Annotated in this window: 26 protein-coding genes and 2 pseudogenes (1 of these 28 running past the window's edge); 19 read left to right on the top strand and 9 right to left on the bottom strand. The window is 58.6% G+C overall.

Annotated features, from left to right (window positions below; translation table 11 throughout):
- Positions 1-221 precede the first annotated feature (221 nt).
- Together dld and ACYBHZ_RS11915 are read left to right on the top strand one after the other, a co-directional pair.
- Positions 222-1,907: a D-lactate dehydrogenase gene (dld, locus tag ACYBHZ_RS11920; protein WP_460274499.1), complete on the top strand. Its 1,686-nt coding sequence runs from the start codon at positions 222-224 to the stop codon at positions 1,905-1,907.
- 147 nt (positions 1,908-2,054) lie between these two features.
- On the top strand, positions 2,055-2,828 hold the full coding sequence (locus ACYBHZ_RS11915; protein WP_460274506.1) for an IclR family transcriptional regulator: 774 nt from the start codon (positions 2,055-2,057) through the stop codon (positions 2,826-2,828).
- 195 nt (positions 2,829-3,023) lie between these two features.
- Here the strand turns inward: ACYBHZ_RS11915 and ACYBHZ_RS11910 are convergent, their stop codons facing one another.
- Positions 3,024-3,842 carry a helix-turn-helix transcriptional regulator gene (locus tag ACYBHZ_RS11910; protein ID WP_460274498.1) on the bottom strand — a complete coding sequence of 273 codons (819 nt, stop codon included), beginning with the start codon at positions 3,840-3,842 and terminating at the stop codon, positions 3,024-3,026.
- Between the two features lie 191 nt (positions 3,843-4,033).
- On the opposite strand from ACYBHZ_RS11910, the gene ACYBHZ_RS11905 reads away from it, so the two are divergent.
- Together ACYBHZ_RS11905 and fes are read left to right on the top strand one after the other, a co-directional pair.
- A complete protein-coding gene (locus tag ACYBHZ_RS11905) occupies positions 4,034-6,181 on the top strand; it encodes a TonB-dependent siderophore receptor (RefSeq protein ID WP_460274497.1) in 2,148 nt (715 codons plus the stop codon).
- 76 nt (positions 6,182-6,257) lie between these two features.
- On the top strand, positions 6,258-7,787 hold the full coding sequence (fes, locus tag ACYBHZ_RS11900) for an enterochelin esterase (protein ID WP_460274496.1): 1,530 nt from the start codon (positions 6,258-6,260) through the stop codon (positions 7,785-7,787).
- A gap of 804 nt (positions 7,788-8,591) precedes the next feature.
- Here fes and ACYBHZ_RS11895 read toward each other — a convergent pair.
- Positions 8,592-10,682, bottom strand: coding sequence for a TonB-dependent receptor (locus ACYBHZ_RS11895; RefSeq protein WP_460274495.1), 2,091 nt, complete (start codon positions 10,680-10,682; stop codon positions 8,592-8,594).
- A gap of 573 nt (positions 10,683-11,255) precedes the next feature.
- On the bottom strand, positions 11,256-11,828 hold the full coding sequence (locus tag ACYBHZ_RS11890; protein WP_460274494.1) for a TetR/AcrR family transcriptional regulator: 573 nt from the start codon (positions 11,826-11,828) through the stop codon (positions 11,256-11,258).
- A 322-nt stretch (positions 11,829-12,150) separates the two neighbouring features.
- Between ACYBHZ_RS11890 and ACYBHZ_RS11885 the strand changes: the two genes are divergently transcribed.
- Genes ACYBHZ_RS11885 through ACYBHZ_RS11860 form a run of 6 tightly spaced genes read left to right on the top strand, consistent with a single transcriptional unit; the run spans position 12,151 to position 19,255 of the window.
- The gene (locus tag ACYBHZ_RS11885) at positions 12,151-13,878 is read left to right on the top strand and encodes an ABC transporter ATP-binding protein (RefSeq protein WP_460274493.1); all 1,728 of its coding nucleotides are present in this window, start codon (positions 12,151-12,153) and stop codon (positions 13,876-13,878) included.
- Positions 13,875-15,614 (top strand): ABC transporter ATP-binding protein, encoded by a 1,740-nt coding sequence (locus ACYBHZ_RS11880; RefSeq protein WP_460274492.1) that lies wholly within the window; start codon positions 13,875-13,877, stop codon positions 15,612-15,614. The genes ACYBHZ_RS11885 and ACYBHZ_RS11880 overlap by 4 nt, the downstream gene beginning before the upstream one ends.
- A gap of 3 nt (positions 15,615-15,617) precedes the next feature.
- Positions 15,618-16,571, top strand: coding sequence for an ABC transporter permease (locus ACYBHZ_RS11875; protein WP_460274491.1), 954 nt, complete (start codon positions 15,618-15,620; stop codon positions 16,569-16,571).
- Complete coding sequence (locus ACYBHZ_RS11870; RefSeq protein ID WP_460274490.1) at positions 16,568-17,509, top strand: iron chelate uptake ABC transporter family permease subunit; 942 nt, start codon at positions 16,568-16,570, stop codon at positions 17,507-17,509. The genes ACYBHZ_RS11875 and ACYBHZ_RS11870 overlap by 4 nt, the downstream gene beginning before the upstream one ends.
- Positions 17,506-18,279 (top strand): iron ABC transporter ATP-binding protein, encoded by a 774-nt coding sequence (locus tag ACYBHZ_RS11865; protein ID WP_460274489.1) that lies wholly within the window; start codon positions 17,506-17,508, stop codon positions 18,277-18,279. Before ACYBHZ_RS11870 ends, ACYBHZ_RS11865 begins: the two co-directional genes overlap by 4 nt.
- Before the next feature lies 1 nt (position 18,280).
- Positions 18,281-19,255, top strand: a complete 975-nt coding sequence (locus tag ACYBHZ_RS11860) for a siderophore ABC transporter substrate-binding protein (RefSeq protein ID WP_460274488.1) — start codon at positions 18,281-18,283, stop codon at positions 19,253-19,255.
- A gap of 241 nt (positions 19,256-19,496) precedes the next feature.
- Here ACYBHZ_RS11860 and ACYBHZ_RS11855 read toward each other — a convergent pair whose 3' ends face one another.
- The 3 genes from ACYBHZ_RS11855 to ACYBHZ_RS11845 form a co-directional block, all read right to left on the bottom strand.
- The gene (locus tag ACYBHZ_RS11855; protein ID WP_460274505.1) at positions 19,497-19,841 is read right to left on the bottom strand and encodes a short-chain fatty acyl-CoA regulator family protein; all 345 of its coding nucleotides are present in this window, start codon (positions 19,839-19,841) and stop codon (positions 19,497-19,499) included.
- Positions 19,841-19,972, bottom strand: coding sequence for an ImmA/IrrE family metallo-endopeptidase (locus ACYBHZ_RS11850; RefSeq protein WP_460274504.1), 132 nt, complete (start codon positions 19,970-19,972; stop codon positions 19,841-19,843). Before ACYBHZ_RS11850 ends, ACYBHZ_RS11855 begins: the two co-directional genes overlap by 1 nt.
- Positions 19,973-20,087: 115 nt before the next feature.
- Positions 20,088-21,068, bottom strand: a complete 981-nt coding sequence (locus ACYBHZ_RS11845; protein ID WP_460274487.1) for a hypothetical protein — start codon at positions 21,066-21,068, stop codon at positions 20,088-20,090.
- Positions 21,069-21,491: 423 nt separating this feature from the next.
- Between ACYBHZ_RS11845 and ACYBHZ_RS11840 the strand changes: the two genes are divergently transcribed.
- The 9 genes and pseudogenes from ACYBHZ_RS11840 to ACYBHZ_RS11800 all read left to right on the top strand — a co-directional run.
- Positions 21,492-26,969 carry a glutamate synthase-related protein gene (locus ACYBHZ_RS11840; protein ID WP_460274486.1) on the top strand — a complete coding sequence of 1,826 codons (5,478 nt, stop codon included), beginning with the start codon at positions 21,492-21,494 and terminating at the stop codon, positions 26,967-26,969.
- A 3-nt stretch (positions 26,970-26,972) separates the two neighbouring features.
- The gene (locus ACYBHZ_RS11835; protein ID WP_460274485.1) at positions 26,973-28,721 is read left to right on the top strand and encodes a sulfite reductase subunit alpha; all 1,749 of its coding nucleotides are present in this window, start codon (positions 26,973-26,975) and stop codon (positions 28,719-28,721) included.
- A gap of 86 nt (positions 28,722-28,807) precedes the next feature.
- Positions 28,808-29,734 carry a hypothetical protein gene (locus ACYBHZ_RS11830; RefSeq protein WP_460274484.1) on the top strand — a complete coding sequence of 309 codons (927 nt, stop codon included), beginning with the start codon at positions 28,808-28,810 and terminating at the stop codon, positions 29,732-29,734.
- Positions 29,735-30,380: 646 nt separating this feature from the next.
- Entirely contained in the window at positions 30,381-30,914 is a 534-nt protein-coding gene (locus ACYBHZ_RS11825; protein ID WP_460274483.1) for an RNA polymerase sigma factor, read from the top strand.
- Between the two features lie 25 nt (positions 30,915-30,939).
- On the top strand, positions 30,940-31,998 hold the full coding sequence (locus tag ACYBHZ_RS11820) for a FecR family protein (protein WP_460274482.1): 1,059 nt from the start codon (positions 30,940-30,942) through the stop codon (positions 31,996-31,998).
- A 260-nt stretch (positions 31,999-32,258) separates the two neighbouring features.
- Positions 32,259-34,934 carry a TonB-dependent receptor gene (locus ACYBHZ_RS11815; protein ID WP_460274503.1) on the top strand — a complete coding sequence of 892 codons (2,676 nt, stop codon included), beginning with the start codon at positions 32,259-32,261 and terminating at the stop codon, positions 34,932-34,934.
- Positions 34,935-35,004: 70 nt separating this feature from the next.
- Positions 35,005-38,166 (top strand): autotransporter outer membrane beta-barrel domain-containing protein, encoded by a 3,162-nt coding sequence (locus ACYBHZ_RS11810; protein ID WP_460274481.1) that lies wholly within the window; start codon positions 35,005-35,007, stop codon positions 38,164-38,166.
- 233 nt (positions 38,167-38,399) lie between these two features.
- Positions 38,400-38,676 (top strand): annotated as a pseudogene (locus ACYBHZ_RS11805) (IS30 family transposase); the annotation flags it as partial.
- Positions 38,677-38,862: 186 nt separating this feature from the next.
- Positions 38,863-39,054, top strand: a pseudogene (locus ACYBHZ_RS11800) (IS6 family transposase); the annotation flags it as partial.
- A 46-nt stretch (positions 39,055-39,100) separates the two neighbouring features.
- Here the strand turns inward: ACYBHZ_RS11800 and ACYBHZ_RS11795 are convergent.
- The 3 genes in view from ACYBHZ_RS11795 to ACYBHZ_RS11785 are tightly spaced (each overlapping or abutting the next) and all read right to left on the bottom strand, a layout consistent with a single transcriptional unit that may run on beyond the window.
- Complete coding sequence (locus tag ACYBHZ_RS11795; RefSeq protein WP_460274480.1) at positions 39,101-39,904, bottom strand: ABC transporter ATP-binding protein; 804 nt, start codon at positions 39,902-39,904, stop codon at positions 39,101-39,103.
- A complete protein-coding gene (locus tag ACYBHZ_RS11790; RefSeq protein WP_460274479.1) occupies positions 39,901-40,794 on the bottom strand; it encodes an ABC transporter ATP-binding protein in 894 nt (297 codons plus the stop codon). Before ACYBHZ_RS11790 ends, ACYBHZ_RS11795 begins: the two co-directional genes overlap by 4 nt.
- Positions 40,791-41,522, bottom strand: partial view of an ABC transporter permease gene (locus tag ACYBHZ_RS11785; protein WP_460274478.1) — the 3' portion only. 135 nt of this gene lie beyond the right edge of the window; 732 of the gene's 867 nt are visible here — the last part of the coding sequence; its start codon lies off the right edge, out of view; its stop codon occupies positions 40,791-40,793. The genes ACYBHZ_RS11790 and ACYBHZ_RS11785 overlap by 4 nt, the downstream gene beginning before the upstream one ends.

The raw sequence follows: 41,522 nt of genomic DNA, 5'->3' as shown, positions 1-41,522 counted from the left end.
CATGGTGCACGGCGGGCCTTATCCGGCCTCGACCAACTTTGGCGCGACCTCGGTCGGCACCCTGTCGATCCGCCGCTTCCTGCGCCCCGTTTGCTTCCAGAATATCCCGGAGGAAGTCCTCTCAGAGGATATTGCGTAAAAGCAAGACGCACGAGAAGACCAAGAGGACCGGCCTTCGTGGCCGGTTCTGATCATTCACAGGCATCCGTCAGGGAACCACTATGAGCACAGACATGTTAATCCCGGAGTTTCAGTCCATTGTCGGCACCGAGCATATTCTGACCGGCGAACGGGCCACGCGGCGCTATCGGACCGGCTTTCGCTTCGGTCAGGTGCGGGCGCTGACCGTGGTCAGACCGGGAAGTCTTGTTGAATTGTGGCAGGTGTTGAAAGTGGCGGTAGCCGCCGATGTCGCCATCATCGTTCAGGCGGCGAATACCGGGCTGACCGGCGGCTCGACGCCCGCCGGGGAATATGATCGGCCGGTTCTCATCATCAACACTATGCGCCTGTCGCGCATTGACACCATCCGCGGAGCGGAAGAAATCGTAGCCCTGCCCGGCGCGACACTTGATGGTTTAACTCGTCAGTTGAAACCCTTCGGACGCGAACCGCATTCCGTCATCGGTTCGACCAGCATCGGTGCGTCGATCGTGGGCGGCATATGCAACAATTCGGGCGGTTCTCTGGTTCAGCGTGGACCGGCCTATACTGAGCTTGCGCTGTATGCGCAGGTTGCCGAGGACGGTACGCTTAAACTGGTCAATCATCTTGGCATTTCTCTGGGCGAGACCCCGGAAGAGATCCTGCGTCGGCTCGATACAGGGTCTTATGACGAGGGCGACATCGAGGAGGCGGGTGCGCGGCGCGCATCGGACCGGGCGTATCAGGCGCATGTCCGTGATATTCAGGCCGATACGCCAGCCCGCTATAATGGCGACCCGCGCCTTCATTTCGAAGCATCCGGCAGTGCCGGAAAAATCGTGGTTTTTGCGCTTCGGCTGGATACGTTTGCGAAGCAGGACAACACGCGGGTGTTCTACATCGGCACCAATGACCCAAGTGAGCTTACCCAAATCCGGCGGCATATACTGAGCCGCTTTGAAAATCTTCCTATTGCTGGTGAGTATATGCAGCGCGAAGGGTTCGAGCTGGCCGAACGCTACGGCAAGGACGTGTTTTTGCTCATCAAATATTTCGGCACGGATGCGATCCCCAAGGCCTTTGGCCTCAAAAACTGGTTCGACGGGATTACCGAACGGCTTGGGCTGGGGGGCGGCCTCTCCGATCGCTTCATTCAAGCCCTCATGCGGATCACGCCCAAGCATCTTCCCAAACCCATCCGCGACTACAAAGAGACCTATGAACACCATCTCATCATCCGGATGGGCGGCGCAGGGGTGGAAGAGGCCCGGAGCTATCTGAACGCGATCTTTTCGACGGCAAACGGCAATTTCTTTGAATGTTCGGATGCCGTTGGAGATGCGGCGTTTCTACACCGATTTACTTTCGGCGGGGTGCCGGGGCGGTACAAGGCCGCCCATGCGCGGCAGGTCGAAGACATCCTCGCTCTTGACGTGGCGCTGCCGCGCAATACGACGGATTGGCTGCCTGAGTTGCCGGACGACATCAATGCGGATTTCGTGGCGCGTTCTGTCTGCGGACATTTTTTCTGCCATGTCATGCATCAGGAATATCTGGTGCGAAAGGGTGCATCCGTTATGGATATTAAGGCGCGGATGCTGTCGCAGATGGATAAAAAGGGCATCCGCTACCCGGCGGAGCATAACGTAGGTCACCTCTATGAGGCTCCATCCGAGTTGAAACAGTTCTACCGAAGCCTTGATCCGACCAACACGTTCAATCCTGGCATCGGCAAGACCAGTCGACGGAAGAATTGGGCGTGACCGTGCTATTCGGCCATAGACTTCTCCGTAATCCATAGAAGTATTTGCAACATCAGCCGAGAAAATCTTGGTTTCTGGGCCCTGACGCGAAATATCCTCGTGTATTCACATATTGAGGTTTATCAGTTGAGGGGTTGCTATCCAAACATGAGGAACGCCATCGTGGCAGAAGAAAAGCCGCAGAAAAGCCAAACTCTGGTCCGAGGCCTTGACGTTCTGGAAGCCGTTGCTCGTGGGGCAAGTTCGCTGTCTGATATTTCGAAGGATACGGGCATGTCCTACAGTAGCACGCATCGCTTTGCGGTCGTGCTGGCCGAACGCGGCTTTCTACGCACGCCGCGGAACCGGGAATACGAACTTGGGCCGAAGCTGATTGAACTTGGGTTCAAGGCGCGTGGTCAAATGGATATCGTACGCATTGCGCATCCCTTTCTCACGGCTTTAGCCAATGAAGTTGGGGCAACCGTGCATCTCGGCATCCGCAGCGAGTCAGAGGTGGTTTATCTTGACAAGATTCAGGGAAACCGTCCGGTCGAAATTAACTCGCGGATCGGCGGGCGGCGCCCGCTGACCACGACCGGAATTGGGATGGCGCTGATGCTGGATGACGATCTGGCGAGCCTCACGGACGTCTTGCAAAAGAATCGGACATTAGAGCCTCGCGATGAAGACCCTAAAACCTTCCTGACGCGGATGGAGGAATATCGGTCCGGTGGCTATGCTTTGGACCTTGGGGATGACAGCCCGATGATCCGATGTGTCGCAGCACCGCTTCGGGACGATATGGGGCGGATTATTGCGGCAATCAGTGCCTCCAGCGCTGTTGCCTATATGCCTGAAGCGCGGATGGGCGAGTTGATTCCGCATGTGAAAGCCACCGCAGATCGCATCAGCCGTGAGACTGGCTTTTTGCCGCGCTGATCATCGCCGAGCATGCCATGGGGCTTTGTTGTCGCAAAGCTCTCCTTGGAGTGCCCTGTTTGTCACAGACATCAGCCGGGCAGTTTGGCAGACTTGCGCCCGATGTCGTTCATAAATTTTTTGACGGCTAAGCTTAAAGCGTCTCTTCGCAAAACATCGGCCAGCCTTCTTTGGCCAATCAATACACCTGATCAGTTAAATGACCCTGTTGCGCAGCGTGTGAGGGAGGATGTTATAGGTGCGTCGGAAGGCCGTCGTGAAATTCTCTGGCGTCGCATATCCGGCGAGATGCGCTGCCTGCGCGATGCTTGCGCCATCTTCACTCAGCGCGCGGTAGGCATGGGCCAGGCGTTCCTGGCGTAAGAAATCACGGATCGTGAGGCCATAGGCTGTCTTGAATTGACGTTGAAGCGATCGGCGGTTCAGCCCCATTTGGTTTTCGAGATGGTCCATGTCGAGGTGATGGGACAGGCGGTCAAGCAGGTAAAGCCGGGTGCGTTCCGCTGCTGTCGAGGCAGGTGCGTCAAGGCTTTGATTTTGCAACAGAAGGCGCCGCAAAAGCTCTAGTCCGCGCGACATGCGGTAAAGCCCGGTCTGCGCGCCCGAGGTCTGAGGCGGTGGTGCCACGATCTGAGTTGCTAGGTGGATGGTTTCACGGCTGGGATGCCAGTGGCGAAACGTGTTGCCAGCATGTTTCATATCCTGTGGCACGCCGCCCATTTCATCCACCCACCCAAGCGGGGTTGCAATCGCGAGTTTGCGGTATGGGTGACCATAGCTTTCGATATGGCGCAGGGTTGTGTCCTGTCGGATGTTCATCATCAATGCATCCGGATGCTCCTCTGCAGTCAGATCAAAGCACTGATCCCCGATGCTAAAGACATGTCGTCCGCCAAGCAGAATAAGAAGCTGGAACTTTGGTTCCAGGGGTTGTTCTGTGCTGTCTTCGACCCGATTTTTGTCCTGATTGAGTACGCCGATGCGAAACTCTCCGGGGAAGCGGTCTACGCTCATGGTGTTTTTTTCCGTCGCTGATGTCGCTTGCGCAAAGGTCAAAGTCGCTGCGTCCGAGATGGACGAAGTGGACCCTGTTGGGGCAGGATGATATAAAATCCGACAAAATAACTCAAGATAACCCGCGCAGCCACAGCAAGATTGACGACTTGCTCTCGCCAACAAGCAGTTTCAACGGACAGATGTGCAACATGACAAAGATCAAACGGGGCGTTGCCCTGACACTTTCCGCCCTTATGGCCACCACAGCGCTTGTTAATCCGGTGCTCGCACAAGACGCGACAGATCTGGAGCCGATCTTGATCGAGGGGTACAGCGAAGACAGTGACGGCCCGGTTGAGGGGTATGCCGCGGAGGGCAGTTCTTCTGCGACCGGGAGTAATATCGAACTGGTTGAAACCCCGGTGACTGTGAACGTGATCGGCCAAGAGCAGATGGAAGATCAAGGCGCGACCTCCGTGGCCGAAGCCCTGCGCTACACGGCGGGTGTTTCCGCCGAATACCGCGGCAGTTCGAACCTGTCGGACGAGACCCAGTTGCGTGGGTTTGGCGACCGCACCTTTGTGCCGAAATTCCTCGATGGCCTGTCCTTCGGTCGCGGCATCCATGCCCAGCTTGATCCGTTCTACCTTGAGCGCATCGAAGTGGTCAAAGGCCCGAACTCCGTGGCCTATGGTCAGGTGACGCCGGGCGGGCTGATTGCCATGACGTCGAAAAAGCCGACCGATGGTGAAAGCAACCGCGTTGAGGTTGCCGTGGGTTCCGATGAATACATGCGGTTCAGCGGCGATTTTCAGGGCACGCTCGATGACGAGGGCCGTCTGAAATACCGCTTTGTCGGCTCGGCCTGGCAGAAGAACCTGCAAGGCGATTTCGACCAGAACCGTTTCTTCATCGCGCCTTCTTTGGAATGGGCCGTGTCGGATGCGACCAAAGTCACCGTCACAGCGCTCTATCAGAACGAACCCGATGCGGGGAACCGGGGCTTCATGCCCTATTACGGGATCGTAGAGCCGACCGAGGATGGCATCCTCCTGGACGATGATTTCCAATCCTGGGCGCCGGATTACGACAGTGTCGAGCGCGAGACCAAATCCGTGGGCTACGAGATCGAGCATGAGCTTTCCGGTGGCTGGAAACTCGAACACAGCCTGCGCTACACCGAACTTGAGATCAGCCAGACACAGGTCGGCATGTGGGACCCGGTCGAATATGGAACGGATGACAGCGATTTCTATCTCTACCGCTTCCTGTCCGAAGACAGCGCCAAGACCCTCGTGGGCGATGTGAACCTCACAGGTCAGGTGCAAACCGGCGCGCTGACCCACGATCTGAGCTTCGGGGTGGATTATGTGAAAAACGAAGTCGACAGTTCCTATGCGCGCTCCGCGGCCGATCTCTATGTCTTCAGCCTCGTCGATATGAACTATCCGGATGCGGATGACATCGCGGCGATGACGCTCGATGGATACAGCTACACCTCGACGTCCGACCTGACCCAGACCGGTGTCTATGCGCAGGACCGCATCACCTTCGGCGATTGGGCTTTGCTTTTGGGCGGGCGCTATGACTGGAGCGAGGTTGTGGCCACACGAGACGGGTCGAACACGGGCACCTATGAAGACGAAGCCTTCACCGGGCGCGCGGCGCTGAGCTACACCACGGCTTTCGGTCTTGTCCCCTATGTCAGCTATTCGACCTCTTTTGAGCCGGTGACATCGCTGGATGACGATGGTGACGCGAGCTTTGATCCGACCACGGGTGAGCAATGGGAAATCGGCGCAAAATGGCAGTCCTCTGACAAGCGTTTCCTCGTCTCGGCGGCCTATTTTGACATCACGAAAAAGAACATCACCGAAAGCGATCCGGTGACCGATGAAACCGTCCAGATCGGGGAAATCCGCTCCAAAGGCTTCGAGATTGAAGCACGCGGTGAGTTGACCGACCAACTCTCTCTCATTGCCTCCTATTTCAACACCGACGCGACCTATGAGAGCGGCGACGACGAGGGCAATACCTTCTATGCCGTGCCGACCGAACAAGCCGCGCTTTGGGTGAAATACGCCGTCAACGACGCCTTCGACGTCTCGCTGGGTGCTCGGTACACGGGCAAAAGCTATGGCGACAGTGCCAACACCATCGTGGTGCCGTCCTACACGCTGTTTGACGCAGGTTTTGGCCTCGATCTCGGTGAGATTTGGCAATCCGCCGAAGGTGTGAACGCCAACCTGTCGATCCAGAACCTGACCGACGAGCGCTATGTTGCCTCCTGTGTGCGCAGCTATTGCTGGCTGGGGGAAGGTCGCAATTTCCAGGCGAGCATCAGCTATGAATGGTAAGATTTGTGGGGCGCTGCTGATGGCAGCGCTCGCCACTCCTGTATACTGCGAAGATATGACATCTATGAGCTCATCCATGGCGATCCCATTTTCGCAAACCGCTCGGATCGGTTCAGGGGAAAGCAGAGGCTTTCCCCTTTCGGTTTTGCCGGGCAGCTATGTGATCGGCCATTTGAACACTGGCGACAAAACGGTGGACCTGGCGCTGGTCTCGAAAGAAGGGGAGCGGATGCGTTTACTCCTTTCTCAGCATGACGGTAACGGGCAATTTCAGTTCATCATGCCGCAAGATGCTGCCGCGTTACAGTTGCTGAATCTAGAGGGTGAGGCGGTGGACAGCACTTTGACCATCGACAAAGTCTTGCCTCAAGAGGCACTCACGGGGCCAACGCCAGATCCCCTGCTGAGCCCGACGCTGCGGACCCTTGCGGGCGAGATCGCGAGCGGTCTATCGACAGAACAGTTCTGGAAAGAACGCGCCCAAGACGGCACCCCAATGATCGAACCCTCCGACCGTCCCGACCATCAGATCGTGACCTTTCTCTGGCGCGGCGCGAGGAAGAACGCCCGGCTCTGGGGCGCCCCCGCTTCGGATCATATTTGGATGACACGGCTGGCGGAGAGTGACGTCTGGTTCGCCTCCTTTGAAGTGCCCGACAGCTTGCGTCTCACCTATGGTATCGCCCCGGATGTGCCTCAGTTCAAAGGCAGCGCACGCGAAAACCGGGTGGCGCTTTTGGCCACGCTTCAGGCCGATCCGTTGAACCAGCATCCGATCTATCCCGATGCGCCCGACATCTGGTCACAGCGCTCGGAACTGTCCTTGCCCAATGCCCCGGAACAGCCGGGGATGATCGGACCTTTGCCCGACAAACGTGGCTTGATGTCTTCATTTGACTTCACTTCGGATGTTCTGGGCAATACCCGCCGTGTCGACATATATACCCCCTCAGGTTTTGATCCGTCCGATCCGGAAAACGTCGTCCTCGTTTTGTTTGACGGCCCCGCGTATCAGACCCCGCGCGCTCCTGTGCCCGAAATCCTTGATCGGTTGATTGCCTCGGGGCAACTGCCGCCTGTGGTCGCCGTGATGATCGACCCTTTGGACAGTGACGCGCGCGGACGGGAATTGCCGCTGAATCGCGATTTTCTTGCGGTTGTGGCCGATGGCATCCTGCCACGTGTTGCGGAGGATCTCGGGTTTGTTTCTAACGCCGCCCGGACCGTCGTGGCGGGGTCTTCCTATGGTGGGTTGGCGTCTGCCTGGTTCCCTCATGAACGTCCTGATGTTTTCGGCAATGCGATCGTCCTTTCCGGCTCATTCTGGTGGGCGCCCGAGACTTATGACCGCCCCGGAACGCCCTATATGTCTGATCTCTGGATGCAGGATGCGCCGAAGGATGTACGCGTCTGGATGTCGGCGGGGCTCTATGAAGCCGCGCGGCTACCCGGTGAGGTCTCCATTCTTGAGACGAGCCGCCACTTGCGCGATGTCCTGGAGATGGCGGGGGTTGAACTGACCTATCGCGAATATGTCGGAGGGCATGACTATCTGATCTGGCGTGGGGCCTTGGCCGAGGGGCTTATCGATCTGTTCGGAGGCTGATCCGCTGATCTGATCTGGAGACTTTGTGTTCGTTGAGAAGGCTCACGAGGTCTTCCAGCTCAGTGATGAGTTTGATGGGGGCGGAACCTTCGCGTAGACGGAGGGCGTGAATGCGGGCTGTTCCCGGTTTGCAGCACGCAACGCATTAAAGGTCTATATGAACAAACCTTCCTCATGCGTCAGGGAATGGGAACACTCTCGGGAATTCGGGTTTGAAAGGTGAAAGCAGCTTGTTCGAGTGCGTCGCTGTATTTTGATTTCTTCATCAGAATCTCTTCTGTCGTATTTCGAGAAAATTCTACTTTCTCCCCCCTGATTTTCGGGGGGGAGTACCCAGCGACCAATCGTCGATTTCGGTAGCCCGATTGCCAACGATGCTTTGCGGAAGCTCCTATGTTCCGCCGCAGCCAAGAAGCAATGGATATGGCGAAGCTCGACCAACGCGCAGCGTTTACGTATGGCCCAGCTCCAGCTCCAGCGCCGCCGTCGCGCTAATGGCGCGTGCCGCAACCTATGACAGGCCAGAGTGGCTTGCCGCATAGACAATCGGAGCCGAGCATCTTCAGCCGACTTCATTGTCCGCGCCAAGCAGGACCCTATGCGCAGTCGAACAGGTGGTCATAGAAGACCAACTATATGCGATCGTTTCCCGAGCCTTGCGTCCGGGCGGTCAACGGTCCAGCCCACATCCACCTCCTCGGGACACGCGTATCGGGTATCCTCACCGGGCTCAGCATAAAAGTGCCGGAGGTTGTCCCGGCACTTTTACATTTTCTATGAGATTTATACGAAATCTCATCTCGCTCAGAAGTTCAGGGAAACTCCAAAACCAATTTCACGCGGTTCGGCAATCGAGATGGTGCCACTGCTGCTGGCAGAAAGGGCTGCGCGGTTGTCGAAGACGTTGTTGACGTAGGCAAAATACTCGACATTGTCCTGCGGGTGATAGCCGATGCGCATATTGGCAAGGGCATAGCCATCGACGCTCGTATCGGCATCGTTCGTGTCGCTGCTGGAGTAACCATCGACGATCCGCGCATCCCCTTGCAGCGTCCAATTCGGAGTGATGTCCCAAGCGGCAGCCAGTCCGATCGTGTAACCGGGGGCATTGGCAAACTCATTGCCCTCGTATTTATTGCCATCGTAGTCGGTGAATTCCGTCACTTCCGTGCGCATGGCGCCGATATTCCCGGAGAGTGTCAGCACTGAGCTGGCTTGGTAGTCCGCGCTCAACTCGATCCCGTAGGCATGGGCCTTTTCGCCGTTCACGATCATCGAGCCCTGAGAGACTGTGCAATCCGCATCCAGGCAGTTTGCGACCGAGCGCTGGATATTCTTATACTCGGTGTAGAACAGGTTGCCGGTGAGAAGAAGCGCGCCATCGAGCGCATTGCCGCGGACGAAAAGTTCGGTGTTCACGGACTCTTCGGGGTCAAACTCGTAATATTCGCCACCTCGGAAGTTGGTGCCGGAGCCGCCCGGCAGATAGCCTTTGCTGATCGTCGCCCCAAGCGTCCAGTCGGGTGTGACGTCATGGGCAATGGTCAGCGACGGGAGAAGCTCGGTGAACGTGTCGCTGTAATCGAGCGGGTCTGTCACATAGCTGGTGGTCCCGGCAATCTCGATCTTGTCCTGTTGCAGACGCAACCCGCCGGTCAGCGCCCAATCAGTCGCAAATTGCCATGTTGCTTCACCGTAGAGCGCGGTGCTTTCTGTGGTGTAATCGAGATCGGCGCTGCCGAAAGGTGCGCCATAGTAGCTGTTGGCGAACTCCGCATGAGCATCCTCGTTGGAGTAGAACAGCCCGATCACACCGCTCCAGACATCGCCCGCTTCGCCAAAGGTCAGCTTCAGCTCATTGGCAAAGGTCTCATAATCCCGTGTCGCTTCGCCAGAATAGGGGTAGGCGAAAATGAAATCATAGTCGGCCTCGGAATATTGCATCTGGTTCGACAGTTTGATGCCGTTGAAGAAATCATACTCCACATCCAGCACAATCCCGTCAGAAACCACATCCATGTAGTCCTGATATTCTGCGGTGTTCTCAAGCGCATCGGCGTCGGTGACGGACTCGTTGCTGGGCCGGTGCATGTCATTGTGATTATAGGTCAGTTTGACAGAAAGCCCTGAGATGGCGGCTGGTTCCCAAAGCAGCTTTGCGCGCGCCGTCAGGTTTTCGAAATCATAGTCGAAACCGGGTTCGGTGAAATTCGCATTGGTGTAATCGACAAACGTGTCGCGCCCGCTGTAATCCACCGCGATCCGCGCGGCCAGATCGTCGCTGAGCGGACCTGAGGCGGCGAAGGACAGGCGTTTTTTACCGCGGCTGCCGTAAAGCGCCTGAAGCGCATATTCAGGGGTAAAGGTCGGGTCCTTCGTGTTGACGACGATGGCACCCGCAATCGCGTTGGCGCCTTGGGATGTGGTCTGCGGGCCGCGATAGACCTCGACGGAGTCGACATCCCAGGTCGACGCACCACCGGCCCCGAGTTCAACAGCCGTCACATATTGTCCATCAAGGCTCATTGTGGTGCGCGGCAGGGGTTTCGCAAGATAGGCGTTGCCGCCCACAAGCGGCCCGTCGCTGTCCACGCCCCGGATGACTGGCGCACTTGTCGTGCTGGGAATATAGATGTTGGGCAAAGCCTTGATCACTTCGCTGACGGTCTCAGAGGCGGCCTCGTCTTCGAGCTCTTCCTCGCCAACGACGCTGACAGAGCTTGCTGTGTCCTGCAGGCTGCGGTCCGCCAATGCGCCATAAACGATGATTTCGTCCAATAGGATCGGGGATTGATCGCTGTCTTGTGCAAATGCTGCGCTGCTGCCCCAGAAGGAGGGGGCGATCAAAGCGCTTGCAAGCAGAAAGCCGCGGGTTGAAATGTGGATTTTTCTCATGTTTCGTCCGTTTTTTGGTGTCCATATACAGGTGTGAAGACGCAAAAAATGGCCGGGTGATGCATGAACCGCATACCCGTCAGGCGACGTGCGTCAGTCGCCATTTTTCGCGTTGATGCGCGCGAGGAGTGCTGCGCGCGAAATATCGATTAAGTCTGGTTCATACCGTGAGCCCCGTGTCCTGTTTCATCCCCGTGCGCGATGTGACTAAGAGGTGCAAACTAAGATGTATTTCATCTCTGAGATGGCGGGGGCGGGGCCCGTGGCTTTTAGGTTTGCGGCTGATCATCACGCATTTGTCGTTCTGAGGCGCGCGTTCTTCGTGTCAAGAATTCGCCTGAAAAGACGGTGCATGGATGGCAAGTGAAGCCGCTTCTGTCAATTAGTTTTGTATTACTAAACTAATTCATTTGAAACTGTGACAGTTTCAACAGAGGTGGGCATAATCCAGAGAAAACGCGTTCCGCCAAAAAAACTGAGGCATGGGTTTTGGGCCGACGGCAGCGCAAGAGACAGGCGTTCTGCGCGCCTCGCTTTTACGATGCGGAAGATTTAGAGCCGTGACGCTTCGGTTCACATGTCTTTCTGGGTCAGTGCCAGCGCGCCTTTGATCAATGCGGACACTCCAAATCTGTGGAGTGGCTCGATCTCATCAGTCACCGTGGTTTCTTCGAGCGAGGCATCTGCGACCGCGCAGCAATGGAAGGCGACAGAAAACACCAAGGTATTCGCTTGCGCAAATGTGATGCCGAAATGCTCGGCGACGCGCCGTTGATGTGCATAGGTCTTTTCCAGCATCGCGTCGGTGATCCAGCCACGCCGCAGGAGATAGGGGGCGATCCCGGGGTGCGTCTGAACCAGTCGCCACATGCAGAGGGCGAATCTTTGTAGATAGGATTCAATGTCTTGATCCTCAGAGGGATCAGGAAGCTCCCAGTTCATAAAGGAATCTTCGGCGACCAGAGTGCGCAGCTCATCTATATTGCGCACATGTTTATAGAGCGCCATTTGTGTGACACCGATCGCCGTTGCGACGCCGACGAAAGTCAAATCCGGTAGGCCAATGTCCATGCCTGCTTTGGCAATTCTTTCACGGGTTATCGTGCGCGGACGGCCTCGTTTTGCTTTGGGCGCGGTCTCACTCATCGTCACTTTCCTTATACTTGGGCGCAGGTGCGACCTGACGCAGAATAATCATTTTTTCAATATGAACAAACGCGTCATTGAAAAGCGCTTGGCGTGATCTTGATCACGGCTTGCAGTAATAGTTTATGGTATGTATACAAAATAACGCAACATCCTTCGGATGCAGCCAAATCATCACTCAAATTTAGATCAGAGGCAGGCCGCAAATATGTCGGATAAGCACAGGTGTGACGAGGCTGGTGACAATATCGGGACTGAGGGCCGCGGCCCGGCTCGCTCACCAATTGATACATTGCTGTATCCTATCAAAAATCGCCTCCGCATGGCGTCGACGCTTGCCGGGATCGGGCAGGGTCTTATGCTGGTGCCGCTCGCCGGTGTGGCTCTGATCGCGCAGCGGGTTTTGCAGCCCGACGCAGGCGAGGGTTTGGCCCGGATGGAGCCCCTTTGGATTGCGGTGTTGATTGGCGCTTTGGCTCTCGGCATGGCGTTGCTCAGTCTGGCAGAATATCTCGCGCATCTTGCGGACAATCGGCTGACAGATCGGCTGCGCGCGCGTGTCACGGAACATCTGATGCATGTGCCTTTGGGCTGGTTTACCGCGCGGTCTTCGGCGCGTGTCAAACAGGCGCTACAGGACGACATGAACACGATCCACGAATTGAGCGCGCATTATTTCACAACCCGCGCCCGCTGCATCACTGCGATGGCGGCGGCGGGGCTGTTTCTCTTTGTGATGGACTGGCGGCTGGCGCTGATCTGCCTCATGCCCTATCCGCTCTATTATCTGACCTATGGTTCGATCAAGAAATCCATAAGCCCCGAGCGTATGCAGAGTTTCGCCACCGCGCAGGCCGGGATCGTGTCGGCGGTCGGGCATTATGGCCAAGCCATGCCGGTGCTGCGCACCTTTGGCAAAACCGGCGCGGCGCATGACGGCTACACGACGGCCGTGCGTGATTTCCTCACCGCTTTTCTGCAATTCACCCGGCCCCTCGTCGCACCTCTGGCCAATGCGAATGCGATCATTACGCCGGTCTCGGTCCTGTGTGTCGTCATGCTTGCAGGCGGTGTTTTTGTCAGGTTCGGCTGGGCTGAGCCGCTCGACATTCTGCCCTTCGTGCTTGTCACGCCGGGGATCTCTGCGCCGCTTTTGCTTTTGGGTTTCATGACCCACGGACTGGCCCATGCCACGGCGGCGGCGGAGCGCATTCAGGAGGTGTTGGACACTCAGCCCCTTCCCGAACCACCCGCAGACCAGCGGGCGATACCGGACACCAACGTGCTGCGGTTCGAGCAGGTCGGCTACGGTTATGAGGCGGAAGTGCAGACGCTGGCCGACATCGACCTGACGCTCGCGCCGGGTCGGGTGACGGCCATCGTTGGCGCGTCAGGTGCGGGTAAATCGACCATCGCGCGGCTGGCGTTGCGGTTTTTCGATCCCGATACGGGGCGGATCACCCTCGGTGGCGTGGATATGCGCGACATCGGCACTCAAGAACTCTATCGCCGGGTCGGCTTTGTGTTGCAAGAGGTGCAGCTTTTGCATGCGAGCCTGCATGACAATATCGCATTGGGGCGCCCCGGTGCCAGCCGGGCGGAGGTCGAGGCCGTCGCCAGACAGGCGCAGATTCACGACCGTATTCTGGCTCTGCCGAAGGGCTACGACACGATTGTCGGTGAAGGGACGGAGCTGTCGGGCGGCGAGGCCCAGAGGGTCAGCATCGCGCGTGCGCTTCTGCTCGATCCGCCCATTCTGGTGCTCGACGAGGTGAGCTCTGCCATGGATGCGGAGGGCGAACTGGCGCTGCAAAAGGCGCTTTCGCAGCTGACGCAGGGGCGCAGCCTTTTGGTCATCGCGCATCGGCTTGAGACCATCGCGGGCGCAGATCAGATCGTGGTGCTTCATGAAGGTCGGATATGTGAGAGCGGCGCGCATGAAACGCTTTTGGCGCAGGACGGGCGCTATGCCGCGCTCTGGGCGCAAAGTAACGGATTTGACCAGACCCGAGAGACTCAGGCTGCAGCAACAGAGGAGGCCATCCAATGATGCGTTTGTTCCTTGGGCTTTTGGGGGAGGATGTGGTCACCTTCCGACGCTATGCGATGATGGCTCTGGCCTCCGGTGTCCTGAATGCCTTGACCATCGCGTTGACGGTGCCGGGGCTCTCTTATCTTTTGCAAGGCGAGACCGCTGCCGCATGGCCTTGGCTGATGGCCCTGGTGATCTGCGGCCTCGGCTGTTGGATGGCGCGGCGCGTGGTGGAGCGTGCAGGCATTCAGGTCGGGATTGCCGTGCTGGAAGGGATGCGACTGCGCCTTGGAGCGCATGTCGCGCGGCTGCCGGTCGGCTGGTTCAGCGCGCGCACCACGGGCAAGCTGACCCATGCGCTGACCCAAGGTGTGATGGAGGTGGCGCAACTCCCGGCGCATGTCTTCACGCCGGTCTTGAGCGGCCTTGTCGTGCCGCCGGTTCTGGTGCTGGTCTTGTTTGTCCTCGCGCCGGACATAGGGATCGTGACACTTATCGCTCTGCCGGTAATGGGTCTGGCTGCGGCTCTTTCGGCGCGTCTTGGGCAGCGGGCCGATGCCGGTTATCAAAGCGCGGCGGCGGAAACCGGGCAAAGGGCGATCGAATTTGCCCGCACGCAATCCGTTCTGCGCGCTTTCAGCGGCGAGGGCGGCAGTGCCCGCCATCTTGCGGCGGCCTTTGACGAGCAAAGGGACGCAGCGCGCCACCTTATTCGCCTGTCGACCGCTTCCTCGGTGCTGAACGGCTGGATGACACAGGTGCTCTTTGCCGCCGTTCTTGTCATAGTGTTGGCTCAACTCAACACCGGACTGACACCCGATCAAACTCTGTCGCTGATCCTGGCGCTCATTTTGGCGCAGCGTTTCATGGAGCCGATGACCGAGCTGGCAGGATATGGCGAGGCTTTGCGCGCGGCGCGGGGGCATCTTGAGGCCTTACACGAGATCGCAGAGGTTCCGCCTTTGCCTCAGGCTGCGACGCCGCGCAGCCCCGAGGATGCGACGATCCGTTTGGAACATGTCGGATTTCGCTACACGCCAAACAGCGCGTCGGTTCTGGATGGTCTCACGCTCACGGTGCCCGAAGGCAGTATGACCGCCCTCATCGGGGCGTCGGGGTCGGGCAAATCTACCGTCGCCCGGCTGATTGCGCGGTTCTATGACGTTGGAGAGGGGAGGATCGAGATCGGTGGTGTTGACCTGCGTGACATGTCCGAAGAAACCCTCGCGGCGCAGGTGTCGCAGATTTTTCAGGACACATATCTGGTGTCGGGCACCATCGGCGAAAACATCCGTATGGGGCGGGCAGATGCTACCGAGGCCGAGCTTGCGGAGGTGATCGCACAGGCCGGGATCGACGAGATTTTGGCGCGCCTGCCCGAGGGGCTTGAGACCGAGGTCGGCGAAGGTGGCGTGCGTTTGTCCGGTGGCGAGCGTCAGAGGATCACCATCGCGCGCGCGCTCTTGAAAGCGGCCCCGATCCTTTTGGTGGATGAGGCCACGGCCGCGCTCGATGCGGAAAATCAGGCGGTGATTGCCCAAACGCTCCATCACATGCGCGGGAAATGCACGATGGTTGTCATCGCACATCAGTTGAGCACGGTGCAGATGGCCGATCAGATTGCGGTGCTGGAGGGGGGCAAAATCGTCGAATGCGGGACGCCCGCTGATCTGGCCACCCGTTCGGGGCCTTACGCGCGCTTTCTGGCGCAGCGCAAAGAGGCCTCCGGCTGGCGCATCACACCGGCGGGCTAGATCATGGGGCTTGTCCGAACCTGTGCTCTTCCGCTTGGTTTTTTGGTGCTGTGTTGCGTCTCACTCATGGTGGGCGCGAACGGGATAGGTCTGCGCTGGGTGTTTGATCCGTCCCCCGATGCGCTGCTGACCCTCACGGCGAGCCGCCTGCCGCGGCTGATTGCCTTGATCCTCACAGGGAGCGGGTTGGCGATTTGTGGTGTGATCCTGCAGCAAATCCTGCGCAATCGCTTTGCTGAACCGGCGACCATCGGGGGGATGGAGGCGGCAAAGCTTGGCATTCTTGTCGCTCTCACCACGATCCCCACATCCGGGGCGCTTGTGCGTATGGGCTTTGCCATGGTGTTCTGCCTCATGGCGAGCGCGGTCTTCGTCGCGCTTCTGAGCCGCATCCGGTTTCGTGATGCCGTGCTCGTGCCGGTGATCGGGCTGATGTTCGCAGGGGTGCTGAGCGCCTTGGCGGAGTTCTATGCCTTTAGCCGAAATATCCTTCAATCCATGCAGGGCTGGATGATCGGGGATTTTTCGCGCGTTGTGCAGGGTCAGTATGAGTTGATTTACCTGATCCTGCCGGTCGTTGCCGTCACGTACCTGTTTGCGCGTCGTTTTACTGTTCTGGCCATGGGGCAGGATATGTCCGAAAGCCTTGGCCTGCGCTATCGGCCCATGGTCGCTTTGGGATTGGTTCTGGTCTCGGCCACTGTGGCGGCCACAGTGATTACGGCGGGATCCGTGCCCTTCGTGGGGCTTGTGGTGCCCAATGTGGTGGCGCTTTGGCGCGGCGATAACCTTCAGAAAACCTTGCCGCTGGTGGCAATGTCCGGGGCGATCCTGTTGCTTTTGTGCGATATTTTGGGGCGTGTCGTCATCTACCCCTATGAGGTGCCGCTGGGCCTGACCGTTGGCGGTCTTGGCGGCGCGATCTTTTTGGTACTGATCCTGCGGGGAACACGATGAGAGCGGTGCTGTTTTTGTCGCTTCTGATCGGGCTGGCGCTCGTTTACCTCGGTTGGGGCACGGGGTTTCAGCCGGGTTTCCTATTCAATCGCCGCTTGATCCGGGTGGGGGCCATGTTCGTCGCTGGCTCAGGCATCGCCATCTCCGCGATCCTGTTTCAAAGCCTCACACAGAACCGCATTCTGACGCCCGCGATCATGGGGTATGAGGCGGTTTACCTTTTGCTTCAATCGCTTCTGATCCTGTGGCTCGGCAGCGCCAGCCTGCATATGTTGGGCGAGACTGGTAATATGGCCCTGTCGATTGCGGTCATGCTTGGCTGGTCCTTTGGCTTGCAGATGACGCTGTTTCAGGACGGGCAGAACAATGTACATCGGCTTTTGTTGGTGGGGCTGGTGCTCACGCTCATAATCGCCAGCGTCACGCAATTTATCGAATTGCGCATCAGCCCCGGTGAGTTCGCGATTTACCAGAGCTTTGCGGTGATTTCTTTTGATGGCATCTCAAAGCTGCGTCTCGCAGTTGCCGCGGTGTGTACCGTGCTGGTAGGGAGCATTGCTCTGCGCCGCGTCGCGATCTGGGATGTCATGGCTCTGGGGCGCGATCAGGCGCTGTCTCTGGGGCTGGATCACCCGCGCGAGGTGCGGGTGTGCCTGATGCTGATCGCCGTTCTGGTCGCCGCCGCCACAAGTCTGATCGGACCTTCGGCGTTCATGGGCATCTTTATCGCCAATATCGCCTATGCGCTGACCAAAAGCCGCCGTCATCGCGACACGCTGCCGATGGGCTGTGTCATCGCAGTCGGCATGCTGCTTTTGGCGGAAATCACCGTGCAACATGTGTTCGGTTTCGGCACGACAGTGGGCATTCTGATCAACCTGATCTGCGGTGCTTATTTCCTTTTCCTCATCCTCAGACAGCCAAGAGGGCAGGCATGATCACGCTCACCGACATTTCAAAAACCTATGGCGATGCGCCCGTGATCGAGGGGATCTCAGCTACGCTTCCCGAAGGCAAAATGACGGCCATCATCGGACCGAATGGCGCAGGCAAAAGCACCGCTCTGATGATCATGGCACGGCTTTTGACGCCTTCGTCCGGGCAGGCCACGTTGAAGGGCCAGCCTCTCGGAGAGATACCGCCCCGCGATTTTGCCCGACACGTCGCCACCCTGCGCCAGATGCCGGGGCTCGATCTGCGGCTGACGGTTGAGGAGGTCGTGGCCTTCGGGCGGTTCCCCTACAGTCGTGGGCGTTTGACACCTGTGGACCGCGAGGCCATCGACGGGGCGCTCGCCTTTCTGGGCCTGGACGACCTGCGCCAGCGCAACATTGACGCGTTGAGCGGCGGGCAGCGGCAGATGGCCTATCTCGCCATGACCATCGCCCAAGAGACCGAATGTCTGTTGCTCGATGAGCCGTTGAACAATCTCGACATGCATCATGCGGTGCACATCATGCGCGCGCTGCGGCAGCTCTGCGATGACCGGGGGCGCACCGTGGCCGTCGTCATCCACGACATAAACTTTGCGGCCAATTACGCCGATCACATCATTGCGCTGAAGGGCGGGCGTCTCGTGGGCAGCGGGCCTGTCGCGGAGATGGTCACCGAACCTCGCCTGTCCGCGCTTTATTCCCTCGATTTTCAGGTGCTGCGCCATGAGGGCGGGCTTCTGTGCAACTATTTCACCTCCGATCAAAGGACCTGACATGACGTTTTCAATCCCCAAAATCGCACTGGCGGCAACGCTGTTTCTCGTGCCGGCCCTGACCGTAGAGGCCGCTGATTTTCCCCTGACGCTGACGGATCAGATGGGGGAGATCACATTGCAACAAGTGCCGGAGCGGGTCGTGGCCCTTGGCATGAACGATCTCGACTTTCTTGACAGCCTGGGTGTACCGGTCGCGGGGATTCCGAAGGATTTCGTGCCGAATTTCCTGTCGGCCTACGGGGATGACCCGGCAGTGAAAGACATCGGTTTCATCGTCAAACCCAATGTCGAAAAGCTCTATGAGGCGGAGCCGGATCTGGTTCTGATGAGTCCGCTTCAGGCCGAACATTACGCGGATATTTCCTCCTTCGCGCCGGTGCTTTATTTTGAGGTGGACTATCGCGACAGCTCCAAAGGGCACCTTGCGGCGGTTCGGGATCATTTCGAGACGTTGGGCAAAGTGTTCGACAAGGAAGACGTTGCCCGTGCGGGCATTGAAAAGCTGGATGGTCAGGTGAGTGCGCTGAACGCCCAGATGTCTGGCTGTTCGGATAAGGCGCTGATCCTGTTGCACAACAATGGCGCTTTCAGCTCCTTTGGGCAGCAGTCTCGCTATGGGTTCGTGTTCAATGAACTGGGCGTGAAACCCGCCGGAGCGATCGGCGAAACCGGCCTTCATGGTCAGCCGGTCACAAGTGAATTCATCCAGAAATCGAACCCCGATCTGATCTTTGTGATCGACCGCACCGCCGTGATGGAAGGCCGCCCGACTCTGACAAAAGACCAGATCGCCAATCCGCTCCTAGAAGCCACAAAAGCATGGCAGGACGATCGCGTGATCTTTGTCGATCCCGAGGCCTGGTATACAACCGCGGCCGGGCCGACCTCTCTGTCCATCATGATGAAGGAGATCGGCGCAGCGTATGATCATGCGGGGGCATGTTCTCAGACGGATGGGAATGCCACGTTTTAAAGGGCAACGGGTGCGGCTTAAAGCGTTTCTCAAAAAACTTGAGGCACTCAATTTTTGAGAAACGCAGCACTATCAATTCAGTGTGGCAACGTTTTTCGCTCAATCCGATTCAGATTAAACGAAAAACGCTTTAGCTCAAAGCAGTGGCCGCACCTTCTGCCTGCCCGCGCAAGACCACATAGGGCATCTGCGCCACCTGGGTCAGGATTTTATCGGGTTTCGAGAAGGCTTCATAAACATTCTACCGCGGGCAGGGGCCGTCGAACCGGGAGAAGTGGAAATCCGTCGCGCTCTGGCGTTTTGAGATATTCCCGGCCCGGTCCTCCCGGATGAAAAAGAACGGAACGCCGCGTGCTTCGGGGCGTTGCAGCGTTGAAAGGCGGTGGCAGGTGGTTTCGAACCCCACGCCAAAACGTCGCCCGAGGAGTTCGATGTCGTAGTGCAACTCCTCCGCCGCGCCAAGAAAGGCGCGATAGGGCAGGATCAGCGCGCGGCGAAATAGGTCGCGAGATCGATGCGCTGCAAGTTGCGCGCTTCGGCTCCTTCCATTCCGGCGTCCTCGACGAGGCGGTTCAACGTGTCGGATTACTCCAGAAAGGCCAATTGCGTGGCCATCTGAAACGCGCGCTGCCCTGCATTCAGATGGGCTGCAAGATGGAGGGTGCGAGCGCTTTCCGCGAAGCGACGAAGGCTCCGTGCCTGCGCATCGAAGGCGATGCGCAGCCCATGCCTACGAGTATTTTAGGGCAAATATCGTCCTCCTGAAAGACCGACAAAGAAAGGGGTATTCCCGCGACCACATTTTGGTCGCTGAGGACGACACATTGCCCGCTCACTGACAAATCGGCAGGACGCCCGGCGTTTGTTCCGGCAGGGTCCGCCGCCATTGGTTGATCACCGGTTGAAGCGTCTGTTTCGGCCAAAATTTTGGCACACCAATCTCCGACAGGCATTGCGCATTCCAGTAAAGACCGGCCTGTGAGATCGGTTCTCCGCGCCCAACCGCGAGGGCGACGCGGTCGATGTCATCGCCTTCGGGGTAGATATAGAGACTGGTTGGGTTGCCCTCGACCAAAGATACGATCTCGCGCGACACTTCTTCGGACCATGTCGTACAGCCGTTACTACGCCCAGAGGTATAGTCTACCATCTGCCCGTAAGGCACAAAGCCTTCCTTGTCCGCATACGGGCTGTCTGCCTGTTCAAACCGGCACTGCCAGCGCAAAAACGCCGCCTGATGCCCGCCGATCGCACGCTCCCGCGCGTTGCGCGTGTCTCCCTCGCCCTCGAAGACCACGAATGTGCGGTAAAACGGGACACGTTTGCCCGCCTCCGTATAGAACCCTTTGAAGGACGTCCGCGTCTCCGCCGTCAAATAGGCACCGCCTGCGGTCAGTTTCGAGCCCTCGGCATTGCTGAAATTCCGGGCACAGGTCCGTCCGTTGGAAAAATCCGCCCGCGGCAGATTGCGCCCGTTGCCATAGCCCGAAGAGACCGCGCGGAAGGAGTGTCGATCCTCGCAAATGACATAGAACCGCCGACCCGGCGCGCCATCGGAATCGGTGCTGGGCCGGGTCGCGTCCATCGCCAGATAACAGGCATTGCGCGTCTTGCCTTGGCGCATGTTCCTTTGGTGCAACGCCCGCGCCCGCTCAAGAACCACCGGCGCGATCTGCCCCTCGCCTGTGCCGACATGCTTTTGCAACCACGTCGGAATATCCCCGAGCATGGTATTGGCTTGCGCTTGGGAGTACGGGCCACTCAGCGCCGTTAAGAACGCCGCGAAGGAAAGGCAGAGGATGTTTTTCAGCACGGGACAAACCTGTTGTAATCACAAAACTTGCCTTATTCCGTAGCAGATGACTTTCCCTCTCGTAAATCAGCAACCCAACACTCGGGTTTGCCCAACTCGTCTCATCACGACGCTCTCCGCACACGGGGGACAGGTGTGTTCGTGTCGAAAAATACCCATATTTGCCTATAGTCTGTAGAGAATAGTTTTCGTTATTTTTAAGAATAATACTCGATAATTTGGGCGTTTAGCCGTTCTCTCGCGACCCGATATTTTAAAAATTCTTGAAATTTCTCGGTGAATTGCGTAGATGGTTTTTCGGCCAGCTCGCGATCTTCCTCGCTTATGCCAGATCCCCCCAAATGTCTCTGAAATTTAACGCGGTACGTTTTTGCGTGGGGTCTCGCCTGCGCTTTCGCGTGTCCGACAAGCGAGGTTGCCCGATTGCACCAGTCCAGCACGCCCTTTGGTCTCTATGACCCCAGTCTCGAACACAGCAATTGCGGCGTCGGTTTTCTGACCCGCAAGGACAGCACGCAAACCCATGAGGTTCTGACCATGGGGCACGAGGCGCTTTGCGCCGTGCCGCATCGTGGCGGCATGTCCTCTGAGGGTGTGGGAGACGGCGCCGGTATTTCGGTCGATCTGTCTCTGTCTCTGTTTGAGAAACTGACGGGCGAAAAGCTGGAAAAAGGCGCGTTCGGCGTTGGCAATTTCTTCATGCCCGCAGATGGCTCGCAACTGCCGCGCGCGATCGCACTGATTGAAAACGCGCTGAAAGAGGCCGGGATGGAGATCGTGCTGGAACGCGATGTGCCGGTGAACAATGACGTCTTGTTGCCACGTGCCGTGGCCTATCAACTGCCGATCCGGCAATGGGTTTTCACCGCACCCAAAGAGTTGCGTGGCGCGGCATTGGATGCGCGCATCCATCGCGCACTTTTGGCCATCGAAGCGGTCGCCTACACCGATCCTTTGTTCGACGGGCTTTACCCGCTGTCTTTGTCGGCGCGCACGCAGGTGTTCAAAGGCCGTCTGAATTCCTGGGAAATCATTCCTTATTTCGAGGACCTTTCGGACCCGGATCACAAAATCCATACGCTGTATTTCCACACGCGGTTCTCGACTAACACCGACCCGCACCCGTCGATGGCCCAGCCGTTCCGGTTGATGGCGCATAATGGCGAATTGAACACCGACAAGAAGAACCGCCTGTCTGAGGCTGCCGTCGCTCTGGCGCGCAACACCGCGATCATCCGCCCGAAAGGCCAGTCAGACAGTTGCCGGCTTGATCAGACGTTGAACGCGCGCGTGTTTGAAGAGGGGCTTGATCTTGTCACCGCCGTTGTGGCGATGATGCCGCCCGCGTGGGAAAATGACGCGCGGATGCCCGATGACGTCAAAGCCATGTTTGAATATTTCTCCCTCTATGAGGAGAAAAACGACGGCCCCGCAGCGCTTTGTTTTGGCGATGGCAACATCATCGGCGCGCGTCTTGATCGGCTTGGCCTGCGCCCGCTGCGCTCCGTTGAGACCGAGGACTATCTCGCCGTGATGTCCGAGGCCGGGCAGATCAGCTTTGCGCCGGACACTGTTCTGCGGCGCGGTCGCGTCAAGGCGGGCGGGATGATCTATTACAACCACGCTGACCAGAAGCTTTATGAAAATGACGAAGCGTTGGCGCTTTTGGCGCGTCAGGCCGATTACAAGGCGCTGGTGCAGGCAGCGCAGGTCAACATCGACGACCTGCCAGACCCTGAAGGTGATCCGAAAGCCGCCTCCAAAGTCTATGAGGGCGATCTGTGCCGCCATGCGCGCTATGTGGCCTACACGCTCAATCAAGAGAGCTTTAAATTTCTCATGGACCCGATGCTTCAAAGTGGTGTCGAAAAGGTTTCGGCCATGGGGTATGGCAATGCAATCAATGCCTTGTCTGACAACGAAGGCGGGGTGGCGAAATATTTCAGCCAGCGCTTCGCACAGGTGACCAACCCACCTCTCGACAGCATCCGTGAAGCGGATGGCATGACTTTGCGGGTGGCTTTGGGCGAAAAACCCTATCTCGGCCAGTCGCGCTCGCGTCAGATCGTGGTCAATTCCCCGATCCTCAAAATGGCGGATATGCTTAAGATCAAGGCCCAAAAAGACACCCCCTGGGCCACGTTCAACATCCTCTACACGCCCGTGTTCGGCGATGGGGCCGCGAATGAGCGCGCGCTGACCGAAGCGATTGATGCCGTCGCCGCAGAGGTCGCCAAATTCGCCCGTGATGAGGGTGGGATCGCAATCCTCACCGACCGCCATATCACCAGCACGCTTTGCCCTCTGCCGATGACCATGGCGGTCTCTGCAATCAACCAGAAACTGATCGAAGAGGGGCTGCGCCTCAAAGTATCTCTTGTGGTCGAAAGCGGTCAGATTTCGTCGTCTCACCATATTTGCTGTGCTTTGGGATTTGGCGCGGCGGCGGTTTATCCGCTGGGCGTGCGGATGCGGGCCGAAGAGGTCTATGGTGATCAGGCCACAGAGGCGTTCAAGAAATTCCACAAAGCGGCCGCCAAAGCCATCATGAAAACCATGGGCAAGGTCGGGCTTTGCACGGTCGAAAGCTATTCGGGCGGGGAGTTCTTTGAGCCCAATTTTCTTGACACCAACGACCCGGTGTTCCGCAAATATTTCCCGAACATGAAAACCCCGGTCGGCGGCGTGCGGTTCAACACCGTGGCGCAATCCGTGGCCGATTGGCATGAGCGCGCGCTTACGATCAAGACCTTCGATGACATTCCGATGCTGGGGCTGTTCAAGGAACGCTCTGAGGGTGCGGGGCATTCCTATGGCACCACGGCCGTGCGGGAATTCGTCAATCTGACCGAAGAACCTCTGGCCTTTGCCCGTCCTGATGATGAGCCCGCAAAGGACGACACTGATCCCATGCGGTTGTTGACCCTGCGCCAGATGAATGACGCCTTTGGGATCGACGAGGCAGGCTATGTCCACACAAGTTTCGACAAGCTCACCAAGGAGCAGATCGACAGTTTCGACATCACGCCGGGATATCGCGCCTTTAGCCGCGCCATGGCCGAAGAACGCGCCCGCCGCCCCGCAGCACTTCGCGATGTTTTGGCCTTCCCGGCGGATATCACCTATCTGAGTTCAGCCGCCGACATCAAACGCGAGATGATGCTGTTCAACCGGGCCGGAAACAACGACTTCGTGATCCGGGGGCTTGAGGTCTGGCAGATCAAGCCGGGCGAATTCGGTCTTCGGCTCACCGGTCCGAAAGCCAAGGAGATCAGCCGTCTGGATGCTTTGGCACAGAGCCTCGTCGAGCGCTTTGGTGCGGATGTACACGGGCATTGGGTCGAGACCGGCAAACTTCATGTGGAATGTAAGGGCAAGGCGCTTGATTACCTGTCGCGCATCCGCAAGGCACCGGAGCCGCTGGATCTGTCTGAGGTGCAACCCGCCTCCGAGATCACTGGGCGTCTGGCCTCCGGCGCCATGTCGCACGGCGCGCTTGTTGCCTCTGCGCATGAGGCGGTGGCCCATGGCACCAATATGGCGGGCGGCATGTCCAATTCCGGCGAAGGTGGCGAACATATCAGCCGCTATGGCACCATTCGCGCCAGCCGGATCAAACAATTCGCCTCAGGCCGCTTTGGCGTCTGGGCGGGCTATCTGGCCGATCCGAACCTCGAAGAGATCGAGATCAAGATCGGGCAGGGCGCGAAGCCCGGCGAAGGCGGCCAGTTGCCCGCGCCGAAAGTCACCGTGGAAATCGCCGCCGCGCGTGGGGGGACGCCGGGGGTCGAACTGATCTCCCCGCCGCCGCATCACGACACCTATTCGATCGAGGATTTGGGGCAGCTCATCCATGACGCCAAGGCCGCGCGCGTGCGCGTGATTGTGAAACTCGTGTCTTCTGAGGGCATCGGCACCATCGCGGTCGGCGTCGCCAAGGCAGGGGCCGATGTGATCAACGTCGCAGGCAACACGGGTGGCACGGGCGCCGCCTCTGTCACCTCGCTCAAATACACCGGGCGCGCCGCCGAGATCGGCATCGCCGAGGTGCATCAGGCGCTCTGTGCCAATGGCATTCGGCAAAAGGTGATGCTGCGCTGTTCGGGCGCGATGCAGACCGGATCGGATGTGGTCAAAGCCGCGCTCATGGGAGGCGACAGTTTCGAATTCGGCACCACGGCTTTGATGATGCTCAAATGCGTCATGGCGAAAAACTGTAACGTGAAATGTCCCGCAGGTCTGACCACGAACCCCGAAGTTTTCGACGGCGATCCCCGCGCTTTGGCGCAGTATCTTGTAAATATCGCCCATGAGGTGCGCGAAATTCTTGCGCTCTTGGGCTTCAGGAGCCTCGATGAGGCGCGCGGGCGGGCCGATCTTTTGCACCTGTTGGATCACCCGTCGTCGGTGGGGCAACTGAACCTGCGCGCCATGTTGACCAATGTGCCGGAGGTCCGGGTCGAGAATCCGGTCTATCTGGAACGCGATTACGCGGTGGATGACCTGCTTTTGGACCAGATGCAGGCGCGTCTGATCAAAGGCGGTGAAGATCAGATCGTGCTCAAACCCAACGAGGCGCTCAACAATCGCAACAAATCCGTGGGCGGGCAGCTTGCCATCGATATCGAACGGATGCTGAACCACGGCGACGGGCCGCTACCGAAAGCGGCGCGCACCGATGAGCGTGGGCGCAGTTTCCTCGATATGCGCGCTGTACGCATCCAGACCCAAGGCTCGGCGGGCCAAAGTTTTGGCGCGTTCTGCAATGACGGCATGGTGATGGAACATGTCGGCACCTGCAATGACGGGGTCGGCAAGGGCCAGTGTGGCGGTGAGATCATCGTGCATTCTCCGGGAGGCGGATCGGAGACCGAAAATGTGCTGATCGGCAATTTCGCCCTTTTCGGTGCGACGGGTGGCCGTTGTTTCATCGGGGGACAGGCGGGCGATCGTTTTGCCGTGCGCAATTCCGGCGCGACCGCAGTGGTCGAAGGCGTGGGCGAGTTCTGCGCAGAATATATGACCCATGGCGCGGTTCTGAACCTCGGAGACTTTTCCACGGGCTTCGGCAACGGCATGTCGGGCGGCTTTGCCTATCAATATGACCCGGAACACCGCATGCCCGCTCTGATGAGCCGCGACTCGGTATTGTCCGGTACGCTTGCCGATGGCTCTGCACAGGCGGACATCCACCGGGAAGCCGTGCGCCAGTTGTTGCAATGGCATGTCGAGGCGACGCAATCTGCGCGCGCTGAAAAGCTACTCGGCGAATTTGACACGCGGCTTGACGATTTCGCATGGGTCATGCCCAAGGCACTTTTGCAATATCAGGACGCGGACGAAATCAAGTCCGCGAAAAGCCGCAAGGATTTGGTCGAGGAATTGGCAACAGCGCTGTCCAATCACCAGATCACGGAGGTCAAGAAAGCCTGGCGTCAGGGCGTCAATGTCCTGAAGGGCGCAACTCCCGCCTATGGCGAAACCGATACTGACGAGATGTTCCGCCTCTTGGGCAGCTATACGGTGATGGATCTGGCCCGCGTTCAGGCTGAAAAACGTGTGGGCAAAGACGATCCCCTCGCACTCGCCAAAGCGCAGCGCAATCTGATCCTGACCGAAGATTTCGCCCTCATGATGGCGCTTGCAAAACATGCGCGTGCTGCGATCGCCGACTATAGCGATGACGAACTGGCCTCTCTCGTGGCTAACAAACGACTAATGGATTTCAAACGCGCGCTGTCGATGCGCAACATCCTATCGATGGACAGCCCCGGCACCTATGCCTGGATCCTGCATCAATCTGCGAAGAACCGCAGGGCTTTGGGGGATATCCCAAGCTTTGACGCGCTCTTCGTCCAACAATCCCTACCTGACGTGCTTGCACGTACCGCCGCGGAGTAACTCATGAAACTGCCTTTTATTCCCGAAGACGCCCCTTTCTCCGGTGATCAGCGCGCGTGGCTTGGCGGCTTTCTGGCCGGTCTGCATTCGCGCAAGGCACTGGGTGATTTCGGTAGCCCTGCCGTAGCCGCCAATGCCGCGCCCGTGGCACAGAAAGCCATCGACATTCTCTATGGCACCCAGACCGGCAATGCCGAAGAGGTCGCAAATGAAGCCGCCGCCCTTGCCAAAACCCGCGGGTTCGCGCCACGCGTCGAGGAACTGGACGCCATCGACATGGACCGCCTGTCCCAGATGGACACAGTGATCATCGTGGTCTCCACCTATGGCGAGGGCGAAATGCCCGACAACGCGCATATGTTCTGGGAAGCGCTGTCTTCCGGCACGGCGCCGCGTCTGGAGAGCCTCAATTTTGGTGTGCTGGCGCTGGGGGACACGAGCTATGATGGCTTCTGTCAGGCTGGCAAACTCATCGACATGCGGCTTGAGCAACTGGGCGCGAAACGTCTTGGTGCGCGGGTGGATTGCGATGTGGATTTCGAAGATGCCGCAAGCGCTTGGCTCGGGGATGTGATGCCCCATGGCGGTGCCGCACAGGCGGTGGAGACCCCCGCCGACATCGTGCCCCAGAAAACAGGTTGGGGCCGCAAAAATCCCTACAGCGCGCGGGTGATCGAGAACCGGCTCCTGTCGGGCGCTAAATCCGCGAAAGAAATCCGCCATTTTGCCTTTGATCTGGGTGACAGTGGCATGACCTATGAGGCGGGCGATGCGCTTGGGGTGATGCCAGTGAACAACGCGGGTCTGGTCGACACGCTGTTGCAACGCCTTGGGGCCTCCGCCGATCACATGATTGATGGCTATGACGCGCCTTTGGGTGTGCTTTTGACCAAGAAATTCGAGATCGCGACCCCTTCGAAGGAGTTGATTTCCGAGATCGGCAAACGCGCGGGACACGATGAGCTCAGCCATGTGATCGCCAATGGTGACAAAGAGGCGATGGAGGCGTTTCTTTGGGGGCGTGATACGCTTGATCTGATCAATCTTGCCCCGGAAATGACCCTCGCGCCCGAGGAGTTCGTGAGCTGGCTCAAACCCTTACAACATCGCGCCTATTCGATTTCCTCAAGTCCCAAGGCCCATCCGGGCGAGGTGCATCTGACGGTCGCTGCCGTGCGTTGGCTCTATGAAAACCGCGCCCATGGCGGGGTCTGTTCGACCTTCCTCTCGGATCTGGCCACTGAGGGCACTCAGACGCCGATTTTCATGTCTCCAAACAAGAGCTTCCGCGTACCCGAAGATGACAGCGTACCGATGATCATGGTCGGTCCCGGCACTGGTATCGCGCCCTTCCGCGCCTTCCTCGAAGAGCGTGAGGCGCGTGGTGCAAAGGGCATGAACTGGCTGTTCTTTGGCGATCAACACCGGGCTTCGGATTTCATCTACGAGGACGAGATTTCCGAGATGAGCGCCTCTGGCTTGCTCACCCGTCTCGATCTGGCGTTTTCCCGCGATCAGGCGGAGAAAATCTATGTCCAGAACCGGATGGAAGAGAACGGCAAGGCACTTTACGGCATGTTGGAAAACGGCGGGCATTTCTATGTCTGCGGGGACGCCACGCGCATGGCGCGTGATGTCGATGTGGCACTCCATAAAATTATCGAAACCCAGGGTGCGATGACACCTGAGGCGGCAACGGAATACGTGAACCGCCTCAAGCGTGAGAAACGCTATGTGCGGGATGTCTATTGAGGTGACTTTTGCCCGACATATCAGGTCCGAACTCTTCGCCCTTTGCATGCTGTAAACAAGCGGTAGAGACGCCGCGAGCAGCTCCTTTGCCGGAGACGGCGGAGGCATTGCGTGCGCTCGACGGCACCGTCGATCTCGATATTGATCTCGAAGGGCTCGCGCTCTTGGGGACGTTGTTCGATGAAACACAGGTGATCACCCGCAATCATGCTGCTCTGGTGCAGGGACGTGGCGGATATGCCGGGTTCCAGCGTTGTGGCGCCGCTTGGAAAGCCAACAAAGCGCGGATCAACATGCGGGTCTCCGGAACGCGCGATCCGCTGATCTTGCGCAACAACTCTCAGGCCGATCTGCGCCTTCCCGCCGCGATCTCGGTGGTGGGGGCGGATGGAGAAATCTGCCACCGGGTTCAGTTCTTTTCGGAAATGGACTGGCTGACCGCGCAAACTGCGGATATCCGCGCCGAGGACCGCCCCGTCACGCCCTCGCGCGCGACTGCTCAGCCCAATAATGTCATCTCTCTTGCCGCCGTGCGCCACGCCCGCGCCAAATGGGGGGCCTCCCATCTGGGCGATCACCTCGATGATCTCATTACCGATCAGGGGCAAACGCGGGCCAACAGCCTCAGCTATGTCGGTCGCGCCCATGCCCGCCGTGTTGCCCCCGCTTACCTTCCCTCCTTTCTTTCATTTCTCTGTCGTCGTCGGGTGAAATTCAGCGCCAGCGTCCCCGCCGAGGGGCTTATCCAGACACTTTGTGGTCAGGGACAAAGCTGTGTTGGTGATACAAAGGGCGTTATGACCTGCCAAACGGATCAGGGTCTCTTTTCGCTCGATCAGTCTCATGTGGCCGAAGCTTGGGTCACCCGGCACTGCTCCACTGCTGCGACACGCTTCGGCGCCGCGCTAGAGCTTTATGACAGAGAGGGACGCGCGCTTGCGGTCCTGCATGCCGATCCCTGGTCAGAAGGAGCCACTTGGAACAGCTATCTGGAAGCCATGCCGAACATTTGAGCGCCCGGTTGGGGGCTGCCCCGGGATGACACCGAGCCATACAGTTAAATGCTGTCCGCAACGACACGTTGCCGCGGGTGGGGGCAGAGCAACCAAGACCATTGCTCTCAATGGGCCAATCCTTGAGGCTGTCAGCTCAAATAGCGGACAACATTGCGCGCCTGTAAAGGTCCAGTACTCACGGCCGTTTCACAAACTGGGGTCTGAGCCTAAGGCCGAGGCGCTGCACGTGCCTCGTCCCGGCGGTAAACCGTAAAGCAAGCTGACTCTGCGATATTTGATATCCACGGGCCGCAAAGTCTTGATCCGGTCGTGCCTTGCGGAGACATTCTTATTTTGCACGATCGGCATGTATCTGCCCGAAGAGTGATGCTCTGAAGGTTCATGGAATAGGAAGAGCCTCCACAGCCTCAGAGTTCAAGGTCGCCTGCGCCACTGTTTGTCAGAACTTGAATTGCAACGCTTGGCGATCCCTTAGCGATTTGATAGACGGACGTGAAACTCGGCGCCACCTTCTGCTCAGATCAACGGCAGCTGTCCGATTGCACAGAATAAATTCTGTGCTGACAGTGGGGGGTAGGTGATTGGTACGCTTGGGGGGAACTCGGGGCACATGTGTTTGCCGTGCATACGACGGAGATGTTGTATGATGCACGAGCCCCCAAAACTACAGTTTGCCACATATTGGGAAAACCGGCCAATTCTGCTCAATTATGCGTTTCGCATCCTTGGATCGCGCGAAGCTGCTGAAGATGTTGTGCAAGAAGCTTACATCCGTTTCTCCACACAGGACAGGGCCACAGAACCGACCCATCTCAAGGCCTATCTGTTTCGCATCGTGCATAATCTGGCGCTGAATTCGAGCAAACGCCGCCGGTACGAGAGGGATCAACTGCGCCGAGATGTGCCTGACTGGGGCCTGCCTGCGGCGGCGTTGACGCCAGAAGATGTCCTTCTATTCGCAGAAAAGGTACGTGGCGCGATGCAAATTGTAGAGGATTTGCCGAAAGAGCAACGTCAGGCACTGGAGTTGCATCGCTATTCGGGGCATTCGATGAAAGAGGTCGCCCGCAGGCTCGGGGTCTCTGAGCGCAAAGCTTACAGGCTCGCGCAAGCTGCCTTGGCCACCGTTGCGCTACAGCTGCGAGGGCAGACACAGGAAGACCCGCCCCCTGAGTGACGTGACCTCTTAGGATATGACTTTTATGACGCCCGGTTTGGACGGGCGCGATGCCGAACGCCAATCAAAGGAAGCCTCTGTCTTGGAACAGAATGACAAAAGCAACCGCGAGGTTTTCGAACAAGCCGCCGGGTGGATGTTGCAGCTGAACGCGTCGCCCGAGGATTCCGAACTGCGGGCGCGGTTCGATGCGTGGCTGGCCCAGCCCGACCATCAACAAGCCTGGTCAGACGTGCAAACCGCATGGGATGCTCTGGGGGTTTTGGATGCTCTGGAACAACAACCAGTCAGCGCAGCACATGACACCGCAGAGGTCATCTCTCTGGCGGCGCGACACGGGCGCTCGCCTGCAAAGCGCGTCATGCGCGGAACGGCACGGGCGCTCGGACTGATCGCCGCGCTTTGGGTTGCGTGGCTCTACATTCCTTTCGCACTCATCGCTTTGCAGGCGGATCATCGCACCTCGAAAGGCCAGACCGCTTTTCTCGAAATGGCGGATGGGTCGACCATCGAGCTTGCCGGAGCCTCCGCTATCGACGAATCCTACGCCCCGGCTGAGCGGCATATTTCCCTGATGCAGGGCGAGGCCTTCTTTGATGTGGCACAGGATAAAGAACGCCCCTTTGTGGTCGATGCAAGCGGCGTGCGCATCATCGTGCATGGCACCGCGTTCAATATCCGCGTCACCTCTCAAAGCACGATCGTTGCGCTCCTGCATGGGTCGGTTTCCGCACAGATCGACGGGCTCTCAGAGGAACCAACCGTGCTCACCCCGGAGCATCAGATTGTGATTGCGCAGGACACAGGCACCTATCGCATCGAACCTGTCGCGCCCGAGGACATTGGCAGTTGGCGAGATGGTCGTATTTTTCTGAGCGACGTCACCCTCGCGGAAGCCGCCGAGATCATCGGTCGGGCGCACAGGGCATGGATTTCCATTCCTTCGGATGCCCTCGCGCGTCAGCAGGTCAGCGGTTTTTTTGACCTCTCTGATCCCGATGCGTCGCTGGACCTTCTGGCCGCATCTTTCGGCGCGCATGTGCGCCATATGACGCCCTATTTGCGGGTGATTTCCGAGGGCTGATCTTAATTCTGATAAAAAAAATCAGTTTTTGACAAAAAACCGCACTTCGCGCTGACAAAATCGGCGCGGCGTTTGTCCTTAGAACCAAATGCGCACTCAAGATGCGCCTGAGAGGGACTAAGGAGAAATCGCCGATGACCGCACAAAACCTATTAAAACCCATAAGATGCGCGCGCGTCGCCCGTCGCGGTCCGCACAGGTTTGCCTTGTGGCTCACTGTGGCAACGCAGGCGCTGGTGGGGGGCACGGTTTTGAGTTTTGTGCCGGCGCAGCTTTTGGCACAATCCCAGACCCAGCGCAGTTTCGACATTCCTGCGCAATCTTTGTCGTCGGCTTTGGCGCAGTTCGGTCGGCAATCCGGCACTCAGGTGGCCTTTGCGTCCTCGGCGACCAGAGGGCTGACGTCACGTGCCGTGTCTGGCACGATGCCCCCGGAGCAGGCGCTGACCCTTCTGCTCAATGGCACGGGCATTCTTTGGCACAATTCCGGCTCCGGTTTCGTGATCGAAAAGCCGGATTTCGGCGCGCAGATGGGGTTATCTCTCGGAGAGGATGTCATTGTGCTCGATACCATCGTGGTCGATGCGGGCAGCTGGGGCGCTTTGGGCGACAGTGATCGAAAGTATCAGGTCCCGGCCTCTGTCGATTACATCCCCGAAGAGGATATCCAATGGTTTCGCGGCAGTTCGGCCGGGGATTTTCTCAAAGGCACGCCCGGCGTCATGACCGGCGACAACCGCAACAGCGGGGCGGTGGATGTGAACATTCGCGGCATGCAGGGCTTTGGTCGCGTTCCGGTGGTGATCGACGGAACCCAACAGCAAAACACCGTCTATCGCGGTTATTCCGGGGTTGCCAACCGCAACTATGTCGATCCGGACCTGATCAGCGAGGTGACCATCGACAAAGGCCCAAGCGCGGGCGTCTACGGCGTTGGCGCCACGGGCGGCGTGGTGGAAATGCAAACCATCGGGGCAGAGGACATCCTCAAAGAGGGGGAAACCTACGGCTTTCGGGTACGTGGTGGATTTGCCACCAACTCCTCGGCCCCACCCGCCGAAGGAACGCGGGGCGGCATTTACGGATTTGAAACACAACGCTACCGCACGGGATGCAGCTATGATTGCACGGTGCAAGAGGTGCCTGAAGGCCTCGATGATGTGAACAGCTACGGCACGCTCGACGGGATGGACCGGCCATCCGCTTTTGAACCTACGTCGACCAATGGCAGCGTGGCGGCCGCAAAGGTTTGGGAAGACCTTGATTTTGCGAGCGAAATCGAATTGATCGGGGCCTATTCGCGGCGCAAGACCGGCAACTATTATGCCGGCACGAATGGTGACACGCCCACCATCGAATATAGCGATGTTCGACTGGATTTGTCCGGCGACCGCTGGGTCGATTACACCTATGTCACGCTGGAGGGGTTGAACCGCTACCGGGCAGGCGAAGAGGTGCTCAACACCTCGCAGGACAACACGTCTTACATGCTTAAAGGCAGCCTTGAGACCTTCAACGGGCAGAGGTTCGAACTTGGCTATATGCGGTATGAAAGCCTGTTTGGCGAATTGATGCCCTCTGTCATCATCCGTGGTGAAGGCGCGGAACAGGCCCCTTTGTCCGAGGTTTCCGTCGACACCTATACGGCGCGTTACAAATGGGATCGGGACGATCTCATCAACCTGAGCGCCAATCTTTGGCACACCCATACGGACACTTTGATCCGCACGCCTTACGAATTTTTCGGCGGCGAATTCGATCAGGGCTATTGGGATATTTCCAAACGCACAGGCTTTGACATCACGAATGAGTCCACGCTGCGCACCGGGATGGGAGATGTGGCTCTGTCTTATGGTGCGTCATATACCTACGAAACGCTCGCTCCGCCGGATGATTACGACGCAGAGGGCTCTGAGGTCTCCGACGTCTTGCAGTCCCGCGATGGCTGGCGGCGCGAGGCCAGTGCCTTTGTCGCGGCGGAATGGGACCCGCTCGACTGGCTGACGCTGAACGGTTCGTTGCGCTACACGCACACCCACAGCTACGACAACAATCCGGCGCAGATTGTCGGCACGGACAGCTACGAGAACAACGAGGAAAAGAACTCCGGTTTCGCGCCTATTGCGGCGATCACGGTAGAGCCTGTGGGCGGCTATCAGGTCTATTTGCGTTATGCCGAGGCGATCCGTGCACCGAGCTTGTTTGAATCGACCGGCGGTTGGTCCTTCGAAAGCTCGCCTTCTCTGGCGCTCAAGGCGGAACATGCCAAGAACTGGGAGTTGGGCACGAATATCATGCTTGATGACGTCTTGGGCGCGGGGGACAGCCTGAGGTTCAAGGCGGCCTATTTCCACAACCGGACCGACGACTACCTGACGCGCGTGTACTATAGCGGCTCGGATACGGAAACGGGCACCGGGTCCACCGCTATGCGCAACATCGACTATGCGGAATGGAAAGGGTTTGAAGTGTCGGCCGCTTATGACACCGGGCGGTTTTTCGCGGAAGCCTCCGCGACGCATTACACCCATATGAATTTCTGCACCAAAGAGACCGACTGGCAGGCGGATCGTTGTCGTCCGGGCGGGGTGTCGAATGGCTATGCGCAACTGCATGTCACCCCTGAGACCAGCGCGACGTTGACCCTTGGCGGGCGGTTCCTGGACGAGACCCTGACCCTGGGGGCGCGGACCTCCTATGTTGGCGCGCGCGCCTCCGGCACAAGCAGCGAAGACTCCGGCTACTACACCAATATCGTCGAATGGGCCCCCTATACGCTCGTCGATCTGTTCGGCAGCTATGAGCTGAACGACAGCACCAGCGTGGATTTCAGCGTCGATAACCTCACCGACGTCTACTACATGGATGCTTTGACACTGGGTCTCATGCCTTCGCCAGGGCGCACGATACGCGCCAGCATCACCGCAAAATTCTGACATCCCACATGGTTTTCAGACCGCTGCCACCGGCGGTCGGCCCTCTTCACACATCAAACGGGGACACAACATGTCCAATATTCTCGCACAAACCCGCACTCTCGCACACACCCAACGCGGCGCCAGTTTCATTCTGCGCACCAGTGTGTCGACCTTGACGCTCAGCCTGTTGATCGCGTTTTTGCCCGATGCAACCCGGGCGCAATCTCTCTCGCCCGCCGAATGGACCGGGGCCGTGGATACCGACTGGCAGGAGGTCGGGAACTGGGCCGATGGCACACTTCCTGATGGCACTCAGGAGGTCAATCTTGGCTCTGGCGACATCAGCCTCTCCGGGGGGACGGGCACAGGCACATATATCAACGTCGGCACCGACGGTGCCGCCGATCTGACCATCGACGACGATGCATTGTTTGAGGCCGAGCGCTTTGCGATTGGCAACACGGCGGGCGAAACCAGCAGCGTCACCATCAGCGGGTCGGGCACTGTGGTCGATGCCCTCAACGCTCTGGGCGTCGGGTTTCGCGTGGGGGAGACCGGCGATGGCACCTTGACCATTTCCGACGGTGCGACAGTCCTCAACGGGGGCGCGTTGCAAATCGGATATGGCGCGGACACCTCTGGCACGGTCACCATCACAGGCGATGGCACAAGCGTCTCAGTCGGACGGATCAATATCGGTCAGAACGGGCAAGGCACGATGTTGGTCGATGATGGCGCCTTGGTCGATCTCAATGAGAGCGACCTCTATGTCACGGCGGCGGAAGGCAGCGACGGCAGCAGCCTGACGATTTCCGGCGGTGCGCAGATGATCAATGTTGATGACGCCGACATCGGCCGCTCATCAGATGGCACCCTGACCCTCTCCGACGGCGGCAGCTTGTCCATGGCTGGCTCTTTGAGAGTGGGTTCGGACACCTCCGCCGGGTCCGTGGTCGTGACCGGCGCAGGGTCGACATTGGAGTCCGATGGGAGCATCACCTTGACCGCAGGCAGTTTCGGGACATTCGATATTCTCGACGGTGCCTCCGTCTCTTCCAACACCTTTTCCCTCGGTTCGGGCCTTTATGGGGGCGAAGGGGCCGTGCTGACCGTGTCGGGTGAAGGCTCCACCCTTGAAACCGTCAACGGATTGAGCATCGGCACCTATGGCGAAGGGGTTCTCAACCTGTCCTATGGCGGCACGGTTTCGGCGGGCACAGGCGGCGGCGACAATGCTTATCTGCTTTTGAGCAGTGACGAACTTGGGGAGGGTGTCGTGAACATCGGCGCGGCCGAGGGAGAGGCGGCGATCGAAGCCGGATCACTCGCGGGCACCGAAACCATTCGGTTCGGTGAGGGGACCAGCCAATTCGTGCTGAACCACACGGAGACGGACCTTGAGATCGACGCCGATTTCGTCACGGCCTTCGAAGAGACCGGAACGGCCACGATCAAACAGATCGCGGGGACGACGATCTTTAACGGCAATGGTCTTGAATATAACGGCGAGATCGAGGTGTCCGGCGGCACGGCTCTGTTCACGGACAGCTTTGGCGGTGCGATCTCGGTCTCCGATGGCGGTACATTGGGGGGAACCGGATCGCTTGGCTATACGGAGATCATCATCACCACCACATATTTCGATTTCGACACCTATGAGATGGTCACAGAAACCGAGACTACGCAGGAGTATTACACCGCGACGATCGGGTCGGGTGGCACACTTGCGCCGGGGCTGACGAATGAGATCGGCGCGCTGAATTTTGCGGGCGATCTGGTGTTTGAGGACGGCTCGACCTTCCTGGTCGATATGGGGGAGAACGGCGTCAGCGATCAGGTCACGGTCGACGGCGCCATCACCATCGACGCGGGCGCGCAAATTGCGGCTGTGGTGCAAAGTGGCATCTCCTATCTGGAGGGTTGGGAATATACCGTTCTGAGCGGCGAGAGCCTTGCGGGCACGTTTGAAGACATCAGTGAGACCGGCGACTATGCCACCTTTACCGCCACCTATAGCGATACGGACCTGACTCTGACGATTGGCGAGGCTGTGGATCCCGGCGACGACCCGGATGACGGCTCAGGCTCAGGCTCGGGAGACGATGACACGCCCACAGGACCGGATTTCACCGCCGCCGCCCAGACCGCGAACCAAGTTGCAGTCGGCACCGCGATCAACGCCATGAGCGAGAGCAGCGATCTCTACAACACGCTCTATCTCGTCCAGTCCGGCGGCACGGCCGCGGCCCTGGATCAGCTGTCCGGGGACATTCACGCCACGACCCGCAGTGCAATGATTGCCGATGGGACCTTGGTGCGTGATGCCATGGGCGCACGCCTTCTGGCGCTTGAAACCTCGCGCGAACAGGGCGATTTCGTCTCACAAGGCGCGGGTTTCCAAGAGCCCTATCGCACCAATCGCCTGACGCCCTGGGCCGCCACCTATGGTGCCTGGAGCGATCTGGACGGCGACGGTGAGGCGCAAGACGTCGAGCGCATGGCGCATGGTCTCGTCATGGGGCTGGATGGCGCCGGGTTCGATGATTGGAACATCGGCTTGATGGCGGGCTTTGGCTACGCCTCCTATGACAGTGAGCGCTCTGATGTGTCGAGCGACAGCTATCACCTCGGTGCCTATGCCGGCAAAAGCTGGGGGGCGTGGACCCTGCGTTCGGGGATTTCGTGGAGCCAGAACGATCTGCGGAGCAACCGCAGTGTCGAAATCGCGCAGATTTCCGGGACCAGCTACACCGATACTTTGACCGGGTCTTATGAGGCCAAGACCATGCAGGCCTTTGGTGAAGTGGGCTATGGGTTTGAACGCGGCAACACACGGTTTGAACCCTTTGCCAATCTGGCGCTCATGCGGCTTGAGACAGATGGGTTCACGGAGACGGGCGGGGCTGCGGCTTTGACGGTCGAGGGCGACACCAGCAAGACCACCTTCACCACGCTGGGTCTGCGCGCCGATCACGCGCTGGCGCTCGGGGTTGGATCCGCGCGGCTGTCCGGCACTCTGGGCTGGCAACATGCCTTTGGTGACACCGACTTTAACTCTGTGCATAGCTTTGTCGACAGCGACAGCTTCACCGTGACGGGCGCGCCTCTGGAGCGTGACAGTGCAATCGTGAAAGCGGGGGTCGATGTTCAATTGTCACCCGGTTCCGTTCTGGGACTGTCCTATGAGGGTGCCTTTCAGTCCGGTTCCGCGACGCACGGTCTGGGCGCACGCCTCGATCTCCAGTTCTGACGCGTTGCATAGATATCACCCTCCCGGCAACAGGCCGGGGGGCTCCCTCTCTTTGAAAGCCAAACATATGACAGCAGTTGGCTGAAATCTCCCAACGCAACTCACCGACCGACTGCGCGCCGCGACCCACTCCACGCATGAGCGATTGGATGCCTTGATCATGGTGGTGCGCGCTACTTTGAGCTGATGCTTATGTTATAAAACAATTGGTTAGATAATGGTGAGGTTGTGCCATGTCTGGCTCTTACAAGCAATTGAACATCGAAGGGCGACGTAAAAGCGAGCGCTGGCTGAGTGCTGAAGTCCCTGTTTGTGAGATGGCGTGTGTGTTGATGCGCTCGAAAGCGACGTTCGCGACAACGCAAGCTGATCAAGCCCCCCGATCTCGCGAAACTGCGTGTCTGTCAGGAGATGATTTATCGCTACATCTATTCCACGGAAGGCATGGCGCAGGAGCTTTGGTGGTCTCTGTGGGAACACCGTAAGCCGCCTCAGCGGCGGGCCAGAAAGGCACTGTCGAGACCTCCAACCGACGGGTCAGGAAATGGCTGCCGCGCACGCGAGACATCACACGGATGCCAGACCATAAGCCGAGCCGGGTCGCGTGGTCAGGCCACATGGCCCAGACGCCATACGCCGCCCCGTCAGTAACCTCGGCCAGGGTCGCTGACAGGACAATCATGGCACAATCGAGATATAGAAGGGGCAGGCCCTGAAATCATCCGGCTTGCGGGAATGTTGTACATCCGTTTTCCGCTTGAGTTCCGAAATGTCGAAGATCTACTCCAAGAGCGTGGCGTGGTTGTGAACCATGAAACTGTCCGATATTGGTGGCACCGGTTTGGTCCTTTGTTTGCCACAGCGATCCGGAAACGCCGCATGAGGCAGTTTTTCCGGGGACTGCTTTTATCCTGTTCTTTTACGACTTTGAAACTTACACGAGCCAGTCATCGTCCAACTCTGGCAGAGGAATCGCCGACAGCAGCGTTTTCGTGATGTTAGACTGCGGGGTTTCGAACACCCTTTCGACGGAGCCATGATCGACAACTTCTCCATGGTTCAGCACGATCACATTGTCGCAGAGATGGCGGATCACCGAGAGGTCGTGGGAGATGAACGCCACCGTCAATCCCATGTCGCGCGCCAGCTCTTTCAAAAGCGAAAGCACTTGTGCCTGTGAAGAGACATCAAGCCCGGAGACGATTTCATCGGCCAGAATAAAACGAGGTTCGAGCGCGATGGCGCGTGCGATGCCGACCCGCTGCCGTTGACCGCCCGAAAGCTCATGCGGGTAGCGGTCCGCGAAAGCCACCGGCAGCCCTACCTTTTCCAATGCCGCCATCACATCTGCTTTGGTGCCGCCACGCCCGTAGCGTTTCATTGGCTGGCTGATGATCCGCCAGACCTTGTGGCGCGGGTTCAGAGAGGACATCGGGTCCTGAAAAATCATCTGAAGATCGCGGCGCAGAGGGCGCAAAGCGGTCTCGTCTAGATGACCGATTTCTTGACCGTCGAAAAGAACTTGCCCGCTATCCGGCTCTAGCAGGCGCACAAGCACCCGCCCGAAGGTCGATTTGCCGGAGCCGGACTCGCCGACGATGCCGGTGATCTGACCTTCCGGGATATCGAGGCTGAACCCTTTCAGCACCTCATTGCGCGGGGCGGCCCCGAACAAGGGCTTATGCGCCCGATCCGGGAAAGACAGGCGTAGATCGCGGACGGAAAAAAGCGCGGTCATGAGCGGCCTCCGACGTAAAGCTGGTCGTCCCGAGCGATCTGGCTGTGCAAATCTGCGATCAGCGAGGCAGGTACGGGAGAGAACGGACGCGCGAGATCGGCATAGCTCGGGGTCGCTGCGATCAGCGCCTGGGTGTAGGGGTGCTGCGGATTTGTGAAGACGTCGCGTGTCGGCGCGTCCTCCATCACCTTTCCGGCAAAAAGCACCGTGACCTTTTGGCTGATCTTCGCGACGACTCCCATGTCGTGGGTGACAAAGAGGACCGCAGTGCCGGTCTCCTGTTGCAGTTCCCGAATGAGGCGTAGGATTTGCTTTTGCACAGTCACATCGAGCGCGGTGGTCGGTTCATCCGCGACGATCAGCCGAGGCGAGGGGGCAAAGGCCGCAGCGATCAGCACGCGTTGTCGCATCCCGCCTGAAAGCTCGTGGGGGTAGCTGTTCATCACGCGCTTCGGATCACGGATGTGGACACGATCCAAAAGATCGAGGGCCCGCGCCTCGGCGTCCTGACGCGACCAGCCTTGAATGCGCACCAGCGGGTCAACGATTTGCGGCCCGATTTTGCGGACGGGGTTCAGTGCGGTCAACGGGTCTTGAGGAATGAGCGCCGCAGCCTGCGCGACCACGTTGCGCCGTGTCGAGGGTGTCATCATGTTGAGGTGCTCGCCCTCAAGCAGGATCTCCCCCTCGGTGATCGAGACATTCGTCGGCAGGATGCCGAGAACGGATTTCCCGATCATCGATTTCCCGGCACCGCTTTCGCCCACAAGAGCACGAACTTCTCCTGGCTCAAGCGTTAGGGAGACATTCCGAAGAAGCCGGAGACCGTTGGGAAGGGCGATGTTGAGTTTGATGATGTCGAGTGTCGGGGGATGTGGGGTGTGGGTCATTGCTGCACCGGGTCGAAATGGCGTTTAAGACCTTCCCCGAGCGTGGAGAAACTCAACACCGTCAGGAAAAGCGTGATCAGCGGGAACAAGAGCACCCACCATGCGAAGTGGATGGCGCCACGCCCTTCGGCGATCATCGCACCCCAAGTTGGGTCATCCGAGGAAATCGATAGGTTCACAAAACTGAGGATTGCTTCGACGATGATCGCGATGCCCATTTCCAGCATTAGGAGCGCGATAACCGAAGGAAGCACATTCGGCAGAATTTCGGACACCAGCGTTGTCATGCGTTTTGCCCCCCCGATCTGTGCGCTGTCGACGTAATCCATCCGAGCTTGCACCATGGTTTCTGCGCGGATCACCCGGGCAAAGCGGGTCCAGTCGATCACCGCAATCGCGAGGATCACGGACCAAAGTCCGGTGCCCAGAACCGCCACCAAAAGCACGGCGAAGAGGACGGGTGGAAATGCCATCCAGACGTCAACGAGGCGGGAAATGATCCGGTCCCACCAACCGCCGTAAAAGCCAGCGATGAGGCCAAGGATCGTGCCGAAGAGACAGGCCGCCAGAGCAGCGGTGAGGCTCACGATCAGCGCAATGCGCGCGCCATAGATCATACGTGACAACACATCGCGTCCGAGGCTGTCGGTTCCAAGCCAATAGCCCGGTTCCGCGCCTGAGACAAACCAAGGCGGCAAGCGCTCAAGCATCAGGTCTTGCGCCAGAGG

It is taken from the genome of Celeribacter sp. ULVN23_4 (assembly GCF_054788345.1).
This window is presented reverse-complemented; position numbering and strand designations above follow the sequence as displayed.

Bases quoted from the DNA above. Each gene is read 5' to 3' on its own strand.
- ACYBHZ_RS11875 (WP_460274491.1), top strand. From the start codon at position 15,618: ATGGGGCTTGTCCGAACCTGTGCTCTTCCGCTTGGTTTTTTGGTGCTG.
- ACYBHZ_RS11870 (WP_460274490.1), top strand. From the start codon at position 16,568: ATGAGAGCGGTGCTGTTTTTGTCGCTTCTGATCGGGCTGGCGCTCGTT.
- dld (WP_460274499.1), top strand. From the start codon at position 222: ATGAGCACAGACATGTTAATCCCGGAGTTTCAGTCCATTGTCGGCACC.
- ACYBHZ_RS11790 (WP_460274479.1), bottom strand. From the start codon at position 40,794: ATGACCCACACCCCACATCCCCCGACACTCGACATCATCAAACTCAAC.
- ACYBHZ_RS11885 (WP_460274493.1), top strand. From the start codon at position 12,151: ATGGCGTCGACGCTTGCCGGGATCGGGCAGGGTCTTATGCTGGTGCCG.
- ACYBHZ_RS11895 (WP_460274495.1), bottom strand. From the start codon at position 10,682: ATGAGAAAAATCCACATTTCAACCCGCGGCTTTCTGCTTGCAAGCGCT.
- ACYBHZ_RS11890 (WP_460274494.1), bottom strand. From the start codon at position 11,828: ATGAGTGAGACCGCGCCCAAAGCAAAACGAGGCCGTCCGCGCACGATA.
- fes (WP_460274496.1), top strand. From the start codon at position 6,258: ATGGCGATCCCATTTTCGCAAACCGCTCGGATCGGTTCAGGGGAAAGC.
- ACYBHZ_RS11810 (WP_460274481.1), top strand. From the start codon at position 35,005: ATGTCCAATATTCTCGCACAAACCCGCACTCTCGCACACACCCAACGC.
- ACYBHZ_RS11835 (WP_460274485.1), top strand. From the start codon at position 26,973: ATGAAACTGCCTTTTATTCCCGAAGACGCCCCTTTCTCCGGTGATCAG.
- ACYBHZ_RS11915 (WP_460274506.1), top strand. From the start codon at position 2,055: ATGAGGAACGCCATCGTGGCAGAAGAAAAGCCGCAGAAAAGCCAAACT.
- ACYBHZ_RS11820 (WP_460274482.1), top strand. From the start codon at position 30,940: ATGACGCCCGGTTTGGACGGGCGCGATGCCGAACGCCAATCAAAGGAA.
- ACYBHZ_RS11905 (WP_460274497.1), top strand. From the start codon at position 4,034: ATGACAAAGATCAAACGGGGCGTTGCCCTGACACTTTCCGCCCTTATG.
- ACYBHZ_RS11860 (WP_460274488.1), top strand. From the start codon at position 18,281: ATGACGTTTTCAATCCCCAAAATCGCACTGGCGGCAACGCTGTTTCTC.
- ACYBHZ_RS11880 (WP_460274492.1), top strand. From the start codon at position 13,875: ATGATGCGTTTGTTCCTTGGGCTTTTGGGGGAGGATGTGGTCACCTTC.
- ACYBHZ_RS11865 (WP_460274489.1), top strand. From the start codon at position 17,506: ATGATCACGCTCACCGACATTTCAAAAACCTATGGCGATGCGCCCGTG.
- ACYBHZ_RS11910 (WP_460274498.1), bottom strand. From the start codon at position 3,842: ATGAGCGTAGACCGCTTCCCCGGAGAGTTTCGCATCGGCGTACTCAAT.
- ACYBHZ_RS11825 (WP_460274483.1), top strand. From the start codon at position 30,381: ATGATGCACGAGCCCCCAAAACTACAGTTTGCCACATATTGGGAAAAC.
- ACYBHZ_RS11795 (WP_460274480.1), bottom strand. From the start codon at position 39,904: ATGACCGCGCTTTTTTCCGTCCGCGATCTACGCCTGTCTTTCCCGGAT.